Source organism: Facilibium subflavum (assembly GCF_003574485.1).
GTDB lineage: Bacteria > Pseudomonadota > Gammaproteobacteria > Francisellales > Francisellaceae > Facilibium > Facilibium subflavum.
Genome location: NZ_QLIT01000033.1, coordinates 1 through 42,968 on the forward strand (window position 1 = coordinate 1; position 42,968 = coordinate 42,968).

The 42,968-nt window shown below is 39.3% G+C and carries 38 protein-coding genes; 11 read left to right on the forward strand and 27 right to left on the reverse strand.

Annotated features, from left to right (window positions below; genetic code table 11):
* The 10 genes from DNK84_RS02910 to hypA all read right to left on the reverse strand — a co-directional run.
* A partial coding sequence (locus DNK84_RS02910; protein ID WP_208123242.1) for a nickel-dependent hydrogenase large subunit occupies positions 1-347 on the reverse strand: 347 nt, incomplete at its 3' end.
* Positions 344-1,153, reverse strand: coding sequence for an NADH-quinone oxidoreductase subunit B family protein (locus DNK84_RS02915; RefSeq protein ID WP_119343078.1), 810 nt, complete (start codon positions 1,151-1,153; stop codon positions 344-346). The genes DNK84_RS02910 and DNK84_RS02915, both read right to left, overlap by 4 nt.
* A 3-nt stretch (positions 1,154-1,156) precedes the next feature.
* A complete protein-coding gene (locus DNK84_RS02920) occupies positions 1,157-2,008 on the reverse strand; it encodes an FAD/NAD(P)-binding protein (RefSeq protein ID WP_119343079.1) in 852 nt (283 codons plus the stop codon).
* The gene (locus DNK84_RS02925; protein WP_119343080.1) at positions 2,005-3,111 is read right to left on the reverse strand and encodes a 4Fe-4S dicluster domain-containing protein; all 1,107 of its coding nucleotides are present in this window, start codon (positions 3,109-3,111) and stop codon (positions 2,005-2,007) included. Before DNK84_RS02925 ends, DNK84_RS02920 begins: the two co-directional genes overlap by 4 nt.
* Positions 3,112-3,124: 13 nt before the next feature.
* Positions 3,125-4,153 carry a hydrogenase expression/formation protein HypE gene (gene hypE / locus DNK84_RS02930; protein WP_119343081.1) on the reverse strand — a complete coding sequence of 343 codons (1,029 nt, stop codon included), beginning with the start codon at positions 4,151-4,153 and terminating at the stop codon, positions 3,125-3,127.
* A gap of 4 nt (positions 4,154-4,157) precedes the next feature.
* Positions 4,158-5,255 carry a hydrogenase formation protein HypD gene (gene hypD / locus DNK84_RS02935; protein ID WP_119343082.1) on the reverse strand — a complete coding sequence of 366 codons (1,098 nt, stop codon included), beginning with the start codon at positions 5,253-5,255 and terminating at the stop codon, positions 4,158-4,160.
* Entirely contained in the window at positions 5,255-5,482 is a 228-nt protein-coding gene (locus tag DNK84_RS02940) for a HypC/HybG/HupF family hydrogenase formation chaperone (protein ID WP_119343083.1), read from the reverse strand. Before DNK84_RS02940 ends, hypD begins: the two co-directional genes overlap by 1 nt.
* On the reverse strand, positions 5,473-7,737 hold the full coding sequence (hypF, locus tag DNK84_RS02945) for a carbamoyltransferase HypF (RefSeq protein ID WP_235826807.1): 2,265 nt from the start codon (positions 7,735-7,737) through the stop codon (positions 5,473-5,475). The genes DNK84_RS02940 and hypF overlap by 10 nt, the downstream gene beginning before the upstream one ends.
* The gene (hypB, locus tag DNK84_RS02950; protein WP_119343084.1) at positions 7,738-8,466 is read right to left on the reverse strand and encodes a hydrogenase nickel incorporation protein HypB; all 729 of its coding nucleotides are present in this window, start codon (positions 8,464-8,466) and stop codon (positions 7,738-7,740) included. It lies immediately after the preceding gene.
* A gap of 1 nt (position 8,467) precedes the next feature.
* Positions 8,468-8,836 carry a hydrogenase maturation nickel metallochaperone HypA gene (gene hypA / locus DNK84_RS02955; protein WP_119343085.1) on the reverse strand — a complete coding sequence of 123 codons (369 nt, stop codon included), beginning with the start codon at positions 8,834-8,836 and terminating at the stop codon, positions 8,468-8,470.
* 186 nt (positions 8,837-9,022) lie between these two features.
* Between hypA and DNK84_RS02960 the strand changes: the two genes are divergently transcribed.
* Both DNK84_RS02960 and pta read left to right on the forward strand, forming a co-directional pair.
* The gene (locus DNK84_RS02960) at positions 9,023-10,180 is read left to right on the forward strand and encodes an acetate/propionate family kinase (RefSeq protein WP_119343113.1); all 1,158 of its coding nucleotides are present in this window, start codon (positions 9,023-9,025) and stop codon (positions 10,178-10,180) included.
* A 12-nt stretch (positions 10,181-10,192) separates the two neighbouring features.
* Positions 10,193-12,283: a phosphate acetyltransferase gene (pta, locus tag DNK84_RS02965; protein ID WP_119343086.1), complete on the forward strand. Its 2,091-nt coding sequence runs from the start codon at positions 10,193-10,195 to the stop codon at positions 12,281-12,283.
* 23 nt (positions 12,284-12,306) lie between these two features.
* Here the strand turns inward: pta and DNK84_RS02970 are convergent, their stop codons facing one another.
* Positions 12,307-12,909, reverse strand: a complete 603-nt coding sequence (locus tag DNK84_RS02970; protein ID WP_162902178.1) for a transglycosylase SLT domain-containing protein — start codon at positions 12,907-12,909, stop codon at positions 12,307-12,309.
* Positions 12,910-12,945: 36 nt separating this feature from the next.
* Here DNK84_RS02970 and DNK84_RS02975 point away from each other — a divergent pair, with 36 nt between their 5' ends.
* Complete coding sequence (locus tag DNK84_RS02975) at positions 12,946-13,623, forward strand: thymidine kinase (protein WP_235826808.1); 678 nt, start codon at positions 12,946-12,948, stop codon at positions 13,621-13,623.
* A 440-nt stretch (positions 13,624-14,063) separates the two neighbouring features.
* Entirely contained in the window at positions 14,064-14,807 is a 744-nt protein-coding gene (locus tag DNK84_RS02980; protein ID WP_119343088.1) for a glutathione peroxidase, read from the forward strand.
* An 11-nt stretch (positions 14,808-14,818) separates the two neighbouring features.
* Here DNK84_RS02980 and serS read toward each other — a convergent pair whose 3' ends face one another.
* The 7 genes from serS to DNK84_RS03015 form a co-directional block, all read right to left on the reverse strand.
* On the reverse strand, positions 14,819-16,093 hold the full coding sequence (gene serS, locus DNK84_RS02985) for a serine--tRNA ligase (protein ID WP_119343089.1): 1,275 nt from the start codon (positions 16,091-16,093) through the stop codon (positions 14,819-14,821).
* 1 nt (position 16,094) lies between these two features.
* Complete coding sequence (gene gpmI / locus DNK84_RS02990; protein WP_119343090.1) at positions 16,095-17,654, reverse strand: 2,3-bisphosphoglycerate-independent phosphoglycerate mutase; 1,560 nt, start codon at positions 17,652-17,654, stop codon at positions 16,095-16,097.
* Between the two features lie 151 nt (positions 17,655-17,805).
* Complete coding sequence (gene prmC, locus DNK84_RS02995) at positions 17,806-18,657, reverse strand: peptide chain release factor N(5)-glutamine methyltransferase (protein ID WP_119343091.1); 852 nt, start codon at positions 18,655-18,657, stop codon at positions 17,806-17,808.
* Entirely contained in the window at positions 18,650-19,741 is a 1,092-nt protein-coding gene (gene prfA, locus DNK84_RS03000; RefSeq protein ID WP_119343092.1) for a peptide chain release factor 1, read from the reverse strand. The genes prmC and prfA overlap by 8 nt, the downstream gene beginning before the upstream one ends.
* On the reverse strand, positions 19,742-20,995 hold the full coding sequence (gene hemA, locus DNK84_RS03005) for a glutamyl-tRNA reductase (protein ID WP_119343093.1): 1,254 nt from the start codon (positions 20,993-20,995) through the stop codon (positions 19,742-19,744).
* Positions 20,996-21,102: 107 nt separating this feature from the next.
* Positions 21,103-22,467 (reverse strand): flavin monoamine oxidase family protein, encoded by a 1,365-nt coding sequence (locus DNK84_RS03010; RefSeq protein ID WP_162902176.1) that lies wholly within the window; start codon positions 22,465-22,467, stop codon positions 21,103-21,105.
* A 77-nt stretch (positions 22,468-22,544) separates the two neighbouring features.
* Positions 22,545-23,111 (reverse strand): flavodoxin family protein, encoded by a 567-nt coding sequence (locus tag DNK84_RS03015; RefSeq protein WP_119343095.1) that lies wholly within the window; start codon positions 23,109-23,111, stop codon positions 22,545-22,547.
* A 130-nt stretch (positions 23,112-23,241) separates the two neighbouring features.
* Here DNK84_RS03015 and DNK84_RS03020 point away from each other — a divergent pair, with 130 nt between their 5' ends.
* Positions 23,242-25,560, forward strand: a complete 2,319-nt coding sequence (locus DNK84_RS03020; RefSeq protein WP_119343096.1) for a glycoside hydrolase — start codon at positions 23,242-23,244, stop codon at positions 25,558-25,560.
* Positions 25,561-25,590: 30 nt separating this feature from the next.
* Here DNK84_RS03020 and DNK84_RS03025 read toward each other — a convergent pair whose 3' ends face one another.
* Positions 25,591-25,914 carry a type II toxin-antitoxin system HicB family antitoxin gene (locus DNK84_RS03025; RefSeq protein ID WP_119343097.1) on the reverse strand — a complete coding sequence of 108 codons (324 nt, stop codon included), beginning with the start codon at positions 25,912-25,914 and terminating at the stop codon, positions 25,591-25,593.
* Positions 25,911-26,183, reverse strand: a complete 273-nt coding sequence (locus DNK84_RS03030; protein ID WP_208123243.1) for a hypothetical protein — start codon at positions 26,181-26,183, stop codon at positions 25,911-25,913. Before DNK84_RS03030 ends, DNK84_RS03025 begins: the two co-directional genes overlap by 4 nt.
* Before the next feature lie 138 nt (positions 26,184-26,321).
* On the opposite strand from DNK84_RS03030, the gene trmB reads away from it, so the two are divergent.
* Positions 26,322-27,011, forward strand: coding sequence for a tRNA (guanosine(46)-N7)-methyltransferase TrmB (gene trmB / locus DNK84_RS03035; RefSeq protein WP_119343099.1), 690 nt, complete (start codon positions 26,322-26,324; stop codon positions 27,009-27,011).
* Between the two features lie 51 nt (positions 27,012-27,062).
* On the opposite strand, the gene DNK84_RS03040 is transcribed toward trmB, so the two are convergent.
* Positions 27,063-27,365, reverse strand: a complete 303-nt coding sequence (locus DNK84_RS03040) for an HU family DNA-binding protein (protein ID WP_119343100.1) — start codon at positions 27,363-27,365, stop codon at positions 27,063-27,065.
* Positions 27,366-27,529: 164 nt separating this feature from the next.
* Between DNK84_RS03040 and DNK84_RS03045 the strand changes: the two genes are divergently transcribed.
* The 4 genes from DNK84_RS03045 (at position 27,530) to DNK84_RS03060 (ending at position 32,105) form a co-directional block, all read left to right on the forward strand.
* Positions 27,530-28,666, forward strand: a complete 1,137-nt coding sequence (locus tag DNK84_RS03045; protein ID WP_119343101.1) for an aminotransferase class I/II-fold pyridoxal phosphate-dependent enzyme — start codon at positions 27,530-27,532, stop codon at positions 28,664-28,666.
* A complete protein-coding gene (locus tag DNK84_RS03050) occupies positions 28,654-29,439 on the forward strand; it encodes an amidohydrolase (protein WP_119343102.1) in 786 nt (261 codons plus the stop codon). Before DNK84_RS03045 ends, DNK84_RS03050 begins: the two co-directional genes overlap by 13 nt.
* 89 nt (positions 29,440-29,528) lie before the next feature.
* Entirely contained in the window at positions 29,529-30,644 is a 1,116-nt protein-coding gene (locus DNK84_RS03055) for a histone deacetylase family protein (RefSeq protein WP_119343103.1), read from the forward strand.
* A 252-nt stretch (positions 30,645-30,896) separates the two neighbouring features.
* Positions 30,897-32,105: an aromatic amino acid transport family protein gene (locus tag DNK84_RS03060; protein WP_162902177.1), complete on the forward strand. Its 1,209-nt coding sequence runs from the start codon at positions 30,897-30,899 to the stop codon at positions 32,103-32,105.
* Positions 32,106-32,108: 3 nt separating this feature from the next.
* Here DNK84_RS03060 and DNK84_RS03065 read toward each other — a convergent pair whose 3' ends face one another.
* Positions 32,109-32,729 carry a CerR family C-terminal domain-containing protein gene (locus DNK84_RS03065; protein WP_119343105.1) on the reverse strand — a complete coding sequence of 207 codons (621 nt, stop codon included), beginning with the start codon at positions 32,727-32,729 and terminating at the stop codon, positions 32,109-32,111.
* 530 nt (positions 32,730-33,259) lie between these two features.
* Between DNK84_RS03065 and DNK84_RS03070 the strand changes: the two genes are divergently transcribed.
* The gene (locus DNK84_RS03070) at positions 33,260-33,772 is read left to right on the forward strand and encodes an outer membrane beta-barrel protein (RefSeq protein ID WP_119343106.1); all 513 of its coding nucleotides are present in this window, start codon (positions 33,260-33,262) and stop codon (positions 33,770-33,772) included.
* 203 nt (positions 33,773-33,975) lie between these two features.
* On the opposite strand, the gene DNK84_RS03075 is transcribed toward DNK84_RS03070, so the two are convergent.
* The 5 genes from DNK84_RS03075 to DNK84_RS03095 form a co-directional block, all read right to left on the reverse strand.
* Positions 33,976-35,673 carry an RHS repeat domain-containing protein gene (locus tag DNK84_RS03075; RefSeq protein WP_119343107.1) on the reverse strand — a complete coding sequence of 566 codons (1,698 nt, stop codon included), beginning with the start codon at positions 35,671-35,673 and terminating at the stop codon, positions 33,976-33,978.
* Between the two features lie 365 nt (positions 35,674-36,038).
* Positions 36,039-37,718, reverse strand: coding sequence for an RHS repeat domain-containing protein (locus DNK84_RS03080; RefSeq protein ID WP_119343108.1), 1,680 nt, complete (start codon positions 37,716-37,718; stop codon positions 36,039-36,041).
* Positions 37,719-37,843: 125 nt separating this feature from the next.
* Positions 37,844-39,421, reverse strand: coding sequence for an RHS repeat domain-containing protein (locus DNK84_RS03085; RefSeq protein WP_119343109.1), 1,578 nt, complete (start codon positions 39,419-39,421; stop codon positions 37,844-37,846).
* Positions 39,422-39,442: 21 nt separating this feature from the next.
* Positions 39,443-41,050 (reverse strand): RHS repeat domain-containing protein, encoded by a 1,608-nt coding sequence (locus DNK84_RS03090; RefSeq protein WP_119343110.1) that lies wholly within the window; start codon positions 41,048-41,050, stop codon positions 39,443-39,445.
* 104 nt (positions 41,051-41,154) lie between these two features.
* Positions 41,155-42,717, reverse strand: coding sequence for an RHS repeat domain-containing protein (locus tag DNK84_RS03095; RefSeq protein WP_119343111.1), 1,563 nt, complete (start codon positions 42,715-42,717; stop codon positions 41,155-41,157).
* Positions 42,718-42,968: the final 251 nt, after the last annotated feature.

A 42,968-nucleotide genomic window follows, 5' to 3' on the forward strand; every position in this document is an offset into this window, starting at 1 on the left:
CCTGAGCAAAAATATCTTTCTTCAAACCTGTGGATAACTTTGAAAAGTGTCAAAGTCGGGACTTCAACCTCAAAAGCTTTCTCCATCAACGTGACAACGCTCATTTGATAAGCCATCGGACAAATCCCACAAATACGAGCCACTGCATCAATTATTTCATTGGGTTCACGTCCTTCTAAGAATTTCTCAAAATACCTTGGTGGCTCATAGATTCGCACATGACACTTGGTAATTTCATCCCCCTGAATTTCAAGATCTAAAGCACCCTCACCTTCAACACGAGCCAAAATTGGCACCTCGATTTTTTTGCTGTAAGCACCCTGTGTACCATCTAGATCATTATTCATTGTTTATCCCCTGCCGCTTTAAATCCATTTTGTTGATTATTGATAAAGTGATATTTATGGCGAATCTGCTCATCAGTAAACCCCATTTGCCTTAACTTTGTCGTCATGGCATCAAAATTGGCAAATTTTGCTGGCCCGTAACATCCATAGCAGCCACGATTTATTGCCGGACACAAAGCATTACAGCCATCGGCAGTTACAGGTCCCAAACAAGGCTCATTATGTGCAACCATCACACAGCTAATCCCACGATGTTTGCAACTCACACAAACCGGATTGATTTCTTTTTCAGGCTCGACCTTAAATAATAGCTGACGGACTGCTGCAAACATCTGTTGTGAGCTTACCGGACAGCCCCTGATCTCAAAGTCAACATCAACATAATCCTGTATTGGCTTGGCTGTTTCAAGTTCGCCTTCTCTTACAACATCGGTGTGTTGTGGGTAAATATCCTTAACCCATTTATCAAAGGTCTGTGCATTAATATTGTTGCGTAAAGCTTGAATACCGCCTGAGGTTGCACAAGCTCCCATAGCAATCAGATAGTGACTGTTTTGTCGAATTTTTTGAATGCGATGTACATCATGCCAGGTATTGATACTGCCTTCAATAATCGCAATATCAACATGTGCATCCTCATCTACAGGTCCTGCTTCGGCAAAATGTTTAATATCAACCAGCTGACTTAATTCCAGCAGTGATAAACCATCATTAATGAATGCCAGCTGACAACCATCACATGAACTGAATTTATGCACAGCCAGCGTTGGCTTCTCTGGCAAACAGGCTAATTTATCATGAGACATAACTCAGGCTCCTTGAATCTCAAGTAATTGTTGCACCATTGAGTAGGCATAAACAGGACCATCCTTACAGACAAACTCCTTGCCCAACTGGCAATGCCCGCAATGACCAATCGCACATTTCATGCTGCGCTCAAGGCTGATAAAAATCTGCTCAACAGGCGTGCCTTTTTGAATAAAACTTTGTGCAACATTCTTCATCATAATCTCAGGCCCAACACTCATCACAATGGTTTCTTGATAGTCAATATCTAAATCATCAATCGCTGATGTCACAAACCCATTATACCATTGCCAGGGGCCAAAAGGCTGACCTTGTGTTGCCGTAATGATTACCTTGGCATGCGGGCTGTTATGCCATCGTGTATATTTTTCCTGATAAATCAAACCAGAGGCATGGCGCACACCTTGAATGATATAAATACTTCGATAGTTTTGATAATTTTTTAAGATGGCTTCCGTTGCTGCCACTAATGGCGCATTACCTAAGCCACCTGTAATAATAACAACATGTTTGTCTTTGGCTGCTTCTATTGGCCAACAACTACCAAAGGGTCCACGAATGCCAATACGATCACCTTGTTTTAATTTTGCCATACCCTTTGTCACACGGCCAACCACTTGAATGGTGTGCTCAAATATATCCTGTTGAAAACCGCGATCATTAACAATAGAGATTGCCACTTCACCTACACCATAAAGATAAATCATATTAAACTGACCTGGATAAAACTGATATTGCTGGCGTAATTGAGCATCAACAAATTGCAAGCGCAGCGTAAAAATATCATCAGCATCTTGAATAAATTCAATGACTTCCGCTTCAAAAGGCAAATATGAATCTTGTGAATAAATCATTGGTCATCTCCTTTAACAATTGCATTGATCTCCTCAGTCACATCAATACCCACTGGACACCATGTAATACAACGCCCACAGCCAACACACCCCTTTGTACGAAACTGATCACGCCAGGTTGCAAATTTGTGTATCAGCCACTGCCGATACCGTTGAGAGAGTTTTTGTCGATATAGCGCACCATGCGTATAGCTATGATCCAGACTAAAACAGGAATCCCACTCTCGTAGATGCTCACTCTGGTGAGCATCCAGGCTTGGCGCATCTTTTTGTGTGTGACAAAAGCATGTTGGACAGGCTTGTGTGCAATTACCACAGGACAAACACCGCTTGGCGACATCATCCCATTGTGCATGATCCCAGGAATTCTTTAGAACTTTTTCAACTTTATGGCGCTCTGGAATTGTTTTTTGTTGTTTATCAAATACAGATTCGACATTTTCAGCCGCCTTTTGCGTTTGATCTGCACTTGCTGGAAGTAATGCTAATGTTTCAACACATTGGCGCCCCTGGTCACTTGCCGACTCTAGCACGAATCCATGCTCAATCTCGGTCATAGCCAGATCAAATCCATGATCTGCATAAGGGCTATCTCCCATACTCACACAAAAACAATTTTGATGACAGCTCGTGCAATTAGCAGCAATAATAAATAAGTTTTCACGCCTTTGCTTATAACGGACATCCTGATAGGCATTTTCAATAAAAACTCGATCCTGTATTTCAATGCCACGTAAATCACAAGGCCTAACACCAAAGATAGCATATTTTTTCTTTGATTCTGATGCGTGAAAAGCAAGCTTACCACTTTCATCACGACTAACGCGCCAGAGGACTTCTTTTTCTTTAAAAAGCATAGGTTTAATTGACTGCACAGGCACAGAAAAACCAAAGGCTTTTTTTTCATCATTTTTGCTGATTTGGTAATGCCCTGGTGTCTGATTATCCACATACCCCCAAGGCAGCTGATCTGCCTTATCGATATCATCATATACAATGCTGTTTTCTTTAACGGTTGGCCCCTTGATGTTATAACCTAGTGCCATGAGATAATCCAGTAAGTGGTCTATTCGCTCATGGGGTAAAAAATAATATTGGCTCATGAGTTGCTCCTTCTTAGCAAATTCGTGGTAATTGCTCACCTGTCAACCAGTCAACTCGACGCATCCCGCCAAAAGCTGTTTTCATTACAACCTGAGGTTGGTCGTTGATTTTAGTTATCTCACCAATAACCGACGCATTCTTCCCATCAGGATGCTGTTTCATAGTGCGCACGACATGCTCAGCGTCATCTGCCTTACATATGATTAAAACCTTGCCTTCATTGGCAATAAACAAAGGATCCAGCCCTAAAAGTTCACAAGCAGAATGCACCTCAGTACTTATCGGCAGATGTGTTTCATCGATACAAATGCTTGCCCTGTGCTGATTAGCCCACTCATTAAGTGTTGCAGCAACACCCCCACGTGTTGGGTCTCGCATGGTTTTTATTTGACAATCATGACTGAGCAAATAATCAATCAAGCCATTTAATGGTGCAGCATCGCTTATAATATTTGTCATAAAATCGAGATTCTCCCGCTTTGACATCACCGCAACGCCATGTTCAGCCAAATTACCATTGATAATAATTTTATCACCAGTTTGCAAAGTGTGGCGAGTAGCCGTTTTATCACTCACGACACCAACACCTGTGGTGTTAATAAAAATCCCATCGCCTTTGCCTTTTTCTACAACCTTTGTGTCACCTGTTACAATTATCACACCAGCTTTTTGCGCGGCAAAAGCCATGGATTCCACAATTGTCTTTAAATCAGCAAGCGCCAAACCTTCCTCTAAGATAAACCCTACTGATAAGTACAATGGTTTGGCACCACCGACCGCTAAATCATTAACCGTACCGAAAACTGCCAAACTGCCAATATCGCCCCCAGGGAAAAAATATGGTGATACAACATAGCTGTCAGTCGTAAAAGCAAGTTTTCCATTTAACACCGGTAAAATAGCTTGATCTTCTTGCCTAGCCAAGTACTCATTGTTAAAAGCTTTTTGCATTAACTGCTCAATCAATCGGTGCATCGATTTGCCACCAGCCCCAATACTAAGGTCAATCACATCTTTTTTGAAATTAATTTTTATTGCCATTTCATTACTCCCAATAGTACTGATAGTGTGCTGAACAAGCACCTTCTGATGACACCATGCAAGCGCCCATTGGTGTTTCAGGCGTACAAGCAAGCCCAAATAACTTACACTCTTTGGGTGCTTTAGCACCGCGCAATATTTCTGGACAGGCGCACTGCTTATGCTCTTGACCGTGAATTTCTGGGACTTCAAAAACTTTTTCAGCATCAAAGCGTGCATAGCTATCTTTTATTTTTAATGCACTTTGGCCAATAAAGCCAAGTCCACGCCACTCAAAACGATCGCGTATTTCCAGATACTGCTTGATAAGTGATTGCGCCTTAATATTTCCCTTAGTCGATACCGCACGTATATATTGATTTTGAACACCCTGTTCATCAGTATTAATCATTTTAATCAGCATAAGAATCGATTGCAATACATCCAAAGGCTCAAAGCCTGAAATCACAATGGGTTTGTCATATTGCTCAGCAACTGTTTTATAGGCATCGCTACCAATCACAATGCTCACATGCGAAGGCCCAACAAACCCATCTATCTGCACATCATCACCTGACAAAATCGCCTGCATAGCAACAGGCGTTAATACGTGGTTACAGAAGATATGGAAATTTTCCAACCCTTCCTTTTCAGCAGTTTGCAAGGCTACTGCTGTTGGCGGTGTTGTTGTTTCAAAGCCAATGGCAAAAAAAATCACTTTTTTATCCGGATTCGTACGGGCAAGCATTAAAGCATCATTAACTGAATAAATCATTCTCACATCCGCACCACGAGCTTTGGCTTTTAGCAAGCTGTCTTGATGTGTCCCAGGCACACGCAGCATATCGGCATAACTGCAAAAGATTACACCCTGCTTTAATGCCAGCCAAATAGCCTGATCAATACGAGCAATTGGTAAAACACATACCGGGCAGCCTGGTCCGTGAATCATATGAATATTTTTCGGTAATAAATTATTGATACCATAGCGATGAATCGCATGTGTATGTCCGCCACAAAACTCCATCAAACGATATGTTCTATTATTCATCACCGCTTTTTCTATTTGTTGCACCAATTTTTGGGCGAGATTTGGCTGGCGAAACTCTTCAATATACCGCATTATTTTGCCTCTTCTAACATGATTTTAAAATCATCCAGCGTTTTCTTTGCCTGGAATTCATCAAGCTTGCTTAATGCAAAACCTACATGAACAATCACAAACTCCCCCACATCAAGCGGCTCAGCTAGTAATTGTAATGAAATTTCTTTTTGTACCCCGCCGATATCTACAAGTGCCCGTTGATCAGCTAAAAGACTTATTACTTGCGCTGGAATTGCTAAACACATAACTGCTCCTGTTGTATTTTCTTACCTGCTAACCAGGCTTGACCCAAACTGATACCACCATCATTAAAGGGAAGTGTTTTAGGCAGATACACTTTAAATCCTGCTGCCTGCAAATATTCACAGAGTGTGCTCAATAAATACTTATTTTGAAAACAACCACCACTTAAGATTACTTTATCGCTACCGGTCTTTTGTGATTGCTGTTCAATCCAGCGATATAAAGCATAGGCAAAACTGCCATGAAACAACCCACTGGCATAGGCAACGCCTCGTTGCTGTTTTGCATTGAGAACGGCTTTTAACAGCTGTCCAATCTCAAGTTGATTTTCTTTATTGATCGCACACAAGTGCTTATCGGTAAATATTTTTTTTACCTTTGACTGCAACTGCATAGCCGCTTGTGCCTCATAAGTGTTGATATGACACACTGCCAATAGACTGCTAACACCATCAAATAACCGCCCACAGCTTGTTGTCATTGGTATTGTCTTTACTCCCTGCAACAGCTGGTTAAACTGACCTGCCAGTGGCATTTCAAATATTGAATCAGGAATAGGTAAATCAAATTGTCTGGCCAAAGCCAATGCCATCCTCCAAGGCTCACGCTGTACTTTATCACCTGAGAAATACTGCATTGGAGATAATTGGCCGCAAAGCGTAAAATCATATTCTTCAGGCTTATAAACAAAAAGCTCACCCCCGCAAGCGCTTTTATCCTCACCCAGTCCATAACCATCAAGTACTACTGCCAACACTTTTTCATCAAGGTGGTGCTCAGCCATAACAGATGCAGCATGCGCCTTGTGATGCTGTATTGGATAAACCGGCACATCAAGGCTTTGTGCAAAAGCTGTCGTATAAAAATCTGGGTGTAAATCACAGGCTACTGCCTTAAAGTCAACGCCAAACAGTTTTTTAAAATGGTTGAAAGCATGGTGAAAATAGTCAATGTTTTCTTGTCTATCCATATCACCTAAGTACTGTGATAAATAAGCATGGTTATCTTTGATAAAACAAAAAGTATTTTTTAATAGCCCTCCTGTACCTAATACACCAGGAAGCTTTTCTCCTAAATTAATGATATCAGGAACATAGCCTTTCGCCCGGCGAATTATGCTTGTACTACTCTTACCACTTTGCACAATTGAGTCATCACATTTCATCGCAATTTGTCGATTATCTGTCACGATTAAATCGGCGATCTGTGGTAATAATGTATAAGCATCATCATTCTTAGCAATAATGCTGCCACCTGAAAAATTAGCACTGGTTGCTACAAGCACAATGTCATTAGCATCACCGAACCATTGACTGCCAGTAGGCTGACCTAGCAAATAATAAAAAAGCAAATATTCTACAGGTGACTGGGGCAACATAAACCCAAGCTGGTTTAACCCTGGGGCCAATGAATCTGGCAGTCTATCACGACATGCATCCAGCAGAACAATCGGACGTGCCACAGATTGTAACAGCTCGGCCTCTTTATCACTAACTGGCGCATAACTGGTTATGCTTGATACGTTTAATGCCATCAAAGCAAATGGCTTGTGTGGCCTTTTTTTTCGATCACGCAACCGTTGAACTGCTTTTTTGTTTTTTGCATCAACAATTAAACGAAAGCCACCATTACCTTTTAATGCAACGATTTGGCCCTGTTGGACCGCCTTGACAATATCACAAAAAAGCACAGATAATTGTGGTCCGCAAGCTTTACATGCAGTTGTCTGCGCATGATATCGGCGATCACCAGGGTTTTGATAAGCTTTTTTGCAATCATTGCATAAAGTAAAATCATCAAATGTTGTTGCTGCTCGGTCATATGGTAATGACACCACTGTTGAATAACGTGGCCCACAGTTAGTACAACTGATAAAAGGATATAAATAATAGCGTGATTCTTTATCAAATAATTCAGTCAAACAACCCTGGCAAATAACAACATCTGCTGGGATCCTTGTTTCCGAGCTACCCGTTTTTGTCTGATAAATCTGAAAGCCTTCACCTAAAACTGGCGCTTTGATGGGTTGCTGCTTAATATATTGGATAGATGCTAATGGTGGTAAATTCGCCTTCAACGCGTCTATAAAAAGCTGTGTATTTTGTGTATTGACAACGACTTCCACACCATCTGGTGTATTTTGAATATAGCCATTTAATTGATGTTTTATAGCCAGTCGATAGACAAAGGGACGAAAACCAACTCCTTGCACAACACCTTTGATAGAAATTTTGCTGGCTTTCATTTTAAAATTCACTCAGACTGTTACCCGATTGGTATTATTAACCAGATTTCCCAACCAATCGCACCAAGCGTTAATACCAAAACCATCTTTAGCACTTGTTTGAAATATCATTACTTTTGAACGAATTTTTTTGATATTTTCGATACAGCGATTAATATCGAAGTCAACATAGGGGAGAAGATCTACTTTATTAATGACAACCACATCGGCATGATAAAACATATCTGGGTATTTTAATGGCTTGTCCTCTCCTTCTGTAGTTGATATCAATGCCACACGATAATGCTCACCTAAATCAAACATCGCAGGACAAATCAGGTTGCCAACATTTTCAATAAACACCAGTGAGTTTGGCTTAATATCAAAATGTTCAAAACCGTGTCCAACCATATGTGCATCTAAATGGCAAGCCTTGCCTGTATTAATTTGATATGCATCTGCACCTGCCTTGCGAATTCTATTGGCGTCAATATCAGTTTGCTGATCACCCTCAATCACATAAATTAGGCTTTTAGCTATTAACCCAGTAATCGTTTTTTCCAAAAGCGTTGTTTTACCAGAACCTGGGCTTGAAACAAAGTTTAACGCTACAGCATTCTTAGCATCTAACAGTGATCTATTGGCCTTGGCATAACGATTATTGATCTTTAAAATATCTTGCTCCAGGCGGATACTTTGCTGAGGTTGTTTGTGATCATGATGATGATCACTATGATCCTGACAGCCACATGTTATACACATTTCACTCTACCTCAATTTTTTCGATTAACATCTCTTGCCCACAAGTAATATCGCGATTAAAACTACCACATGTCGGGCATGGCATATAGCGCACTTGTAATAAAAACTTTTGCTTACACTCACAACAGCAAGCCATTGCATCAACACTGTCAATAAATAACGCTGCATGCGCTAACAAGGTGCCTTTGCAGGCAACAGGAAACCAAAACCGCAATGATTCCATATCAACACCGGCTTGCGTACCAATTCGCAAAAACACCTTATTTACAGTTTGGCTCTGAGTTTGGCTGCATACTTCCTCTGCCATTTTTATGATGCTTTGACACAGTGAAAATTCATGCATAATCAAATGTTTTAATAGTGCAAACATTGCTTCATCCTAACACAATTAATCTAGTTTAAAATAGTAAAATCATCGGACTTAGCGTCAAAAACTGATCTGGCGCAAGTTTTTAAAGAAAATTTTGCATAATAGTGGTTCCAGCTTCCTACCAGTCCATTTATTTTTTATAATCAACCCATACATCATTTCTATATAAAGACATTTATTATGTCCTTGGATTACCTTTTAATACTTAACTGTGGCAGCTCATCAATTAAGTTTTCTGTCTTTTTGCAGGACAACCTTAAGCGCGTTTATACCGGTCTTGTCGATAACATCAATCAAGAAAACTGTCACATGTCATTTGAACAAGACAAAATGCCACTAAGCCATGGGGATTATGCACGTGCTTTTAAGGCAATTGAAGATAAATTAAGGCAATATAAAATACTTAGCCATATTAAAAGTGTTGGCCACCGTGTTGTCCATGGTGGAAATCAATTCACTCGACCAGTTATCGTGAATAACGTGGTTATGAAAGCATTAACAGAAATCATCCCACTTGCCCCTTTACATAATCCAGCTAATCTTCAAGGTATTACATTTGCACAAACAATGCTGCCTGAGGCCACTCAGGTTGCTGTATTTGATACGGCTTTTCATCAAACAATTACCCCTGTTGTTTACACTTATGCCATTGACTATGCTTTAAGCCATAAATACCATATCCGCCAATATGGCTTTCATGGAATAAGTCATCAGTATGTCAGCATGAAGGCCGCACAAGTGCTTGGAAAATCAAGTGGAAACTTTATCAGCACACATCTTGGTAATGGCTGTAGTATTACCGCAATTATTAATGGCAAAAGCATTGATACATCAATGGGTTTTACACCACTTGATGGTCTGGTGATGGGCACACGTTGTGGTGATATCGATCCTGGGGTCATTGGCTTTTTAAAAGATCTACTTAACTATGATATTGACAAAATCATGACATTGCTCAATAAAGAAAGCGGGCTTTTGGGACTTTGTGGTGCAAGCGATATGCGTGAAATCGAGAAAAAAGTTGACCAAGGCTATGATAAAGCACAATTAGCGCTTGATATTTTTTGTCATCGGATTGCCAAATACATTAGCGCTTACCTGCTTTACTTTCAAAATTTAGATGGATTAATTTTTACCGGTGGCATTGGTGAAAACAGTGCGCGTGTGCGCCAAAATGCTATTCAAAGGTTGAGCAATATTGGCTTTTTACTCGATGAACAAAAAAATCAAACTCCTTGTAAACAAAGTCATGAGATACAGGCAGCTAACAGTCATCGGATTATGGTCATCCCCACAGATGAAGAGCTAATGATTGCTCAACAAACCAGACAATTAACACTTTAAAGGAGGCAAACGATGTCATTACCTATCGTACTTCTGCCCACAGGTCGAGGTGTTGGCCTGTATTCACTACAACTTGGACTTCAGTATAGCCTTATGCAGCATGGTTATAAGGTTGCTACCTTTAACCCCTTAAAAGATTGTGGAATTAGTCCGCAAGAAATAGAGGCATACTTTCGCAATGATCAGATCAAAGAATTTTTTGAACTACTACTTGAAAAACATGATGAAAAAACGGCAAATGCAGATATTGTGTTGATCACGGGAACCTTTATTAAAAACAGCAATAATCGTGATTTTTTATGGCTAAATGACTTTAGCAAAACCTTTAATATCACTTTGACGCGTGCCTTTAATGCCTATGTGATTTTAATTACACATCAGGGCAAAAAAGCCCTCAGCGAAATTGAATCTCAACTAACTTTTGCTCAGGCACAAATTGATAAACAAAGTATTATTGGCGCAATTATTACCAAGCTCAATGCACCTGTTGATAATGATGGTCAAACCTACTTCAGTCTTCTTGATGAACAAAAACCACCTTTGGCTAAAACTTTAAACAAAAGTGATATTGCTAATTTACCTATTTTTAAATTAAAGCATTTAACACTTTTAGGTATCACTCAGTGGCAGGATCGCTTAACTTATCCACGCATTGGTGATATTAAACGTCTCTTAAAGGCCAAAACGCTTTGTGAAGGTGATCAAGGTCACCGAGTAAAAACGATTACCATGTATTCACGCTCTATTAACTACATACTTGAAGAACTCAATCCAGGCACGCTTATTGTTACCTCTGCTGATCGCGCAGACATTATGATGGCGGCCTGTTTTGCAGCACAAAAAGGCATTCCACTGGCAGGGCTTTTGTTAACCGCTTCTTACCATATTCACCAAGAAATGCTATCGTTTTGTCTGGAAGTTGCGCAAAAAGCTAAACTGCCTATCCTTTCGACCCAAAACAAGAGTGTCAGCACTATCTTAAAACTAGCAAGCATTGATTATACGGGTATACCACAAGACGATATTGAGCGCCTTGAAATGCTGCAACACTCAATTGCGGAGTGCATTGATATAAAACCAATCGAGGAGAAATTATCTTCGGCTATTATCAAAAAAATGTCACCTGCTGCATTTCGCTACTATTTGACGAAACAGGCAAGTCAGCGTAAACAACGCATTATATTACCTGAAGCTGAAGAGCCTCGTATTTTAAAAGCAGCAAGTTTTTGTCAAAACAGAAATATTGCCGATTGCCTGTTGCTCGGCAATCCTGAGAATATTCATATAATTGCTAAAAAACAGGGCATTAAGCTGCCTCAGTCTCTTACAATCATCGATCCAAATACTATTAAAAGCCGATATATTGCCCCTTTAGTTGCGCTACGCAAGCACAAAGGCATGACTGAGGTTATGGCGCAAGATGCTTTAGAAGATGGTATCACACTGGCAACAATGATGTTGGCAGAAAGCGAGGTAGATGGACTTGTTGCCGGCAGCACTCACACAACAGCACATACAATCACGCCTGCCTTTAAACTCATTAAAACAAAACCTGGCTGCACATTAGTTTCATCCGTATTTTTTATGTGCCTAGAAGATCAGGTTATGGTCTATGGTGATTGTGCTGTCAACCCTGACCCAACAGCACAACAATTAGCTGAAATCGCTATTCAAAGTGCAATCTCAGCTACACAATTTGGCATTGAGCCTAAAATCGCCATGATCAGCTATAGCACTGGAAGCTCAGGCAGTGGAGATGATGTTGAAAAAGTGAAAGAAGCAACGTTACTTGTCAAGCAAAGTCATCCTGAATTTATTATCGATGGTCCCTTGCAGTATGATGCAGCTACCGTCCCTGAAGTTGCCAAAGCCAAGGCACCCGATAGCGCTGTGGCAGGGTGTGCCAATGTGATTATATTCCCTGATCTAAATACAGGAAACACAACCTATAAAGCCGTGCAAAGAAGTGCGAAGGTTTTAAGCATCGGGCCTATTCTGCAAGGCCTTAACAAGCCTGTAAATGATTTATCTCGCGGAACAACAGTAGATGATATCATCTACACCATTGCTATTACCGCAATTCAGGCACAACGCAGTAAGTAGTCTGTTTGGAAGCCTAGACACAGCTACCACCACCAGCTTCTAGATGGGATATTACAACGGCGAAGCTGTGCAGCATAATTATAAGCCACTTTTTGCGTTTGTCTGGCATAATTCAGTAAAAACTGATTATTCCGATAGCTTTTTTTTATAAATCCAGCAATACCATCATGATAAGCAAGGTAAAGCGCATAAGTATTTGACTTTGAGACATCAGCCAAACGATGCGCACGCTCTCCATACCAGCCAATAAAATCAACCGCATCAGCAAAGTCATCGCGTGAAGCCCAGGCTCTGCCTGTTTCTTTTTGATAATGCGCCCACGTACCATCTAGCGCTTGTGCATAACCATACGCACTTGATTGTCGACCAATCGGGATAAAACCCAATACATAATCCATTGGCGTTTTCGCATCACCGATAAAACTTGATTCTTTACGGATAATCGCCCATTGAACACTGATTGGCACACCCCATTTTTTATAAGAATCCAGTGAATCGTAATACCATTTGGGATACTGTTTCGCAATAGAACATGCATTATCAATGTTATCAGGCGGTGCTGTGATACAACCGCTTAATGTTATAACACCTATTATAAGCAATAAAATTCGATACATGGTTGAGATATTTTTATTCGTATAGCCTTTAGGTTAGCTACTTTAATGCCAATTGACCAGCGCGGGTTAGATTTTTATTTATTCTTTTTAGTGAATCCGTTAATGTATAACCTACTTAGCGTTAATATCAAAACCAAAAAGCTTGTGGCCAAATTACATTTTTACTACTCAACCATGAATGCAGGTAAAAGCACGACCTTGTTGCAATCAGATTACAACTACCGAGAACGGGGCATGAATACGCTATTGTTTGCCCCTAAATTTGATAATCGCTACGGTACGGGGAAAATCACATCTCGATTGGGGCTGTCAGCAGATGCGTTATTGTATGACCAGACAACAGATTTGTATAAGCTCATCCAGCAATCTATAAAAACACAAAAAATTCATTGTATTTTAGTTGATGAAGCACAATTTTTAACTAAAGCGCAGGTGCTGTCACTTAGCGATGTGGTCGATTACTTAAATATTCCTGTATTAGCTTATGGACTTAGAAATGATTTTCGTGCCGAAGCATTTGAAGGCAGTAAATACCTTTTAACCTGGGCAGATCAGTTGATTGAAATCAAAACCATTTGTCACTGTGGCAAAAAAGCAACCCATGTCCTTCGATTAGATGATAATGGCAAGGTTATTAAAGATGGCGCGCAAGTTGAAATCGGTGGCAATGAGCGCTATGTATCTGTTTGCCGCAAGCATTTTAAAGAGGCACAGTACGAGTAGGGCAGATGCTTTACGCCAGGCGGCTGTAACAAACTAAGGTAATTATGGTCAGCGCCCTTTTATTAAAATGCTGTCATCATTGCTTTGCAAGAATAATAGCGGCGCTGAGAATATTTATGTGACCAACCAAGCAGAATGAATAAGAAGTGCTTGAAGTAATATATAAAAATGGAAAGCGCGTAACTTCAGTAATTTATAAGATAAAACGCATTTAGACGGGTATACTTTTATAAGCTCTACTTATAGTTTTTAAAAAAATAATATATTTAACTTCGCGATGAAACTTTAGTATAGTGATAATCACAATAAAGATGATATATACCATTCGTAGATTATTTTGTGATTTTTATTCACAATACAAATTGTGATGGTATTAACAAGATTAATTATCTTTGTTATTAAAAAACTTGTTATACAAAACAGCTAAAGGAGACAATATTATGTTTAAAAACTTAGAAGGTCAAAATGTACCACAGGTTACTTTCCGTGTTATTGAAGATGGCAAATGGCATGACATATCAACCGATGATATTTTTAAAGGCCAAAACGTGATCGTATTTTCTTTACCAGGTGCGTTCACACCAACATGTTCATCTTCACATGTGCCAAGATACAACGAGTTATACCCTATTTTCAAACAACACGGTATTGATAAAATTGTTTGTTTATCGGTTAATGACACCTTTGTCATGAATGCCTGGAAAAAAGACCAGCACGCTGAAAATATCCAATTCATTCCCGATGGTAATGGCGAGTTTAGTGAGAAAATGGGACTATTGGTTGGCAAGGAAGATCTTGGGTTTGGAAAGCGCTCATGGCGTTATTCAATGCTTGTTAAAGATGGCAAAATTGACAAGATGTTTATTGAGCCAAATAAGCCAGGTGACCCATTTGAAGTCTCTGATGCCGATACGATGCTAAGCTATATTGCACCAAACAGTGTATTGCCTAAAGAGGTGACTATTTTTACAAAGCCAGGTTGTCCACACTGTGCGCGTGCTAAAGCTTTATTGCATGAAAATGCGCTTGCCTTTGAAGAAATCATTTTAGGCGAGAATGCATCTGTGCGTACATTACGCGCTGTTACCGGTCAGCAAACTGTGCCACAAATCTATATTGAAGGCCAGCATATCGGTAGCGCTGACCAATTAGAAGCCTACTTTAAACAAACAGTCGCAGTATAAATATACACACTTTACTGAATCACATGCAACCCTTGCATGTATTTGCGTAACACTTCTGGCACAACAATAGAACCGTCAGCCTGCTGATAGTTTTCAATAATTGCAACCAGTGCGCGCCCTGCTGCAACACCTGAACCATTTAATGTATGGACAAGCTCTGGTTTTTTCATCTGTTTTGATTTAAAACGTGCTTGCATTCTTCTTGCTTGGAAATCCCCACACCAACTGCATGAAGATATTTCACGATAAGTGTTTTGTGAAGGAATCCATACTTCCAAATCATAGGTTGTTCTGGCTGAAAAGCCCATATCCCCTGCACACAAATGCATAACACGATATGGCAACTCTAATTTTTGTAAAATGGTCTCAGCGTGCTGTGTCATCTCTTCTAATGCATTAAGTCCTTGTTCTGGTGCAACAATTTGCACCATTTCCACTTTTTCAAACTGATGCTGGCGAATCATGCCTCTTGTATCTTTCCCATAGGAACCCGCCTCACTTCGAAAACAAGGTGTATGCGTGGTAAAGCGCAATGGCAATTTTTCCCCTTCAATGATTTCATTGCGTACAATATTGGTTAAGGGAACCTCTGATGTCGGGATTAAACTATAATCAACCGCTGCTTGAATATGAAATAAATCTTCTGAAAACTTCGGTAGCTGGCCTGTTCCATATAAGGAATCATGATTCACCAAATAAGGCACATACATTTCCTGATAATTATGCTCATAAACATGGGTATCAAGCATAAATTGAATGAGCGCGCGATGCATTCTGGCAATCTCATTTTGCATCACCACAAAACGGCTTCCCGTAATTTTTGCGGCTACTTGAAAATCCATACCACCAAGATTTTCAGCCAAATCAACATGATCTTTAACTTCAAAATCAAACTCTTTAGGTACGCCCCAGCGGCGAATTTCGACATTATCACTTTCATCCTTGCCAGCAGGTGTATTCTCTGCTGGCAAATTAGGGATCTCAGCAATCAGTGTATTTATTTTTGCCTGAAGTCCCTTAAGTTCATTTTCTGATTCTTTAAGCTTGTCACCCAGTGCATTGACTTCTTTTAAAATAACTGAAGCATCTTCACCCTTTGCTTTTAACATGCCAATCTTTTTAGATTGTGCATTGCGCGTTGCCTGTAAAGACTGTGTTTGTTCTTGAAGCGCTTTTCTTTGCTGCTCTAGCGATTGAAAAGCTGCAACCTCTAAATCATAGCCACGAACTTTAAGCGCTTGAGCAATGTTTTCTATATCACTACGAAGTAATTTCGGGTCAATCATATTAGGCCTCTTTGTCTTTAAATGTAAAAATAGGGGTACCAGTCATCTGAGCTGGCTGTGTTACGTTCATTACTGATAAAAGTGTTGGTGCAACATCTGAGAGCCTGCCATTGTCTATGGCAACCTGTGCTGATTTCTCACCAACATATACAAATGGCACCGGATTTGTTGTATGCGCTGTATGTACTTTACCTGTCTGTGGATCAACCATTTGATCAGCATTACCATGATCTGCAGTAATAAACAAATTACCATGAACTTCGTTCACGGCTTTTTCAACCTGACCAATACAGTGATCTAATGCTTCAATTGCCTTGACAGCAGCATCATATTTGCCGGTGTGTCCCACCATGTCAGCATTGGCATAATTACAGACAATCGCATCATACTTACCAGATTTTATTGCCTGGACAAGCTTATCGGTAACCTCATAAGCGCTCATTTCAGGTTGAAGATCATACGTTGCCACCTTCGGTGATGGTACTAAAATGCGATCCTCACCCTCAAACGGTTTTTCACGTCCCCCATTAAAGAAAAAAGTGACATGTGCATATTTTTCAGTCTCAGCAATACGAAGCTGTGTTAAATGATTTAACTGCATAACCTCACCAAAAATTTGTGTGAGCTTCTCTGGCGCGTATGCTGCTGGTGCATTAATATCTGCGGCATATTGTGTCAGTGTGGCAAAATATACATGTGGGTGTTTTTGTCTTTTAAACCCTGTGAAATCCTTATCAACAAATGCATGACTCATTTGACGTGCTCGATCAGCGCGAAAATTCATAAAAATTACCGCATCACCATCATTTATGGTTACTTTTTTGCCATTTTTAACAATAACGGTGGGTTTCACAAATTCATCATTCTCATCACGCTGGTAAGCACTTTTTAACGCTTGTAATGCATCATGCGCTACAAATTCAGATTGACCACTTACCATTGCGTTATATGCACTTTCAACTCGATCCCAACGATTATCACGATCCATCGCATAATAACGACCTGAAACACTTGCGATATAACCTACTTTTAACTGGTTAAGCAATTGATCCATTGCCTCAATTGATGGTTCTGCAGATCGTGGCGGCATATCACGCCCATCTAAAAACGCATGCACATAGACTTCTTTAGCGCCTTTTTGTGCGGCTAATTTGACCATTGCCTGAATATGTGACTCATGTGAATGCACACCACCTGGTGACAAAAGCCCCATAATGTGCACCGCATTTCCTTGATTAACAGCCTTATCAACGGTGCTGCATAAAACAGGATTATCATTAAATGTATTATCTTCAATGGCTTTATCAATACGTGTAAGCTCCTGATACACAACACGTCCTGAGCCAATGTTGATATGGCCGACTTCTGAGTTACCCATCTGTGTTTTTGGCAAACCGACCATTAAACCTGAGGCATTGATTAATGTATGTGGATTATCCTGCCAGATTCGATCCCAGTTTGGTGTATTTGCATTATAAATTGCATTATTTTGTGTATTTTCATTATAACCCCAGCCATCTAAAATCAATAAAACCGTGGGCTTTTTTTGTTTGGACTGCATATGCCTCTCCAAGAAATCATAATGGGAATATTGTATTGTGAGTTAATATAAAATACCAGCATTGTGGTCGTATAGTTTTATAAAGTTTACGTTATAGCCTCTTTCTTTGCCTTAGTCACAACATTAACAGGCTGATTTCCTATAGCGCTAATTATTTACAAGCAGGATATACAGCAGAGCTTGCACGCTTATGACCTGATAGATCACAATGTGTTTGAACAGATTCAAAGCAAAACTGCCGATAAATTTTTTCTACCGCATGCGCCTGTTCAAACCCATGCTCAATAATCATAAAGCCATCTGGATGCAAATGCAATGGCGCTTTTTTAATAATCTCTTTGATATCGGCCAGACCATTTTGTGCTGAAATCAGTGCAGGCATTGGTTCATATTTTTTAACATATAGACATAAATTCACATCATTATGCTCGATATAAGGTGGATTTGAAATAATGACATCATAACGCTGATTCTGCAAATTTTCATACCAGTGGCTTTGTATAAAAGTGATATTTGCTAATCCGTAGCGTGTTGCATTGTCTTTAGCAACTGCCAAGGCTTTAGTTGAAATATCCGTTGCTGTGATTTGCCAATCAGGCTTTTCAAAAGCTAATGCTAACGCAATCGCACCACTGCCTGTCCCTAGATCTAACACAGATAATGCTTTCCTTGTTGAAAATTTCTGTAAAACCACCTCAACGATAATCTCGGTATCAGCCCTTGGAATCAAAGTTGCTTCATTGACTTTTAAGCGTAAAGACCAAAAGTCCTGCCAGCCGGTAATGTAGGCAACTGGCTTACCATGCGTACGCTGAGAAACCAGTTGTTCAAAGTCACCTTGTTGTTTCATTGTCAGCATTCTCTCTGGCCAGGTATAAAGATAACTTGTATCTACATCCAGCACAAACGCCAATAACAGCCTTGCATCCAAATCCGGGGTTTCTGATACTGCCATCAATGCCTTTTTAGCTATTGACAACGCTGCCTCGATCGTTTTAGGCATTTTCCTCTGCCATTTGTGCCAATAAATCCGCTTGATGCTCTTGCGTTAATGGCTGAATAATCGCATCAAGATCACCTTGCATCACCTCTTCTAGTTTATATAGAGTCAGGTTAATGCGATGATCGGTAACACGCCCTTGTGGGTAATTATAAGTGCGTATTCTCTCTGAACGATCCCCACTGCCAACAAGGCTTCTTCTTTGGCTGGCTTGGGCTTTTTGTTGTTTATCAATTTCAGCTTGTAACAACTTTGCCTGTAGCATCGACATCGCCTGGGCTCTGTTTTTATGTTGTGAGCGTTGATCCTGACATTCAACCACAACCCCTGTTGGAAGATGTGTGATACGGATTGCTGAATCTGTTTTATTCACATGCTGTCCACCGGCACCTGAAGCACGAAATGTATCGACTTTCAAATCAGCCGGATTAATATCAATACCTTCTACTTCATCGACCTCTGGCATGACTGCTACTGTACAGGCTGATGTATGTACACGGCCTTGTGACTCAGTTGCCGGCACGCGTTGAACGCGATGCGCACCTGATTCAAATTTTAAATGTGAATATACTGCATCACCTGAAAGCTTTGCAATAATTTCTTTAAAGCCACCATGCTCGCCTTCACTACGGCTGACCACTTCAACTTTCCACTTTTTAATCTCTGCATAGCGGCTGTACATGCGAAACAAATCTCCAGCAAAAATTGCTGCCTCATCGCCACCGGTGCCCGCACGGATTTCCAAAAATATGTTGGCATCATCATTGGGATCTTTAGGAAGCAATAACACCTCTAATTGTTGTGATAACCGTTCAATGTCTTCGTTTGCGATATCAAGCTCATCTTTTGCTAAAGCCTGCATTTCAGGATCACTTTCTTTTAGCATTTCATTGGCACTTAATTTATTTTCTTGCGCCTTCTCGTATGCTGTAAATACTTCAACGATTGGTTCTAGCTGCGCATACTCTTTTGACAGCTCACGAAATTTATTTTGGTTAGTTATAATATCGGCATCACCCAAAAGAACACCAATTTCTTCATGGCGTTCCAGAAGCTGGCGCAATTTTATTTTAATTGATTCTTTCATTTATTTTTTGTTTCCTGTTTGTAACCCAAATATTTCCTGAGCATGATCTAAAATATCATTTCGTCCTTCCACTACCGCATTTCTCAATGAAACACTCGGGGTATGCAGCCATTTGTTTTTCACACCATGCGCAAACCTTGCCAACACCATCTTAGGATCTTCACCATTTTCCAAACGGCGTAATGAACGTGTAAGCTCATCTTCAACAATTTCTTTGGCTTGAGAGCGCATCGCTTTAATCATGCTTTCAGAAACAATAGCTTTTTCCTGATTAATATATTCATTTAACCCTTTTTCAATCCACTTCTCTGCACGCAAGGCTGCTTTTTGACGCAAAATTTTGTTATTTTCAATCACACCTTGAATATCATCAACACAATAAGCGGTAATATGTGTGAGCTCATTTATCTGTGGCGCCACCGCACAAGGCACTGATAAATCGACCAAAAGACAATGCTTTTGTCGGTTTGCCAACATGTTTTTTGTAATAATTGGAGAAGTTGTATTTACCGCAGTAACAACGATATCTGCCTGTGATAAAAGCGCATCTAACGCTGTTAATGGATAGGCTTGCGCATTTTCTCTTTGTGCTAATACTTGCGCTTTTTCTAAAGTTCGATTAACAATCGATAACTTTTGCGGTGCGCACGATGATAAATGTTTGGCAACCAGTGCTGCTGTTGTGCCTGCACCAACGATGACGATGTGTTTATCCTCAAAGTGATCAAGTGTCTGCTTGGCCAATGTCATGGCTGAAAAAGCAACAGAAACAGGACACTGTCCGATATCTGTCTGGTAGCGCACACGCTTGGCAACTGAAAACACTTTCTGACACAAACGGTTTAACTCACCACCTAAACTTTTTGCTGCCATAGAAGCGGCATATGCATGCTTTAATTGCCCTAAAATTTGAGGCTCTCCTAGAACCATTGATTCCAAACCACAAGCCAAGCGCATCATATGTTGTGCAACGTGTGATTCTTGTCTAACAACCAGATAAGACTTCAAATCATAATCTTGACGCTTAGCTTGCATTTGCCACCAATGAATAACATGATCTAAATCAGTAAGCTTATCTAAAACCACATAAATTTCTGTTCGATTACATGTTGATAGAATCATTGCCTGTTTGACACCAGCTTGCGCATTTAAGCCAGCAAGATAGCGTGGGAGCAATTCACCTTCCAATGAAAACGCGCCACGTACTGCCAAGGAGGCTTTTTTGTAATCAATTGCTAATGAAATCAGCGCCATGAGTTGCCTACGAATCCTATGTAATTACTGCTTTGATCAAATTTAGTGCGTATTGTACCACAAAAAATAAAAAGGTCTATGATCAAGAAGCACTGGTCAATATTGCCTTATAAATAAACTTTCTCTAGTTTAGCCGTTTTCCGGCGAATATCTTCCGTTAAAAGGTCGGTTTGTAAAATTTCATACGCAGCACGAACACCACTTAAAAATGCACCATGCACAGTAGAAGGAAAGTAAACAGAAGTCGCTTCACCTGCAAAAAAAACCTTACTGTCAATTGCCTCGGCCAGATGCGCACGCTGTGATGCCTTTACATCAACAGGCAGATACGAATAAGAACCATAACTAAAGGGGTCCTGATGCCAACGCGTAATTCTATGGTGAACTGGAGCAGGGATATTATCACCGTACATTTGTCGTAAGGCATCGATCACCAGATCAACAAGCTCCTGGTCACTTAACCTTTCCATTGACTCTGCAAACTCTCCAGCAGTAAAAGCTGCCAGAATAGGCCGCTCAGTCATCGGATATAAGTTAATCATTTCACGCGCAATTTTATGCTGATCAGATAAACAAGCAATACTTTGTGCCTGTTTATCCCAAAACACATGATCAAACGCCAGATATATTTTATTAAGTGTCCCCATCTGAAGCGCATGTAAAGCCTCGCGTTTTAGCCTTGGTAAATAAGGCTCAAAACCAATATCACCCCTTTTTAGTACACCTAAGGGCACACTTACAAGCACATAACTTGCACTATACTGCTGATCTTGTGTAATGACCTTTGCCATATCAGCACTGTATTCGATCTGCTGAACCACTTGGTTTAGTAAAATATCAACACCTTGTGCTAAAACATAGGCAATCTGGCCATAACCTTTTGGGAATAAGCGGTCATGCCCGGCAAAGTCATGGTCCGCATGATAGCTTTCTGCGGATAAATCATCTGCCTCTACAGCAAACTCATATAAAAAAATCGTATCAACCAAGTAATCAATATGCTGTTGATATTTTTCTGCTTTATCACCATAAAGAATCATAAAACAGCGCTTTAAATCAGAAATAGATTTTAAATGCAAATCATCCTCTGATTGTACTGAGCTTAAGTAATCAAGAAAATCCGCCATCACACTGGCAATCTCAAGTTTTGCTTCGTGCGTTAGCCGTGTGAAATTCTCATCAAAAATTGTGCGATGTAATATGTTATCCGGAGATGGCCCACACATTTGTGAGCGCTGTGTTGCAATATCATGCTTTGTTGCCAAACGCGTAATGGGGTTTTCTTCAACACCATGAATCCAGGAAGCACCAAGATCAACAGTCGCACCAGCAAAATGCTCACTGACAACACGCCCGCCAATATAGTCCCGCGCTTCTAAAACCAGCACATCAAAACCGTTTAATATTAAATTTCTGGCTGCTGCAAGCCCTGAAACCCCCGCACCGATTATGATCACATCATACGATCGCACAATTATCTATCCTTTGTTATAAACTCGAGTTTAAGTTTACACATAAATTAGGGATTAGGCAGTATTTTTTAACAAAATCAACCAAGCTTTAAAACGTAGTTTGCAATGCGTTGGCCAAATAGCTCTGCTGTTTTTTTATCACCAATTGGTGGTGTGACATCGGGTGTATTATTTTCTGATTGGGTCATAAGCCCTAATGACGCACCCATTCGATTAAGTGCCTTTACATGGCCACTGCTACTTTCATATTGCCCTGATGTATTTTCAACACCCAGTGATAACCATATCATCCCCTGCTGGCAGGCAAAAGTGCAAAGCTGCATTAATACATTAAATTTATCGCCACTTAAAGATCCTGAGTTGGTAAATCCAGCCGCCAATTTATCTTTCCACGCCTGCTTCAGCCACACTTTTGAAGCATCATCCATAAATTTTTTAAACTGATAAGGCACAGAACCCATATATGTAGGCGCACCAAACACAATTGCTTCATAATCATTTAATGCATCAACATCTTTAATTTCATCAACGCTTAACAGACTGGCATAAACCTCTTTAACGCGCTCAATGCCAATTTTAATGTGCTCAGCAACCTTTTTGGTATGACCATAGCCACTGAAATAAACAATCGCAACATTTCTCATACGAAAATGATACTTATTCTTATCCAATCTGCATATTCTACCATGCCCGCAGGCACACCGCGATTGGTTTTTATCATCATGCTTGCTAGAATTGTCTTTTGATTTGTTACAAGAACATAAGGGGGTCATGATGAGATTGTTTTTATCGTTTATCTATACATTATTTTTACTGCTACTACTGCCAACGACAAGCTTTTCAAAGGCAGCTTCACTTTGTTTAAGCCAGAATCACTGCTTTTTATTTTACCCTGATACAATGAAGCTTACCTATGATAGGAAAGTCTTATCCAATGCGCAAACAGCCAAGACAGTATCAAAACTTAAGCAAACATCAACTTCTATCAGTTTTGTTCGCGATAAAACCCTGGTAAATGTGCAGGTAAATCATCAACAGTTAAACGTACAATTTACTTACCAAGACAACCTGGAGGTTATTTTCCCAGTGATTGGGCAAAGCATTCAATCGTTTGTACTACCGATTATGGGGCAAGGAAAATTCATCCCATCTGATAATAAACCCTGGTTAGATTATTTAACCAAAACAGTTGGAAAATCCGGTAAAACACAAGCTTCTGAAGGACTATCCATGCCCTTTGTCGGCGGTATTTTTGGCCGTTTTGCTGCTGTGTATATTTTACATAACTATTTCAACAGTCAGTATTGGTTTGAAAATCACAACAATCGCCTGACCCTTTATTTTATGCATCAATGGAATACATTAAATAAAGATCAAAGTGTATCCTATGATTTTTTTATTACAAAACCGACGATTACCGATATTGCTAAAACGTATAAACAGCAAATAAGCGATTATGTCACACTTGAACAAAAAGCCAAAAGTGTCCCTGATATTAATAAGCTTATTGGTGCACCATTTATCTACCTTTGGGGGGATGAGCTTATTGGCGAGAAAAATATCCAATGGCATGCTTTGCAAAAATTTATTCGACAACAACTTGCCAGCAAAAATGACAATGCCGTTCAATATTTTGCCAAGCTTGGTAAAGAGAAATATCACAATACAGTTTTGCAACAAATAGCAAAACAGAAATCGTTATCTGTATGGGATAAGGCAAATTTTGAAAACCTGATGATTGACCTTGTGCAAGATAACAAGCTCTATAACAAAGATGTATTTAATCAAATCAAACTCAATACAACGGCAAAGCAGCTACTGCAGAAAAAAGATCAAGACCTTAATACACAACAAACCATTACGCTTAATAAAGCACTGATTCAATCTGTCTTTTCAGATGATATCTCCCCAGTTGCACAATGGGGAAATGGTGTATCTTTATGGATGCTTAACGAGCTTCAATCCATCGGTTTAAAGCACGCCTGGCTTGGTTTGGATGACCGTTTACTTGGCAGTTTGCATCAAAATGTTATCAAGCAGGCTGTAAAAGATGGCTACCTTATTGCCCCTTATGACTCTTACAGTTCAATTCAGTTAAAACAGTCATGGTCAACCGCTCATTTCCAAAATAATGATAATCTATACCAAAAATACACGATTCAAAAACAAAATGGCAGTCATCTTTCTGGGTTTTTAAATCGTGGCAGAGTATTAAACTCAAGCTTTTCTATGCCAGAGGTAAAATATCGCCTCAAACAAACCATTGTTGATGATAATATCCCTTTTAATTCCTGGTTCTTTGACACCGATGGCACCGGAATGCTTTATCATGATTTCTCACCATCACACCCAATGACAAAAGCCCAAGATGCACAAAACCGCTTAAAACGGATGGCCTATGCAGCGAATACTTATCACCTGGTTGTCGGCACTGAAAATGGGGATGCTTATAGCGCGCCTGTTATTGCTTATGGACATGGCAATGTCACAGCAGGTATTTGGGATAAGGATATGCGTCAAAACAAAAAATCCCGCTTTTACATGGGTGCATACTATGCACCACTAGGGATTCCGCCAAGATATGCTAAACCAACACCATTAAAGCCAATAATTGAAACAATACACTTTTCACCACAATATAGCATTCCACTTTACCAATTAGTATTTCATAATAGTGTGATCGTCAGTGACCACTGGGAATATGGCACATTTAAGTTTCCACAGGAGATTACCAACAATATTATCAAAACCTTTTTATATGATTATCCGCCTTTACTTCATTTAGATCGAGACTATTGGATCAAGCATAAAAAAGTATTGTCAACGTACCTTACTCAATGGCAAAAATTTTCCCTGCAGCTTAGCAACACAGATATGACGGACTTCACATGGTTAAATAATAACAAATTACTACAACAAACTACTTTTAGTAACGGGATAAAGGTGATTGCCAATTTTGCCAATCAACAAGCCTTAATAATACACAACAAAACAAAAATCACCTTACCTGCAAAATCATTAATCGCCTTTGAAAACGATAAGCGCATTTTTTTACTTGATACCAACAAGCTTCCTGCTTTTTCCACCACATAGCCCGAGTGTTTTGTAAAAGAATCATACACACTAACTTGCCAATTTAGCGCTAATAAGTCTATTAAGGCTCACACCTTGCTCAGCTGCTTTTATGGCTAAGCTTCGATGTACTTCCGGTGGAACTCTAACCATAAAAGCACCACTGTAATTTTTATCTGCAAGTGGTAGTGGAATTTTTTCATTACTTGTCTGCATATCGATTAATGTGCTATGAACAACTTCTCTAATGCCTTTAAGTGCTAGCTCTGGTGATTTATCAAGCCAGGAAAGCGATGGAAATTCCGCACATAAACCAACATATTCACTATCTTCAGCAGACCAAGTTACACGATAAGTATAATGATCCGTATTCATTTTCTGCGCTCCTCTAGTTTTTTAATTGCCAATAAAAACTGTTTCACCTGGTAGGGCTTTGCTTTACCATTATCATTTTGAATATTAATTCTGGGGTCCCCAGCCCAGGGTGTTTTAAAGATCATATGGCTACTGCCGGATTGTCTAGGCTCACCAAAATATTCTTTACAAGCTTTTACCAAGTCACTAAAACGTATGTTGGCAGGGTTCTCTTTCATCTTCTTAATTATTTTATTTGCCGCCATCACTATACGCTTCACCTTACTCATATAGTATCAATAATAATACTATTTTATAAATATTGCAATCATGGAAAAAACGACAATGTCGCAGTGTTACATTATTACTTTACTTTTTACTACTAACCACCTACCATATGGCCGTTTCAAATAAAAAGCGCATTTTTTATGAATCATGATAAACCACAACATTTACGTACCGTAAAAAGCTTTGTCAAACGCGCAGGAAGAGTGACAAAGCGTCAAAAGCATGCGCTGGAAAATTTTGCAGAATTATATACCATACCTTACCAGCCATCACTTATCGACTTGTCTCAACATTTTCCAAAAAGCCAGCCACTTATTGTGGAAATTGGTTTTGGCATGGGAGACAGTCTGGTTGAAATGGCAAAGACATTACCAGAGAAAAATTTTATTGGTATTGAAATTCACGAACCTGGTATTGGTAATATATTGGATAGGATTCATCATGATACACTTACAAACTTAAAAATTATGACATATGATGCTGTTGAGGTATTTAAGCGCTGTATTACTAATGATGCGTTAGATGGCATTCAAATCTTCTTTCCCGACCCTTGGCATAAAAAACGCCATCATAAGCGCCGGCTTGTGAATAAAGATTTTACTGAGTTGATGGTGAGTAGACTCAAACAAAATGGTTTTATCCACTTTGCATCAGACTGGCAGGAATATGCCGAAGAAGTCCTTGTGCTATTTGAACAAAATGATCAATTGCAAAATAAATTTGAAGGCTTTGCACCACGGCCTGAAACCAGGCCGCTAACGAAGTTTGAAAAACGTGGCCATGCTCTCAAGCATGGCGTTTGGGATATTATTTTTACGAAAAAGTTCTAAAAGCTAATAAGAAAAAAGTGATAAATTAATAATCACCTCCCTAATATGATGCTACTTTTTCTTATTAACTGCTTCTTTTAGGACTTTCCCTGGTGAAAACTTCACGACGTTAGAAGCTTTGATTTTTATCTTCTGTCCAGTTTGCGGGTTGTGTCCTTCACGTGCAGCACGATGCCCAACGCTAAATGAACCATAGCCGACAAAGCTGACTTTATTGCCTTTGGATAAAATATCCTCCAGCGAGTCGAAAATGGCATTTAATGCGCGGGCAGAATCTGCCTTTGTCAGACCTGACTTTTCCTTGACCAATGTCAAGAATTCATCTTTGCTATACGACTTTACTTGTTTTGACATTTGCATTGACTCCTTGTGAGTTGTGTTGATCCTCGTAATAAAACATAGTGCGCATTTTCAAGAATAGCAACCTAAAACTGCTGTTTTATATAATATTTTTACGATAACAAGCCTATTTTGTGTTATTTTAGTCTTATTATTACTTTTTTAACGGTCAAACAACCATGATACAGCCTAAGCCAAGCCTTATTACAGAAGCGTCTATTTTTGGCAAAATGTCCGTGATGACACAAGCACATAATGCCATCAATTTCACACAAGGTGCACCTGATTTTAAAACCCCTGACTGGCTTATTGATCGATTACACTATTATACGCAAAAAGGTTTTAATAAATACTCACCCATTCCGGGAACTCCTGAGCTTCGCCAGGCTATTGCTGAAAAAGTAAAGCAATGTTACGATGTCTCTATCAACCCGGATGATCGTGTTATGATTAGCGCAGGCGCGATTGAGTCAATATTTTCCCTGATGATGGCGTATGTTGGCCAAGGCGATGAAGTGATTTATTTTGACCCGGCATTTGATGCCTATCCTTGCATTGTCTCAATGATTCAAGGTGTCAGCAGGCGCCTGAATTTAAAACAAGATGGGCAAATTGATCTTGAAGCACTGGCAAATGCGATTAATGATAAAACAAAACTGATTATTCTTAACTCACCTCACAACCCCATGGGCAGTGTTATCTCGCTTGAGCAATACAAAGAAATTGCAAAATTGATTCAAGGCAAAGATATTTTATTATTAAGTGATGAGGTTTATGAGCATATATATGCCGCAGATAGCTTCACCAGTGCAATACAAATTCCACAATTACATGATCAGCTTATTGTTGTACAATCACTAGGCAAAACTTATAATCTTACCGGCTGGCGACTGGGCGCCTGCATTGCACCTAAGAAGTTGCTTCCTAATTTATTAGCGGTGAAACAGTTTACAACCTTTTCAGCGCCAATGCCGATGCAGCTTGCCCTGGCCGATGGTATTAACAAACACCCAGAATACTGGCAGGATTTACCTGCACTTTACCAAAATCAACATAGAAAGCTTGCGAAATTATTGGAAAAAAGCCGATTTACACTTTTGCCCTGGCATGGCTCCCCTTTTCAAATTTTGGATTATCGTGCTATTTCTGATCAGGATGATTTCAGCTTCTGCCAGGATTTAATTATGCGCCATGGCATTGGGCTTGTGCCAATATCAAGCCTTTATGAAACACCACAACAAGGCCTTGTAAGACTTTGCTTTGCCAAATACGATGATGTGTTAAACAAAGGAGCCGAAATCCTATGTCAAATTTAACAGTGGCGGTCATCCAAAGCGATATTGCCTGGGAAGACCCAACGGCAAACTATCATCATTTTGATAATATCATCAGGCAAATCCATGATCAAGTTGATTTAATTATTCTGCCTGAAATGTTTAATGTCGGTTTTAGTCCAAACATCGAGCATGCCTTGAGTAACCAGGGAAATGTTATTGAGTGGATGTATAAGCATGCAAAGCAAAAACATGCTGCGATTACTGGCAGTGTTATGGTGCTGAATAACGAGAATAAACCAGTTAACCGACTGATATTTGTAACCGCTGAAAAGAAAGTATACACATATGATAAACGGCATTTATTTGTATTATCTGATGAAGCCCATATTTTAGCTGCCGGTGATAAACGCGTTATCATTGAATATAAAGGCTTTAACATTCTGCCTTCTATCTGTTTTGATCTGCGATTTCCCGTGTTTAACTGTAATAATAATGATTATGATTTATTGATTAACATTGCCAGCTGGCCTGCTAAGCGTCGCGATCACTGGCGTACTTTGCTTAAGGCGCGTGCCATTGAAAACCAGGCCTATGTTGTGGGTTGCAATCGTATTGGCACTGACGGCCTTGGTATTGATTATACAGGTGACAGCCTTTGTATTAATTTCGATGGGACCATCGTGCAGCAGATTGATCAAAACACACCAGGTGTACTTGTCCATCAATTTGATAAAAAAGCGCTCATACAATATCGCCAAAGCTTTCAAATGTTGGCTTCCCAAGATAATTTTTCTTTACATATAAATAAATAACAGGCTTGACTTTGTTATTAGTATTAGGCTCAAATAGACTTATGGAGATATAAATACGTTCTAAAATAGAACAACAAAGGAGTACTATTTTGTCTAAAACACTATTTGTTCATAATCATGCACTTTTTAAAAATCATCTTAATTTTTCAGGCTCACCCGAAAAAAAAGCACGTCTTGATATCGTTGAAAAAGCGATGAAAAAAGCACAAAAAGATGGTTTTATTGATATCCATGAATTAACTTTAAATACAACGATACATCAATTTGATCCCTTACTTTCTCAAGCACACCCTTTATCCCACATCAAAGAAATACAGCAATCCACCAAGGCGCAATCGGCCATTTATCCAATTGATGCAATAACACAGACACTCCACAGCATTCTTGATGAAGGCTGTCGCTATCAAACTGCCTTTTGTGCCACACGCCCACCTGGACATCACAGCTATAAAGGTGGCGTAAATATTGAAGATCAACGAGAAGGTGGCATTGACTGTGGTGAAGGCTATTGCTATTACAATAATGCAGCAATTGCGGCTCTTTATGCCCACCAGCACTTTAATAAAAAACACATCATGATCATTGATTTTGATTATCATCATGGCAATGGCACACAAAATATCTTCTTTAGCGCACAAGATATCAAAGACAACAGATTTACCGCGCGCTTTCATGACCCTTTAATTTATTTTATTTCCTCTCACAATGCGGATAATTATCCTTATACCCCCTCAGATAATGGCATGCCATGCAATCTTGGTACCTTAAAAGGAAAAGCAAATAATACCGCAAGCTATATCGATAATATCCATTTACCACAGATGCGTTTTACCGATCAAAACTTCTTACATGCCTTTAAATTTTCTTTAGATCAGGCCTTTAGCTGTTTTCATCCTGATTTAATTATTCTATCAGCCGGCTTTGATGCAAGACACATGGATCCCATTGCGCGCTTCTTGCCAGGTGAAGGCCTCACAGATAAAGCCTATTTTGATTTAACGTTAATGATTAAACAACAAGCATATCAACAACAAAAAAACGCCCCCATACCAATTATTTCTATATTAGAAGGTGGATATAATGTTGAAGGTGATGGGTTTTCACAAGCACTTTATGAACACCTAAAAGCACTAAGCCAACCTTTAACACCACAGCAATTTCTATCTGAACAATCTAATCACAACACCGAATTAACTGCGCCATAGAAAACATTGGACACAATGATAGCATATAAAAACACACCAACGCCATTAGCGTATTTATCTTGTTTATATATACCCATCGTAAATCATTTTGCGGTGTTCAGTGCCGAAGAAGTTTTTGATCGTTTTGAGCGATTGGATTGCAGGTAATAACATGGACTATTGGCAAAATCACATCGCTCAAAAATGCAAGAAATTCGATGACAGAAATACTGTAAAATGGTTTGTGATGGGTATATCACTAAGGATTTTAATATGAAATCACCAATAACGCTAACCAAATTTATTGGCTGCATACTACTTATCGTCAGCTGTATGATTGGCGCTGGCATTTTAGCCTTGCCTATTCTTGCAACACAACTTGGATTAATCCTCACCTCTGGGATTATCATTTTGTTCTACATACTCATGTGTATCTCTGGACTTTTAACCCTTGAAGTCAGTGTAAAGCTACCTGCTTTTCGCAATCATTTCTCTTCTGTTGCTTATCATGCATTTGGTCGATCTGGTAAATATATTACAGTTATTGCCTTTGGCATTGCCATATACAGCTCTATTGCCGCCTATATCGCGGCAAGCCCGCAGTTATTAATCAGCTTAATAAAGCCTTATACTTCGATAAAACTCTCTGCCACACAAATCAGCTTTCTTTTCACTTTTATTTTAGGCAGCATTGTTGTAATGGGTATGAAACATGCCGAACGGATCAACCGCTTAATCATGCTTGTAAAGCTTGGCTCTCTCATTATCGTTATTACATTATTAAGCCATTATATTTCACTAAAAAGCTTTACATCAAATCTCCAGATATCATTACTACCCCAAGGTGTTTTAGTGGTTGCATTAGCTTTTTGCTATCAACTTTTGGTCCCTTCTCTGGTTAACTATGTTGGGAAGAATAATCTTAAAACATTAAAGAAGATTATTATCATTGCTACAACGATTACCTGCCTTATTTATTTGCTTTGGGCAGCGACTATTGTTGGATTTATCAACTCAGCTGCTATCGGAAAGGTACCAATTCATAATCTGTCTGAGCTAATCAATGTGATCAATCAAACGCCAAATGCAGCCTTTGCTTCGATACTGATTCAAGCATTTCTCGATGTTACCTTATTTGCTTCTTTTCTTGCCGTATCTATCGCCTTTACGGATTTTTGGGTCGATTGTTTTGAGCTAGACTGGAAATTAAAAGGACGCATCATTGCCGGATTAATTGCATTTATCCCACCTTATTTGGCGGTGATTTTCTATAAAGGCCTGTTTATCAATGCACTTTCCATATCCGGCTATTTCGGTTTACTCTATGCGCTTTTCTTACCCGCATTTGCAGCGTTTAAAACCTATACACCAAACGTGGAGAACCTTACTGGAATTGCAGGTGGCAGAAAAACACGGGCCATCATCACTTTAATAAGTCTTATCATTATTATTGGCTTATTGCTCGGGCTTTTTCTTATGTAAAGTTTAGCCCAATTTTTCTATGGTATTTTCTAGAAGCTTATAATGTGTTTCAAAATGCTCAGGCGTAAACTCATTTGTTTTTAGCAGGTGTTTTAAATTTCCTTTAAAGGCAAGAAATAACAGTGCCTGTGCCATTAAGGACTGTGTGGTTAGAACGTAGTAAATATCACTTTTCCCTGGCATGATTTTCTCTAAACAATGCTTGATTGTAGATAATACATTCCCACTAAAATTCTCATAAAGATAGCCAAAAGCCTGGCTTGGGTTATTTTGCTCTCGGATCATAATCAGTGCAAATTGGCGAATTTCATCCCCCATGGATGCTTGTGCAAGTTGGGCTAAAAATGATAATAACAAGGCTTTAGCCGCCTTTTGATCCGCATAACCAAGCTCATTTTTTACCTGCATTTGCATGCCAGTAATCTGTTGTTTAAATTTTTCGACCATTGATTGAATTAAAGCCTGATACAAACCTTCTTTCCCATCAAAATAGTAACTGATCGCTGCAATATTAACACCTGCTTCAGATGCAATCATTCGCGTGGTTGTTGCTGAGTAACCAAACTCAGAAAATGTTAATAATGCTGCTTTTAGTAATTTTTCTTTTACAATTTCTCGTGCCATAAATAATCCATGTTCCTTTCTAGTAGCACAAGCTTAGCAATATTTCCTGCTAATGTCACATAGCAATATTATTCGTTTGTTAAAATAGCTTCTATTACACTCGTAGAAGGTCTACCACTAAAAATATATACCACTTCAATTATTGATAAATCTTACATTTTAATTAATTGATTAATTTGTTGGTATTTTGTTATAATGCACACCCAAAGCATAATATACCACTTGTGAATCATTTTACGGAATTTATCTGCCGGGCAATAAATCTGATAAAGTAATTTATGGGGAATGTATAAGAATTCTGTTAACACGGGATTTAGAAATAACTATACCCATCGTAAATCATTTTGCGATGTTCGGCGTCGAAGAAGTTTTTGATCGTTTTGAGCGATTGAATTGCAGGTAATAGCAAGGACTATTGGCAAAATCACATCGCTCAAAAATGCAAGAAATTCGATGACAGAAATACTGTAAAATGGTTTGTGATGGGTATACACTACTTAAAATGCATATAAACTGAAAAGGAATATAAAATGAAAAAAACGATTTATTCATTACTCTCTGTTACAAGCTTGATCTCCACAAGCGCATATGCTGCAAACACTTATTCTGATTTACCGAAACGTACAGGATTTTTTGCCGCACCTGCTTTTGGCTTGATGTTTAATAATGGTACAGGTTATCGCGACACGCCTGAGGCAACTTTAAGCATTGGTTACAGTTTCACCCCTTATTTCGCCTTAAAGGGTGGTGGAATTTTCTTTATTGGCAGAAGCAAAGGAAATGAGGCGAATAAATTCAGCACCTACACGCGCATTGATGCCGTTTTCTCACTGCCAAACTCAACAAAATTCACCCCTTATATCCTAGGTGGCATTGGCGCATTGTCCATCAACAATACCGAAGCGGCACCTAATATTGGTGCCGGTGTTGCCTATACCGTTTCACGTAATTACGCGATTACCTTTAACTATCGCAGTATCTTCCCTTATAAGACCCATGGTGTGATGAATACATTTGATATTGGGTTTATCCATTATTTTTAAACCCGTTTCATGCTCACAATTGCCATACTTTCATAAAAGCTGCTAGGTCAGGCTCTATGAACCACTATTCACAGCATTAGTAAATGGTTTTGCGAGTGCTTTTCACCAAGCTTAAGCCTTACGTTATTAACCTCATTCCAGCACAAATAGTTTTAATCGATTATTACGGAGCATCAAAAAAAACAGATTCAAAATTATGGCGCTTAGTATCTACTAATAACCTGTGTTTGTAAAGAATCTGAAATTTCTTTTACTCCACTGTTGCCCTGTATTAACAAGCCGTTACTCTGGCCTGTAGTTTCTGTCATATAGGCTAAATCATAATCTATCGGAAATATTCTGTTATTGATAACAACCACATTATCCGTGTGAGCATCCCCTATATACATACTAAGCTTTGACATTTCTTCTGAAAAAGCGCTTAACATCTCATCTGAAATAACTGATCTTTTGACTGAAAAAGCACGAAGATTTGGGGTTACTAACACCTCTATTTCCTTCTCCCCATTCAAAAGTTTTCTCACTGTTGCTGTGGCATATACCATACCTTGACCATCATAAGCCTGACTAAAGTAATAGTTCCAAAATGCAGCGGCACGATGCGGATTTAAAACATAATTTTGATAAACATTAGCGTTAGGCTCTGCAAGATAACGCTCAACAATACCTCGCTTGTAAAATTTGTTTTTATATAAATAAACCTCCCCAAATGCGCCATTTGTAAAAGACTCACCATTTGACTTAACTTCTTGCCAATTTGATGGAATAGTATCTAGCTCAACATCTTCTTCAATCCAGCGTGTATTGTTTGCCACACGCTGGTATTGTTTATATCCCGCAAAACCTAAATCTCCTACACCTACCGCAAAAGACATAATACCCAACGCCATAGAAGCTGTATTAAGTCCTTGAGCTACCTTCTTTGAACCAATATGCCCATCACTTAACCCTTGTGCAACTATCCCTAAACCACCTGAACCTATCCCTGCTGCCTCACCTATAATTAATGGCATGGTTAGCTCAGGTGCTACAGCGATAGAAGCAGCACTTACAGCAATACCAACACCGTTTAATATATAATTTCCCGCACTTGAGCCAAAAAACTCACCTATCGCATTATGCCCACTGGGATCATAACTCATTACAGGATTGCCATCGGCATAGTTATAACGATTAATTAAATCAAAGCTATCCTGGGCGATAAAGCGTTGAGCATTGGGATTATAATACCTTGCACCTTGATAGTTTAATCCGGTTTCAAAGTCATGGTAACCCGCGCCAAATATATATGGGTTTTGCTCAAAGTCAAAACCGTTATCTGTTGTACTTTGCGTATCATCATTACTATCGATTAGTTGCCCATAATCGTCAATATGATAACTTGTGGTTTGCGTAATACCATTTTTTAACGCAATACTGGCTGGGTGATTATGTCTAATGCCTAAGCTTTCTGTTAACTGGCTGTTATTCGTATTTTGCAGATCTTTAATAAACCTGCTACCTGCAAAATAGCTGCTTATCTTTGTTTGAACTTGATCTATCGTCAAGGCTTCATTTAACAGCTTGCCATTTTGACCATAATAAAAATCAACTGATTGACCATTAACCTCATCCACTTTAGCTGCTCTGTGACCATCAGCATAATACTGATAAGTATAGGTTTTATCGTTTACAGCATCTGTCGCAAATACCAGCTGATTTAAGCTGTTGTAGCCATAGTGATATTGTGCCATTTCGTTTTTATCTGTTTGAGTTAAATTACCATTACTATCATAATGATAAACATAACTTGTCACTGTTGTTTGCGTGATGGAAAATGCGCTGACTAACTGCCAAAAAAGTAGTTGTATTAAAAAAGTCAACACCCCAAAGATCATTGGCTTTAATCGTTTATTTCGCATAAATCCACCCCATCTTGCTTGTTTTTAAACATCAGCGTTCATCGCCACGGCAATAACCTATCTCTATAATTATGCCACTGTAAAAGCCTACCCAAATTAAAAGGCCAACTTATGGTTTTGCCATTACTTTTTAGGCAACTTGCGACAGCCACACAGGTTTCACCAAGTAAGGATAATAAAGTTTTGCACAAGAACAGCTCTACCCAGCTCTATGGAACGGCTCCAAGTAATAGTGATATAAATAATTAATCTTGGCTTGCAGTTTATAATAAAAGGCTACAAGCCAAGTATACACTCCCCAGTGTTTGACTTATGAATATTATAACTCACCAAATAGTAAAATCAAATGATTTATATATTTGTTTTTAATCAGCACCCCCTCCTAAGGGAATATAATTCGTTGTTTTTTGGGGGTTCTTTATCTTATCAAGCTCTGTATTAAGAGCAAGTTTGTCATTCTCTAGGCTCATTATCCGCTGCTGCTGGGAAGTAACCTGCTGCTGTAAATCACTTTTTGCTTTGGCTTGTGTTCTTATTACCTTTCTCTGACCTTCAACCACCCCTTGATTTTCAGCTAAACCTTTTCTTATGGATTGTAACTCACCCAATTGCTTCTCAGATGCTTCTTGTAAACTAGCCTTTTCCTTACCCATAGTCTGTACTTGCTCTAAAAGATCTTTATTTATTTCTTGCATACCTGATTTTTCCTGCATTAATCTGGTATTTTCTGCATCTTTAACACGCAATGCAGCTTGTAGTTTAGCTTTTTGCTGCTCAAGAACTTGGTTCTGATTCGCAAGTTCTTGTCTTATACCTACTCCTTCATTAACGCCTCTCTGATAACCATTATTATCAGCTTGCAAAACATTAACTCTCAACTTGTTTCTTTCTTGAGTTAACTCAGCATTACTCGCCTTTAAGCTTGCCATTTTGGCACCTAATTTAAAACCAGCACTCCCATCCAACATACCAAAAGCTGCACCAAGCCCTCCAGCTATCGCCAAGTTTGCACCATCAATTTTCTCATTATTTATTTCGCCTTGCAGTAGCAGACCTCCAACACCGGCTGAACCGCCAATAAAAGCTCCAGCAAAAAGTGCCGCTCCAACAGGCCCACCAGCAACACCAATACCAGCACTAACACCAAAAACTAATGCTTGAGCACCAAATTGCACACCTAAGTTTGCAATACCACCATTATCATGCGGTATTAGGCTACTAAGACTAAAATGCCCACTTGGATCATAGTTCATCACAGGATTACCATTGGCATAATTATAGCGATTGAGTAAATCAAAGCTATCCTGGGCGACAAAGCGCGCGATATCCGCATTGTAATACCTTGCACCTTGATCGTTTAACCCGGTTTCAAAATCATGGTAACCGGCACCAAATATATATGGGTTTTGCTCAAAGTCAAAACTGTCTTGATTTGATGTTTGATTTTCATCGTTGCTGTTACTTAATTGACCATAATCATCGATATGATAACTTGTGGTTTGTGATACACCATTTTTTAACACAATACTTGCCGGTTGGTTATGGCGAACACCTAAAGACTCAGTTAATTGACTGTTATTCGTGTTTTGCAGATCTTTAATAAATCGCGATCCAACAAAATAGCTGCTTATCTTTGTTTGAACTTGATCTATCGTCAAGGCTTCATTTAACAGCTTGCCATTTTGACCATAATAAAAGTCAATTGATTGACCAGCAGCCTTATCCACTTTAGCCGCCCGGCGGCCATCGGCATAATACTGATAAGTATAGGTTTTATTGTTTATGACATCCGTTACCAATACTAGCCGATTTAAGCTGTTGTAATCATACTGGTATTGTGTCACTTCGTTTTTATCGGTTTCAACCAGATTACCATTTTTATCATAATGATAGCTGTAAGTCATTGTTGACGTTGTTTGTGTCAGCATTGTCGATGCCTGCACCGTTTGCCACGGCATCAATTGCATCGCAGCCATCAGACCAATAACAACCGGTTTTAACTGCGCTTTACATTTAGCTTGTGGATTTTTCTTTTTATACTCCATTGATGATTCCTCTTTTGACTTTTTCGTTTATACAAATTACCCAAGGTGACTATTTTTGTTTTCTTACCAAGCCTTCATCATATGCTTGCCAAGTCGACATTTCTGTTGCTTCTTTTCATATTTATTTAAAACCCAAACCCGGAAAACAGCCCAACCCAAGGCGAAACAGACGTATTCACATCTTCTTGTATTAATCTTTCACACATCTGCCAGCAATTGGCTTTTTCATTATTAAAGCTAAAAAAGCGATATTGTGGCATGTCAGCCCCGTTTTCAGTAAAGCTTTTAAACTTTGTAAGCGCCTGCTTTGCTTCTTCTGTAGTAATCTTACGAATTAAACGTAAGTGCTTATAAAGACCATCACCTTGCTTTTTATCAAGAATGTCTAGCCATAAGGTTCCCTTATTCCAAGCAGTAAAATCCATCATAAAAAAGTTGCTCTGCGTTTCTATCACCATCCCTCTATGTAGACTCCCCCTTATCTGATAAATACCGGATTTTTGTATATGATTACCCTCTACTGCATTATCCACCATCATCTGGACATCATAATTGTCTCCAATTAACTCCTTAGCATTTACGCCATAGCGTGTAGCCTGCTTATCAATAACACCAACAAAGAAGTCTTCGCTTTTTTTTGCTGTCAGTACTGTCTTACCGATTGTTGCAACCCCAAACCCAGCGTCCGCAACACTTAATGCAGTGGCGGCGATATTAAGGTTTCGGTGCAATTTTGCTGAACCTATCTTGGCATCACTTAAACCCTGAGAGACAATTCCCACTCCGCCGGCAGCCACACCAATCAAAGCACCAGCCAATGCTAACGATGTACCCGCGCTAACAGGTACTGCAATAACTGACGCCACAATCCCAATGGCATTTAATGTATAAACACTTTCTCTTGAACTTAAGGCGGAACCAATCGCGCTTAAGGCATTATGTCCTGATGGGTCATAGTTCATCACCGGGTTGGCATTGGCATAATCATAACGGTTGAGTAAATCAAAACTGTCCTGGGCGACAAAGCGCGTGATATCCGCACTGTAATACCTGGCACCTTGATAGTTTAATCCGGTTTCAAAATCATGGTAACCCGCGCCAAATAGGTGCGGGTTTGTCTCAAAGTTAAAACCCTCTTGATTTGACGCGTTACCTTCATCATTACCATTGGTTAATTGACCATAATCATCAATATGGTAACTTGTCGTTTGTGACACCCCATTTTTTAATGCAATGCTGGCCGGGTGATTATGGCGAACACCTAAAGATTGGGTGAGTTGGCTGTCATTGCTATGTTGCAGATCCTTAATAAATCTGGCACCGGCAAAATAACTACTCATCTTCGTTGTTATCTGATCAATATTTAAGGCTTCATTTAGTAACTTGCCATTTTGACCATAATAAAAATCAATCTGCTGACCCACAGCCTGATCTACCTTAGCGGCTCTGCGACCATCGGCATAATACTGATAAGCATAGGTTTTATTGTTTAACTCATCCGTCACGGTTACCAGCTGGTTTAAACTGTTATAACCATACTGGTATTGTGTCACACTGTTTTTATCCGTTTGCATTAAATTACCATTGTTATCATAATGATAAATATATACGTTTACCGTTTGCAAAGCCGCTGCATACCCTAACTGCCATTGCCACATCAATAAGGATAGCAATACGATATGTACGACAGTAAATGTTCTCATAAAAAGCCTTTATCTAAATTCCTACGCATAATCCCAATCAAAATGTGGCGTTCTTACCTCATCATTCTTATAGAAAGAAATATCTGTGAAGAAATCTTCTCTCTGCCTAAAAAAGATCGAAGGCTCTGATATAAAATCACTAGGCATTTGGTAAGGTATATTGTTTTCAAACCTGTGTGAGCGAGCAACAGTTTTTAATTCTCTAAAGGCAGTATCAGCGTCATGAGTATCTACTAATTCATCAAGATCATCTGACAATGAATCCAACGAGAACTCAGAGCTACTTTCACTTAACTGCAATTCTTCATCACTGGATAAATGTTCTATATCTGCAAGTATCTCTTCTTCCAGACTTGATCGTCGTGGACCTTGCAATCTCCCTGAGCTAAAATCTGGGCTATTACGAGGATCAAATCTTGACTCAGCCTCAATGCTAGAATTTAAATTATCAGTCTCGCCAATGCTAATATCGCTCTCAGGTTCTTGATTCTGCAGCAAAGGTCTCATTTCTTCACCTTCTAGCTCTCTGAAAACAGCAGACCCTTTACGCCAACTATTAACGCGTTTGGCACCTGACATACCAAATTCAGTCACACCTCCTAAAGCACCACCAATCCCCGCATTAATTCCAATAGAAATCAAATCACGCTGTAAATGTTTAAAATGATCATCAATACCAACTGAAGCGGCTGTTGCAATGCCACCAATCATGGCACCACCGACAACACCATAACCAACACCACCAACAGGGGCTAATGCCAAAGATAAGACAAAGCCAACATGCTGACCTGTACTCTCACCCCAGGTGTATTTCTTAACATCGTGACCAAAATCTTTAATGCTGTAATGTCCACTTGGATCGTAACTCATTACAGGATTGCCATTGGCATAGTTATAACGATTGAGTAAATCATAACTGTCCTGAGCAACAAAGCGCTGCGCATTGGGATTATAATACCTGGCACCCTGGTAATTTAATCCGGTTTCAGAATCATGGTAACCGGCGCCAAATATATATGGGTTTTGATCGAAATCAAAGCCGTTATCATTATTGCTTTGTGTATTATTGTTGCTGTTGGTTAAATTACCATAATCATCGATATGATAACTTTTAATCTGTGATACACTATTTTTTAACGCAATACTGGCTGGGTGATTATGACGAACAGCTAAAGACTCGGTTAACTGACTGTTATTCGTATTTTGCAGATCTTTAATAAATCGCGATCCGGCAAAGTAACTGCTTATCTTTGTTTGCGCCTGGTCTATTGTCAGTGCCTCATTTAACAATTTGCCATTTTGACCATAATAAAAGTCAATTGATTGATTAGCAGTTTTATCCACTTTAGCCGCTCGACGACCATCGGCATAATACTGGTAGGTATAGGTTTTATTGTTTAACGCATCCGTCACGGTTACCAGCTGGTTTAAGCTGTTGTAGTTATACTGATACTGTACTGATTTACCTTTATCGGCCTCAACCAGGTTACCATTGTTGTCATAATGATAAACATAGCTTGTCGTTTGGGTTGTTTGTGATACAACTGCTGCCCTAGCCAACTGCCAGGGTAGTAGTGGTATTAAAGCCAATATCCCCATGATAACTGGCTTAAAATAGTTAACTTGCATAAATTATACCCCATACTTATTATGCTTATTTATTTACAAATATTGTGCCTATATTCTTGCCCAGTCTCCTTAAACGGGAACTTTGCTCCCTTATAGATTCCCATCTACGCTGGAATGACGTGATCGGATGGAGCGAGAATTTTGTTTATTATAATATCAAACGCACCATATAAGTCTCCATGTACTATTTGCTCTTCACCTCCAGAAGGAAGTGAGTTAGATATGGCTTCTTCATTGTTTAGATAACCTTGCATATTCGTGAATTTATCTTTATTTTTAACGAAGAAACATATACGCAAATCCGTTTGTTGCTCTGGCCCTAAACTTCTAGCCTCCTTTAATTTGGAGAACTCTTCCATTAGCTTAGCTTCTGCTGTTTTTGTATCTATTTTTCGCATCACTAATATATATTCTTCTTCGGTTAACTCAGCACGATACTTAAGGGCTGCTGTGCTTAGCTTGTTAATGGTTTGTCGGTTTACCTTCATACCTCCACCATGGGTAAGCTGAAAAAGCGGCTCTTTATCAAAGGTAAATTGACGAACAGCATCCTCAGCAAAAGTCGATCCTCTACCACCAAGTCCTGACATTCTACTGGCACCGGTACCAATATGTATAGCACCACCTAAAGCACCACCAATCCCCGCATTAATCCCAATAGAAATTAAATCGCGTTTCCAATGATCAAAATGGTCATCAATACCAACTGAAGCAGCTGTTGCAATACCGCCAATCATGGCACCACCAACAACGCCATAGCCAATGCCACCAACAGGGGCTAATGCCAAAGATAAAACAAAGCCAACATGCTGCCCTGTACTCTCACCCCAGGTGTATTTCTTTAGATCATGGCCAAAATCTTTAATGCTGTAATGTCCACTGGGGTCATAGTTCATCACAGGATTACCATTGGCATAGTTATAACGATTGAGTAAATCAAAACTATCCTGGGCAACAAAGCGCTGCGCCTCAGGGTTATAATACCTGGCTCCCTGGTAATTTAATCCCGTTTCAAAATCATGGTAACCTGCCCCAAATAGATGTGGGTTTGTATCAAAGTCAAAACCATCCTGATTTGACGCGTTACCTTCATTATTGCTATTAGCTAATTGACCGTAATCATCGATATGGTAACTTGTCGTTTGTGACACACCATTTTTTAAGGCAATGCTTGCTGGGTGATTGTGTCTGACCCTTAAGGCTTGTGTTAGCTGACTGTCATTGCTATGCTGCAAATCCTTGATAAATCGAGCCCCGGCAAAATAACTGCTTATCTTTGTTTGAACTTGATCTATCGTCAAGGCTTCATTTAACAGCTTGCCGTTTTGGCCGTAATAGAAATCAATTGCTTGACCCACAGTCTCATCAACCTTAGCTGCCCTGCGACCGTCGGCATAGTACTGATAATCATAGGTTTTGTTGTTCACAGCATCAGTTACCGATACTAGCTGATTTAAACTGTTATAGTTATACTGATATTGTGTCACTTCATTTTTATCGGCTTCGATTAGATTACCGTTATCGTCGTAATGATAAATATAACTTATCGTTTTTGTCGTTTGCGATACAGAAGATGCCCTGGCAAATTGCCAAGGCAGCAGTTGTGTTAAAGCCAATATCCCCGCGATAAATGGCTTTATAAAATATCTAACTTGTCGAGTAGACATCTCTGTTTCTCCTATTTATAATTTAAATTTTAAACATAATGTGAGAAAGCATGATGCCCCTCACAGAACCATACTTGTAGATTTCCCACATACGGCTCTTCAACTTAACTCACTGAACCTGTTAAAGTATAAAAATCATGTGTGATTCGTGGCTGCGGTAGTGGGTAACGTTCAATATATTTGTTGAACTTCTCCCAACTCATTTTCCGCTTCTGGCTTCTTCGATTTAACCATTTCTTTGCTAGCCTCTT

Coding starts and splice junctions, on each gene's coding strand:
- DNK84_RS03085 (WP_119343109.1), bottom strand. CDS start 39,421: ATGAGAACATTTACTGTCGTACATATCGTATTGCTATCCTTATTGATG.
- DNK84_RS03015 (WP_119343095.1), bottom strand. CDS start 23,111: ATGAGAAATGTTGCGATTGTTTATTTCAGTGGCTATGGTCATACCAAA.
- DNK84_RS02975 (WP_235826808.1), top strand. CDS start 12,946: ATGCCAATTGACCAGCGCGGGTTAGATTTTTATTTATTCTTTTTAGTG.
- DNK84_RS02980 (WP_119343088.1), top strand. CDS start 14,064: ATGTTTAAAAACTTAGAAGGTCAAAATGTACCACAGGTTACTTTCCGT.
- DNK84_RS02940 (WP_119343083.1), bottom strand. CDS start 5,482: ATGTGTTTAGCAATTCCAGCGCAAGTAATAAGTCTTTTAGCTGATCAA.
- prfA (WP_119343092.1), bottom strand. CDS start 19,741: ATGAAAGAATCAATTAAAATAAAATTGCGCCAGCTTCTGGAACGCCAT.
- gpmI (WP_119343090.1), bottom strand. CDS start 17,654: ATGCAGTCCAAACAAAAAAAGCCCACGGTTTTATTGATTTTAGATGGC.
- DNK84_RS03025 (WP_119343097.1), bottom strand. CDS start 25,914: ATGAATACGGATCATTATACTTATCGTGTAACTTGGTCTGCTGAAGAT.
- DNK84_RS02920 (WP_119343079.1), bottom strand. CDS start 2,008: ATGATTTATTCACAAGATTCATATTTGCCTTTTGAAGCGGAAGTCATT.
- DNK84_RS03020 (WP_119343096.1), top strand. CDS start 23,242: ATGAGATTGTTTTTATCGTTTATCTATACATTATTTTTACTGCTACTA.
- DNK84_RS03045 (WP_119343101.1), top strand. CDS start 27,530: ATGATACAGCCTAAGCCAAGCCTTATTACAGAAGCGTCTATTTTTGGC.
- hypB (WP_119343084.1), bottom strand. CDS start 8,466: ATGTGTATAACATGTGGCTGTCAGGATCATAGTGATCATCATCATGAT.
- DNK84_RS03040 (WP_119343100.1), bottom strand. CDS start 27,365: ATGTCAAAACAAGTAAAGTCGTATAGCAAAGATGAATTCTTGACATTG.
- pta (WP_119343086.1), top strand. CDS start 10,193: ATGTCATTACCTATCGTACTTCTGCCCACAGGTCGAGGTGTTGGCCTG.
- DNK84_RS03050 (WP_119343102.1), top strand. CDS start 28,654: ATGTCAAATTTAACAGTGGCGGTCATCCAAAGCGATATTGCCTGGGAA.
- DNK84_RS03070 (WP_119343106.1), top strand. CDS start 33,260: ATGAAAAAAACGATTTATTCATTACTCTCTGTTACAAGCTTGATCTCC.
- prmC (WP_119343091.1), bottom strand. CDS start 18,657: ATGCCTAAAACGATCGAGGCAGCGTTGTCAATAGCTAAAAAGGCATTG.
- DNK84_RS03030 (WP_208123243.1), bottom strand. CDS start 26,183: ATGAGTAAGGTGAAGCGTATAGTGATGGCGGCAAATAAAATAATTAAG.
- serS (WP_119343089.1), bottom strand. CDS start 16,093: ATGATTGACCCGAAATTACTTCGTAGTGATATAGAAAACATTGCTCAA.
- trmB (WP_119343099.1), top strand. CDS start 26,322: ATGAATCATGATAAACCACAACATTTACGTACCGTAAAAAGCTTTGTC.
- hypD (WP_119343082.1), bottom strand. CDS start 5,255: ATGCGGTATATTGAAGAGTTTCGCCAGCCAAATCTCGCCCAAAAATTG.
- DNK84_RS02915 (WP_119343078.1), bottom strand. CDS start 1,153: ATGTCTCATGATAAATTAGCCTGTTTGCCAGAGAAGCCAACGCTGGCT.
- hypA (WP_119343085.1), bottom strand. CDS start 8,836: ATGTTTGCACTATTAAAACATTTGATTATGCATGAATTTTCACTGTGT.
- hemA (WP_119343093.1), bottom strand. CDS start 20,995: ATGGCGCTGATTTCATTAGCAATTGATTACAAAAAAGCCTCCTTGGCA.
- DNK84_RS03075 (WP_119343107.1), bottom strand. CDS start 35,673: ATGCGAAATAAACGATTAAAGCCAATGATCTTTGGGGTGTTGACTTTT.
- DNK84_RS03080 (WP_119343108.1), bottom strand. CDS start 37,718: ATGGAGTATAAAAAGAAAAATCCACAAGCTAAATGTAAAGCGCAGTTA.
- DNK84_RS03095 (WP_119343111.1), bottom strand. CDS start 42,717: ATGTCTACTCGACAAGTTAGATATTTTATAAAGCCATTTATCGCGGGG.
- DNK84_RS03065 (WP_119343105.1), bottom strand. CDS start 32,729: ATGGCACGAGAAATTGTAAAAGAAAAATTACTAAAAGCAGCATTATTA.
- DNK84_RS02925 (WP_119343080.1), bottom strand. CDS start 3,111: ATGAGCCAATATTATTTTTTACCCCATGAGCGAATAGACCACTTACTG.
- DNK84_RS03060 (WP_162902177.1), top strand. CDS start 30,897: ATGAAATCACCAATAACGCTAACCAAATTTATTGGCTGCATACTACTT.
- hypE (WP_119343081.1), bottom strand. CDS start 4,153: ATGGCAATAAAAATTAATTTCAAAAAAGATGTGATTGACCTTAGTATT.
- DNK84_RS03090 (WP_119343110.1), bottom strand. CDS start 41,050: ATGCAAGTTAACTATTTTAAGCCAGTTATCATGGGGATATTGGCTTTA.